At 35.8% G+C, this 57,671-nt stretch carries 46 protein-coding genes, 5 tRNA genes and 4 pseudogenes (1 of these 55 running past the window's edge); 15 read left to right on the forward strand and 40 right to left on the reverse strand.

Features of this window, described 5'->3' with window-relative positions; translation table 11 throughout:
• The coding region (locus tag A9G41_RS14195; protein WP_065652808.1) for a hypothetical protein at positions 1 to 248 on the forward strand (248 nt) is incomplete at its 5' end.
• A gap of 189 nt (positions 249 to 437) precedes the next feature.
• On the forward strand, positions 438 to 1,067 hold the full coding sequence (locus A9G41_RS03550; protein WP_176700447.1) for a hypothetical protein: 630 nt from the start codon (positions 438 to 440) through the stop codon (positions 1,065 to 1,067).
• A gap of 1,330 nt (positions 1,068 to 2,397) precedes the next feature.
• Here A9G41_RS03550 and A9G41_RS03560 read toward each other — a convergent pair.
• The 13 genes from A9G41_RS03560 to A9G41_RS03620 all read right to left on the reverse strand — a co-directional run bounded on the left by A9G41_RS03560 (position 2,398) and on the right by A9G41_RS03620 (position 19,026).
• Positions 2,398 to 2,940 carry a DUF4225 domain-containing protein gene (locus A9G41_RS03560; protein WP_255307298.1) on the reverse strand — a complete coding sequence of 181 codons (543 nt, stop codon included), beginning with the start codon at positions 2,938 to 2,940 and terminating at the stop codon, positions 2,398 to 2,400.
• Between the two features lie 15 nt (positions 2,941 to 2,955).
• The gene (locus A9G41_RS03565; RefSeq protein ID WP_065582471.1) at positions 2,956 to 3,711 is read right to left on the reverse strand and encodes a PAAR domain-containing protein; all 756 of its coding nucleotides are present in this window, start codon (positions 3,709 to 3,711) and stop codon (positions 2,956 to 2,958) included.
• A gap of 189 nt (positions 3,712 to 3,900) precedes the next feature.
• Positions 3,901 to 5,199 carry a phosphoribosylamine--glycine ligase gene (gene purD, locus A9G41_RS03570; RefSeq protein WP_065582470.1) on the reverse strand — a complete coding sequence of 433 codons (1,299 nt, stop codon included), beginning with the start codon at positions 5,197 to 5,199 and terminating at the stop codon, positions 3,901 to 3,903.
• Positions 5,200 to 5,314: 115 nt separating this feature from the next.
• Entirely contained in the window at positions 5,315 to 6,907 is a 1,593-nt protein-coding gene (purH, locus tag A9G41_RS03575) for a bifunctional phosphoribosylaminoimidazolecarboxamide formyltransferase/IMP cyclohydrolase (protein WP_065582469.1), read from the reverse strand.
• Positions 6,908 to 7,424: 517 nt separating this feature from the next.
• Positions 7,425 to 9,014, reverse strand: coding sequence for a hypothetical protein (locus A9G41_RS03580; RefSeq protein WP_179854673.1), 1,590 nt, complete (start codon positions 9,012 to 9,014; stop codon positions 7,425 to 7,427).
• A 557-nt stretch (positions 9,015 to 9,571) separates the two neighbouring features.
• Complete coding sequence (gene era / locus A9G41_RS03585) at positions 9,572 to 10,477, reverse strand: GTPase Era (protein ID WP_065582467.1); 906 nt, start codon at positions 10,475 to 10,477, stop codon at positions 9,572 to 9,574.
• A complete protein-coding gene (gene rnc, locus A9G41_RS03590) occupies positions 10,474 to 11,151 on the reverse strand; it encodes a ribonuclease III (RefSeq protein WP_442902718.1) in 678 nt (225 codons plus the stop codon). The genes era and rnc overlap by 4 nt, the downstream gene beginning before the upstream one ends.
• A 2-nt stretch (positions 11,152 to 11,153) precedes the next feature.
• Entirely contained in the window at positions 11,154 to 12,155 is a 1,002-nt protein-coding gene (gene lepB / locus A9G41_RS03595; protein ID WP_065582465.1) for a signal peptidase I, read from the reverse strand.
• Positions 12,156 to 12,203: 48 nt separating this feature from the next.
• Positions 12,204 to 14,000 carry a translation elongation factor 4 gene (lepA, locus tag A9G41_RS03600; RefSeq protein ID WP_065566485.1) on the reverse strand — a complete coding sequence of 599 codons (1,797 nt, stop codon included), beginning with the start codon at positions 13,998 to 14,000 and terminating at the stop codon, positions 12,204 to 12,206.
• A 149-nt stretch (positions 14,001 to 14,149) separates the two neighbouring features.
• Entirely contained in the window at positions 14,150 to 14,998 is an 849-nt protein-coding gene (locus tag A9G41_RS03605; protein ID WP_065582464.1) for a MucB/RseB C-terminal domain-containing protein, read from the reverse strand.
• Between the two features lie 141 nt (positions 14,999 to 15,139).
• Positions 15,140 to 15,700 (reverse strand): RseA family anti-sigma factor, encoded by a 561-nt coding sequence (locus tag A9G41_RS03610; RefSeq protein WP_065582463.1) that lies wholly within the window; start codon positions 15,698 to 15,700, stop codon positions 15,140 to 15,142.
• Between the two features lie 50 nt (positions 15,701 to 15,750).
• On the reverse strand, positions 15,751 to 16,323 hold the full coding sequence (rpoE, locus tag A9G41_RS03615; protein WP_065566482.1) for an RNA polymerase sigma factor RpoE: 573 nt from the start codon (positions 16,321 to 16,323) through the stop codon (positions 15,751 to 15,753).
• Between the two features lie 219 nt (positions 16,324 to 16,542).
• Positions 16,543 to 19,026 carry a class I adenylate cyclase gene (locus A9G41_RS03620; protein WP_065582462.1) on the reverse strand — a complete coding sequence of 828 codons (2,484 nt, stop codon included), beginning with the start codon at positions 19,024 to 19,026 and terminating at the stop codon, positions 16,543 to 16,545.
• 113 nt (positions 19,027 to 19,139) lie between these two features.
• On the opposite strand from A9G41_RS03620, the gene A9G41_RS03625 reads away from it, so the two are divergent.
• Positions 19,140 to 19,748 carry an NUDIX hydrolase gene (locus A9G41_RS03625; protein ID WP_081302180.1) on the forward strand — a complete coding sequence of 203 codons (609 nt, stop codon included), beginning with the start codon at positions 19,140 to 19,142 and terminating at the stop codon, positions 19,746 to 19,748.
• Between the two features lie 363 nt (positions 19,749 to 20,111).
• Positions 20,112 to 20,912, forward strand: coding sequence for a YdgH/BhsA/McbA-like domain containing protein (locus A9G41_RS03630; RefSeq protein WP_065582461.1), 801 nt, complete (start codon positions 20,112 to 20,114; stop codon positions 20,910 to 20,912).
• Between the two features lie 260 nt (positions 20,913 to 21,172).
• Here A9G41_RS03630 and A9G41_RS03635 read toward each other — a convergent pair.
• The 23 genes from A9G41_RS03635 to A9G41_RS03740 form a co-directional block, all read right to left on the reverse strand.
• Positions 21,173 to 21,247, reverse strand: a tRNA-Gln gene (locus tag A9G41_RS03635).
• A gap of 159 nt (positions 21,248 to 21,406) precedes the next feature.
• Positions 21,407 to 21,481 (reverse strand) — tRNA-Gln (locus tag A9G41_RS03640).
• Positions 21,482 to 21,507: 26 nt separating this feature from the next.
• A tRNA-Leu gene (locus A9G41_RS03645) sits at positions 21,508 to 21,592 on the reverse strand.
• A 37-nt stretch (positions 21,593 to 21,629) separates the two neighbouring features.
• Positions 21,630 to 21,706 (reverse strand) — tRNA-Met (locus A9G41_RS03650).
• A 116-nt stretch (positions 21,707 to 21,822) separates the two neighbouring features.
• Positions 21,823 to 22,920, reverse strand: coding sequence for a CCA tRNA nucleotidyltransferase (locus A9G41_RS03655; protein WP_065582460.1), 1,098 nt, complete (start codon positions 22,918 to 22,920; stop codon positions 21,823 to 21,825).
• The gene (locus A9G41_RS03660; protein WP_065582459.1) at positions 22,921 to 23,538 is read right to left on the reverse strand and encodes a TIGR04211 family SH3 domain-containing protein; all 618 of its coding nucleotides are present in this window, start codon (positions 23,536 to 23,538) and stop codon (positions 22,921 to 22,923) included.
• A 928-nt stretch (positions 23,539 to 24,466) separates the two neighbouring features.
• Positions 24,467 to 26,182 (reverse strand): carbohydrate porin, encoded by a 1,716-nt coding sequence (locus tag A9G41_RS03665; RefSeq protein ID WP_081302179.1) that lies wholly within the window; start codon positions 26,180 to 26,182, stop codon positions 24,467 to 24,469.
• A gap of 608 nt (positions 26,183 to 26,790) precedes the next feature.
• Entirely contained in the window at positions 26,791 to 30,261 is a 3,471-nt protein-coding gene (gene recB / locus A9G41_RS03670; protein ID WP_075539339.1) for an exodeoxyribonuclease V subunit beta, read from the reverse strand.
• Positions 30,240 to 30,683, reverse strand: a complete 444-nt coding sequence (sixA, locus tag A9G41_RS03675) for a phosphohistidine phosphatase SixA (protein ID WP_218057729.1) — start codon at positions 30,681 to 30,683, stop codon at positions 30,240 to 30,242. Before sixA ends, recB begins: the two co-directional genes overlap by 22 nt.
• Before the next feature lie 42 nt (positions 30,684 to 30,725).
• Positions 30,726 to 31,022 carry a YfcZ/YiiS family protein gene (locus A9G41_RS03680; protein WP_065582456.1) on the reverse strand — a complete coding sequence of 99 codons (297 nt, stop codon included), beginning with the start codon at positions 31,020 to 31,022 and terminating at the stop codon, positions 30,726 to 30,728.
• Positions 31,023 to 31,351: 329 nt separating this feature from the next.
• Positions 31,352 to 33,118, reverse strand: coding sequence for a DEAD/DEAH family ATP-dependent RNA helicase (locus tag A9G41_RS03685; protein WP_081297840.1), 1,767 nt, complete (start codon positions 33,116 to 33,118; stop codon positions 31,352 to 31,354).
• A gap of 370 nt (positions 33,119 to 33,488) precedes the next feature.
• Positions 33,489 to 34,343 carry a lipoprotein NlpI gene (nlpI, locus tag A9G41_RS03690; RefSeq protein WP_065567221.1) on the reverse strand — a complete coding sequence of 285 codons (855 nt, stop codon included), beginning with the start codon at positions 34,341 to 34,343 and terminating at the stop codon, positions 33,489 to 33,491.
• A 26-nt stretch (positions 34,344 to 34,369) separates the two neighbouring features.
• The gene (pnp, locus tag A9G41_RS03695) at positions 34,370 to 36,484 is read right to left on the reverse strand and encodes a polyribonucleotide nucleotidyltransferase (RefSeq protein WP_075539340.1); all 2,115 of its coding nucleotides are present in this window, start codon (positions 36,482 to 36,484) and stop codon (positions 34,370 to 34,372) included.
• A 313-nt stretch (positions 36,485 to 36,797) separates the two neighbouring features.
• The gene (gene rpsO, locus A9G41_RS03700) at positions 36,798 to 37,067 is read right to left on the reverse strand and encodes a 30S ribosomal protein S15 (RefSeq protein ID WP_065567223.1); all 270 of its coding nucleotides are present in this window, start codon (positions 37,065 to 37,067) and stop codon (positions 36,798 to 36,800) included.
• A 162-nt stretch (positions 37,068 to 37,229) separates the two neighbouring features.
• A complete protein-coding gene (locus A9G41_RS03705) occupies positions 37,230 to 38,153 on the reverse strand; it encodes a LysR family transcriptional regulator (protein WP_065567224.1) in 924 nt (307 codons plus the stop codon).
• 196 nt (positions 38,154 to 38,349) lie between these two features.
• The gene (locus A9G41_RS03710) at positions 38,350 to 39,102 is read right to left on the reverse strand and encodes a TSUP family transporter (protein WP_065582454.1); all 753 of its coding nucleotides are present in this window, start codon (positions 39,100 to 39,102) and stop codon (positions 38,350 to 38,352) included.
• Entirely contained in the window at positions 39,099 to 40,172 is a 1,074-nt protein-coding gene (gene aroC, locus A9G41_RS03715) for a chorismate synthase (RefSeq protein ID WP_065582453.1), read from the reverse strand. Before aroC ends, A9G41_RS03710 begins: the two co-directional genes overlap by 4 nt.
• 30 nt (positions 40,173 to 40,202) lie before the next feature.
• Entirely contained in the window at positions 40,203 to 41,096 is an 894-nt protein-coding gene (gene prmB / locus A9G41_RS03720; protein ID WP_065582452.1) for a 50S ribosomal protein L3 N(5)-glutamine methyltransferase, read from the reverse strand.
• Between the two features lie 147 nt (positions 41,097 to 41,243).
• A tRNA-Ser gene (locus A9G41_RS03725) sits at positions 41,244 to 41,331 on the reverse strand.
• A 75-nt stretch (positions 41,332 to 41,406) separates the two neighbouring features.
• Positions 41,407 to 41,496: a cytochrome bd-I oxidase subunit CydH gene (cydH, locus tag A9G41_RS14945; RefSeq protein ID WP_141672040.1), complete on the reverse strand. Its 90-nt coding sequence runs from the start codon at positions 41,494 to 41,496 to the stop codon at positions 41,407 to 41,409.
• Between the two features lie 25 nt (positions 41,497 to 41,521).
• The gene (gene prc / locus A9G41_RS03730) at positions 41,522 to 43,606 is read right to left on the reverse strand and encodes a carboxy terminal-processing peptidase (RefSeq protein ID WP_065582451.1); all 2,085 of its coding nucleotides are present in this window, start codon (positions 43,604 to 43,606) and stop codon (positions 41,522 to 41,524) included.
• Between the two features lie 9 nt (positions 43,607 to 43,615).
• On the reverse strand, positions 43,616 to 44,164 hold the full coding sequence (gene proQ / locus A9G41_RS03735; RefSeq protein WP_065582450.1) for an RNA chaperone ProQ: 549 nt from the start codon (positions 44,162 to 44,164) through the stop codon (positions 43,616 to 43,618).
• 69 nt (positions 44,165 to 44,233) lie between these two features.
• Entirely contained in the window at positions 44,234 to 44,590 is a 357-nt protein-coding gene (locus A9G41_RS03740) for a DNA-binding protein (RefSeq protein ID WP_065567230.1), read from the reverse strand.
• A gap of 177 nt (positions 44,591 to 44,767) precedes the next feature.
• Between A9G41_RS03740 and A9G41_RS03745 the strand changes: the two genes are divergently transcribed.
• The 6 genes and pseudogenes from A9G41_RS03745 to A9G41_RS03765 form a co-directional block, all read left to right on the forward strand.
• Positions 44,768 to 45,031 carry a helix-turn-helix domain-containing protein gene (locus A9G41_RS03745; RefSeq protein ID WP_065567231.1) on the forward strand — a complete coding sequence of 88 codons (264 nt, stop codon included), beginning with the start codon at positions 44,768 to 44,770 and terminating at the stop codon, positions 45,029 to 45,031.
• A 224-nt stretch (positions 45,032 to 45,255) separates the two neighbouring features.
• Positions 45,256 to 45,618 (forward strand): outer membrane protein assembly factor BamE domain-containing protein, encoded by a 363-nt coding sequence (bamE, locus tag A9G41_RS03750; protein WP_065582449.1) that lies wholly within the window; start codon positions 45,256 to 45,258, stop codon positions 45,616 to 45,618.
• An 84-nt stretch (positions 45,619 to 45,702) separates the two neighbouring features.
• Positions 45,703 to 45,843: pseudogene (locus A9G41_RS14650) on the forward strand (IS256 family transposase); the annotation flags it as partial.
• A gap of 709 nt (positions 45,844 to 46,552) precedes the next feature.
• Positions 46,553 to 47,492: pseudogene (locus A9G41_RS03755) on the forward strand (ABC transporter permease).
• A gap of 9 nt (positions 47,493 to 47,501) precedes the next feature.
• Positions 47,502 to 48,377 (forward strand): annotated as a pseudogene (locus A9G41_RS14655) (iron chelate uptake ABC transporter family permease subunit); the annotation flags it as partial.
• A pseudogene (locus A9G41_RS03765) lies at positions 48,374 to 48,901 on the forward strand (ATP-binding cassette domain-containing protein); the annotation flags it as partial. The pseudogenes A9G41_RS14655 and A9G41_RS03765, both read left to right, overlap by 4 nt.
• A gap of 326 nt (positions 48,902 to 49,227) precedes the next feature.
• On the opposite strand, the gene A9G41_RS03770 reads toward A9G41_RS03765, so the two are convergent.
• Complete coding sequence (locus A9G41_RS03770) at positions 49,228 to 49,530, reverse strand: MerR family transcriptional regulator (RefSeq protein ID WP_065586914.1); 303 nt, start codon at positions 49,528 to 49,530, stop codon at positions 49,228 to 49,230.
• Positions 49,531 to 49,677: 147 nt separating this feature from the next.
• On the opposite strand from A9G41_RS03770, the gene A9G41_RS03775 reads away from it, so the two are divergent.
• A complete protein-coding gene (locus tag A9G41_RS03775) occupies positions 49,678 to 50,835 on the forward strand; it encodes an MFS transporter (protein ID WP_075539341.1) in 1,158 nt (385 codons plus the stop codon).
• A 103-nt stretch (positions 50,836 to 50,938) separates the two neighbouring features.
• Positions 50,939 to 51,514 carry a hypothetical protein gene (locus A9G41_RS03780; protein WP_065580444.1) on the forward strand — a complete coding sequence of 192 codons (576 nt, stop codon included), beginning with the start codon at positions 50,939 to 50,941 and terminating at the stop codon, positions 51,512 to 51,514.
• A gap of 140 nt (positions 51,515 to 51,654) precedes the next feature.
• Here A9G41_RS03780 and metG read toward each other — a convergent pair whose 3' ends face one another.
• A complete protein-coding gene (gene metG, locus A9G41_RS03785; protein WP_075539342.1) occupies positions 51,655 to 53,682 on the reverse strand; it encodes a methionine--tRNA ligase in 2,028 nt (675 codons plus the stop codon).
• Positions 53,683 to 53,909: 227 nt separating this feature from the next.
• Between metG and apbC the strand changes: the two genes are divergently transcribed.
• Entirely contained in the window at positions 53,910 to 55,010 is a 1,101-nt protein-coding gene (gene apbC, locus A9G41_RS03790; RefSeq protein WP_065582441.1) for an iron-sulfur cluster carrier protein ApbC, read from the forward strand.
• 108 nt (positions 55,011 to 55,118) lie between these two features.
• Here the strand turns inward: apbC and A9G41_RS03795 are convergent, their stop codons facing one another.
• Both A9G41_RS03795 and A9G41_RS03800 read right to left on the reverse strand, forming a co-directional pair.
• Entirely contained in the window at positions 55,119 to 55,859 is a 741-nt protein-coding gene (locus A9G41_RS03795) for an acid phosphatase (RefSeq protein ID WP_065582440.1), read from the reverse strand.
• Positions 55,860 to 56,140: 281 nt separating this feature from the next.
• Entirely contained in the window at positions 56,141 to 56,494 is a 354-nt protein-coding gene (locus tag A9G41_RS03800) for a DMT family protein (protein WP_065582439.1), read from the reverse strand.
• A 287-nt stretch (positions 56,495 to 56,781) separates the two neighbouring features.
• Here A9G41_RS03800 and tpx point away from each other — a divergent pair, with 287 nt between their 5' ends.
• Both tpx and A9G41_RS03810 read left to right on the forward strand, forming a co-directional pair.
• Entirely contained in the window at positions 56,782 to 57,294 is a 513-nt protein-coding gene (gene tpx / locus A9G41_RS03805) for a thiol peroxidase (protein ID WP_065582438.1), read from the forward strand.
• Between the two features lie 141 nt (positions 57,295 to 57,435).
• Positions 57,436 to 57,671: the 5' end (the start) of a sugar transporter gene (locus tag A9G41_RS03810; protein WP_065582437.1), read on the forward strand. The gene runs 946 nt beyond the window's last position; the window shows 236 of its 1,182 coding nt (coding positions 1-236); the start codon lies at positions 57,436 to 57,438; the stop codon falls past the right edge of the window.

Consider the following 57,671-nt stretch of genomic DNA (forward strand, 5'->3'; position numbering starts at 1 on the left):
ATGATCCTTATGCAAGAGCAAGAAGTATTATCGCAAAGCTATCAGATAAAGACCAAGAAAAGATTTTTAATTTTCTGCGTATAGTAATGATAGATACAATGTCAACAATTTTTGGCACCATAGATGGTTCATGTTTTCCTCCTAATATTAGTGGTGATTTCATTCTTGAGTATGATGGAGATGAAATACAAGGTTCATTGCAAGATGAGTTAATTGCCAAAGCGGAAGAGATTGGTGTCTACAATTAATGAATTAATCATTTTCCCCCGATCTGCTAGTAGGCGAAAAACACAACAAACAGGGATAGACCGACTACTGTTATGATTGCACCAACAGAATTGAAGCGATTGCCATCAAAGATACTGGGAAATTCTGCTATACGATGATACCCCAACCTATTAGCGGGATCGAAAGCGTGTTCCTAAAAAAAGAGGTCGATGCTAATTATGGCTAAACGTGTTGTTTGGAAGAAAAATGATCTAGTCAATATCCAATTACGTGATAATTTATACACAATTGGACAGATGCTAACCAGCCCTGAAATGCGCTTTTATGATATTTTCAATTCAGATGGTGCATGGCAGAATTTAGATTTAAATAAAATAGAACCCTTGTTCAGCGTTTTTGTTGGGAATGTGATTAATAAGTCGTTAATTCAAGGGAAAATAAAATCCACTACAGTAATACCCAGTTCAAAGCCTAGCGAAAGATATTGGATTGATGCCTATACTATTTTGGATGGAGATCATTACAAAGGTGACAAATTTAATTTTCATTTTTTAGGAGGAAAATTAATAGATCTTGTTCCTGATGCTAATGGCATTTTAAGTACAACTAGAGCACCAATTATCAAAGAAGATTTAACGCTTCCACAGGATCGTAAGCTTATTGAACAATATGAACTGACTAATATGTGGGGTGATGTGGATTTACGAGACCGCCTCTGTCGCTATTTTGATACAGGTATTAACCGTGATGATCTGAAGTTTGAAGTATTTCCTGGTTTATGGGATGACAGAGAAAAATTGCGTCCCCTGACACGCCACCTACCAGGGCCGCTTCGTTAAACAGATAATCAAAAGAAAACGAAATTTGATCCTCACCAAAATCTTAGACAATACTCGCCTCTATAGAGGCGTTATTAAAGTAATACGGCTTTTTATACTGCTCAGGCGATATCCAACCATGAGCTGACTGTCGGCGAACTTGTGTGAAGTAGATCTCAATATATTCAAATAGCGCTTTATTGGTTTACCCCGTATTTTGTCATCCACATCATGAATCATGTTATTTTTTAAACGTATGGAAAAAACTTTCAGTAACAGCATTATTCCAACAATTGCCAGCTCAGCTCATACTTTATCTCAACCTATGTTGTAACACTAACCATTTAAAATTCATACTGCAACATTGGCTTTATCAAGCACTAGGTAGTAATATCCCTTTAAGAAATTGACGACAGAATAAGACATTTTAAGTGTGTTACAAACTAAATGCCTATCAATATGCGAACTTGTTTGCTGTCCAATTACTTTTCGAGCAAATTAATCATTATCTAAAGGTATAACCAACGATTTAATGCATTGGACAACAATCATGAAATAGGCTTGTAACAAAAGGAGTAATGTTATTATTTTTCATCATTTTATAAAATAAAAACTTCAATAAAATCAATGGTTTTTCTGACTGATTTTTATCATGCCCAGCTAACCTTTCTCTCTGATATATCATAGCCGTTGACTCTGATATCATGTACTAAGCTTGTTGCACCTAAACGGGCTTTATGCTGCCAATAAAGCGCTTTGATATTATCAAACAACTTCCATTAATTTAAGCTCGCATTTTAGCCAAGCATAATAATCTGATACCCTCACGTTCAACTGACGACTAACTGGCAGTACCAGATACGATAACAACATTAATTAGTTTTCTTACATTTATTTTGCTTATTCTGTTTATTCAAATCAAACAATGTAGTTTTTATTATTTTCCATCATGTTTTGACGTGTCATTAATATGATAAATGCTAATTATGAATGGAAATAAACAATAAACTAATATAACCATAATTTTGTTATTTCCATTTTTTCCTTTTTATGTATCTACGTGGTGTTTCAAGAAAGCTAATAAAAAATACATACAATATAAAAATAAAAACAGCCAACCAGAAAAAAATAATATTTGAAAAAAAGCCTTCTCCAGGCTGACTCATCATTAATAAGCTATATAAAAAAATAAAATAAAAATAAAAAATAGCCCAACGTCGTTTACGATTTAACGTTTTATCATTAGCATAGTCCGTTGCAATATATCCCGAAAAATAGTACCGAATAAAGAATCCAACGATAGATAAAAAATAATAACTTATACAGACTAAAATACTCATGCACATCGACCTTATTTTATAATATTACCATCTCTATCTTTTCGATATGTTGAACCATCACTGCTTTCACAGCTATAATAATCGGGTGCATCGTCATTACCTATTGTGATTATCAATGAACAGTTCTCAACAATTTGTCTAACATTAATAATTGTTTCAGGCTCTTTAACAACCATACTTACTTGTTTGGTATCTTTATTAAGTATAAAAGCGTTTATTAATTTTTTAGATAAATCATATAAAGCCTTTACATCAATCATTGCTTCCAGAGCTAATAATTTTTTACTCATTTGTTTATAAGCACTTTCTAAATCACTGCGGCCATATCTAAAGAGTTTAAATGTCGGATCACCCAATTTATTAAATTTTTTCGGCACTAATTTAAAGAGATTTCCTACTGACATCGTTAAATCTAAACTATCATAAGCTATATCGCCAATTGAAGAATCGAAACCTAAAGCCTCGGCTGCATATTTATATCCACTTCTTAAAGGTCCATCAACTTCCATACTTCTGTTGCCACCTTCAATTTCGTTAATAGCACCATTAACAATTCCAGCGGTTCCTTCCTATATTCCATTTACTCCATGCGCTATCATGGGGGCTCCAATAAAACATGTCCAACCCACGGAACAAAGTGCAAACCCACCTGTACTCATTCCCGCACTACCGAAAATAAACAAACCGTTTTTCACCCATACAAGACTTTGTTCCCATAAATTATTTTCTTCAGTCTTTATTTTCTTTGCGCCTTCCTCATAACTCATTTCACCACTTTCAACTTTATTGAAAATATTCATGGCATATGTATCAACATCATCAATAAAAGCTTGTTTTATTTCGTTATAATAAAGGTGTTTTTCACATACTTCGTGGGCGCAGTCCATTAAGCGTTTGGCGTCCAATCGAATTTTTGAGGTGTCATCACTCATTTCAAGTGATGAGTCACTTTGCGTATACATTAGGTTTTGAAAGATAGGTAATAACGTTTCTGAAGGGCTAGGTATTTTAAAACTTGCGCTCTTTGCTGATGAAGAGCTTACAACATTCACATAAGCAAAGCTTTTAGTTGTGATAATTCGATTATTTCCTATTGGGCATCCGCAAGCCACAATGCAACCATCATAGGCAGCCGGTTTACCATCTACAATACAATCATATGTTCCTTCAATAATGGAACCATATCCTTTTGTACATTTAGGACAACTTGCGTAATCGCCTAAGCATGCGATACCTTGACCTTGAGAAAAACCACTATTTGATGCAGAAATTACTTTACCACCCGTTGTCGTATCATCGCCCAACATGGCTAATAATTTATTCATCCCTTTTTCTACTAAACAAATTTAATCGTTAAAATATTATCAATATAATCTATATAAAATTAAGCTTACTATTAGATATCGTTTTCTAATTTAAAAAAATTGAATAAAAAACTGATTGCTGTTGTGATAATTTTTCGTTCATACCTATTACAACGTCATTAAAAGCTACAATGGCGTAACTTTAAAAAATTATGGTTTATGACTGCGTTGTTCTCGCTCAATCGCACGATAACCAATGTCTTTACGATAAAAACAGCCATGCCAGTAAATATCTTTTATTTGCTCATACGCTCGTTGCTGCGCTTCAAGTACGGTATTGCCCAAGGCAGTAACACACAGTACTCGCCCACCATTGGTATATACTCGACCTTTTTCTAAACTGGTTCCCGCATGGAAAATTTTGCAATTATCGGTTGCCTCTGTGGGGAGTCCAAGAATCACATCTTGCGTATTATATTCGCCTGGATAACCGCCTGCAGCTAGCACTACACCTAAGGCTGATCTTGAATCCCATTTGGATTTGACGGTATCAAGCTTACCATCAATGGCCGCTACACAAAGTTTCACTAGATCTGACTGCAATCGCATCATAATGGGTTGTGTTTCAGGATCGCCTAATCGGCAATTAAACTCAATAACTTTTGGGTTGCCTTCTTTATCAATCATTAAACCAGCATATAAAAAGCCAACATAGACATTCCCTTCTTGTGCCATGCCATTAACGGTTGGGTAAATAATTTCATCCATAATTCGTTGAAAAACGGCATCAGTAACCACTGGCGCTGGGGAATAAGCGCCCATACCACCAGTATTTAAGCCCGTATCGCCATCGCCAACACGTTTATGATCTTGGCTTGTTGCCATTGGCTCAACATTTTTGCCATCAACCATGACAATAAAGCTCGCCTCTTCGCCCTCTAGAAACTCTTCAATAACCACTCGATGACCAGCATCCCCAAAGGCATTACCCGCTAACATATCGCACACGGCATCTTCGGCCTCTTTGAGTGTCATTGCTACAATAACACCTTTACCCGCAGCAAGCCCATCGGCTTTAATCACAATTGGAGCGCCTTTCTGACGTATATAAGCAATAGCGGTGTCAATTTCTGTAAAGTTTTGATATTCGGCTGTTGGAATATTATGTCGAGCTAAAAAATCTTTAGTGAATGCTTTAGATCCTTCTAATTGCGCGGCGGATTTTGATGGACCAAATATTTTTAATCCTGCTTTTTGAAAACTATCAACAACACCAATAACGAGTGGCGCTTCAGGACCAACAATTGTTAAATCTATTTGTTCTTGTTGCGCAAAATTGAGCAAACCGCCAACATCAGTTGCTTTAATATTAATATTTTCTAAACTAGGTTCAAGTGCAGTACCTGCATTGCCAGGAGCGACAAAGACTTTTGATACTAATGGTGATTGTGCGACTTTCCAAGCAAGTGCGTGTTCACGCCCACCATTACCTATGACTAAAACTTTCATAAAAGATCCTTTGAATACTAAAATCTGAAAAAAGGATTGTAAATTTTTATGTTTTACAAAACCCAGTGTAGTAATTTATTTTGAGTGAGTTAATGCCCACTCATTTTACTAACAATTAATGTCTAAAATGGCGCATATGAGTAAACATCATCGCAATATTGTGTTCATCTGCCGCTTGTATGACTTCGTCATCACGAATAGAGCCGCCTGGTTGAATCACACAAGTTACACCTGCGGCAGCCGCAGCGTCGACTCCATCCCTAAATGGGAAAAAGGCATCCGAAGCCACAACACAACCAGCAACATTTAGATTCTCATCTTGCGCTTTAATTCCAGCAATTTTGGCTGAATAAACGCGGCTCATTTGACCTGCGCCAATACCTATTGTCATTTTATCTTTTGCATAAACAATGGCATTGGATTTAACAAATTTAGCCACTTTCCAGCAAAATAGTGCATCTGAAAGCTCTTTTTTTGTTGGTTTACGCTTAGTGACAACCGTTAATTGATATTCGTCTATTGTGCCTAAATCACGTTCTTGAACTAGAAGCCCACCATTAACACGTTTAAAATCTAAACTAGCAGGCGATGATGTTGTCCACTCACCACATTCAAGTACGCGTACATTTTTTTTAGCTTGGATAATTGCAAGTGCTTCTTGAGTAACGGATGGTGCAATAATGACTTCTACAAATTGTTTATCGGCAATGGCTTTTGCAGTATCAGCGTCGAGTTGACGATTAAAAGCAATAATGCCACCAAAAGCCGATGTTGGATCGGTTTTAAAAGCGTTTTCATAAGCGTGCAAAATATTATCACTGACTGCTACACCACAAGGATTGGCATGTTTTACAATCACACAAGCAGGTTCATCAAACGACTTCACACATTCAAGCGCAGCATCGGTATCAGCAATATTATTATAAGAAAGTGCTTTCCCTTGCAGTTGTTTTGCAGTTGCAATTGATGCTTCTTTAACATTTTCTTCAACATAAAAAGCCGCTTGCTGGTGGGCGTTTTCGCCGTACCGCATATTTTGTTTTTTAATGAATTGCAAATTTAACGTTCTAGGAAACTCGCCCGCTGGCTCATTTGTCTGCCCCATATAAGGCGGCACTAATTTCCCAAAATAGTTGGCAATCATACCATCATATTTTGCTGTATGCTCAAAAGCTTTAATAGCAAGATTAAAACGATATTCAAAAGAAAGGGAATTGTGATTCTCATCCATCATATTGATAATATTGGTATAATCGCAACTATCAACTACAATGGCGACATCTTTATGATTTTTTGCGGCAGATCGAACCATTGTCGGTCCACCAATATCAATATTTTCAACAGCATCATCCAATGTGCAATGTGGATTAGCAACAGTTTGTGCAAATGGGTAAAGATTAACAACCACCATATCGATAGGTTCGATCTGGTGTTGCTGCATAACTTTATCATCAATACCTCTACGTCCTAAAATTGCTCCATGTATTTTGGGATGTAGCGTTTTAACTCGTCCATCCATCATTTCTGGAAATTTTGTATAGTCAGAAACTTCGGTTACTGGTATTTGGTTTTTGATTAATAATTTTGCTGTTCCCCCAGTTGAAAGCAGTTCCACATTTCGTTCTGATAAAGCTTTAGCAAACGCTAAAATACCCGTTTTGTCGGACACACTAAGTAAAGCACGGCGAATAGGACGAAACTGCTGCATAAGAGGCTCCGAAATTGATATCTAAATCCAAGTTATTGAATTGATATTATATATAAATTATACCTAGATGTTTAGCCCAAACTGATTAAAAAGCTCAAAACCATTGAATAATAAATTTGGATTTTGATAGCAAAACTTGCTGGCAGGTTCGTATTTAGTATAAAAATGAGTTTTTTAGCTGACCGTCATTTTAGGCATGTTAAGTTTTAGCAATAAAATAACTATTGATGATAACGTTCAGAACTACAATATTTCTTAAAATAAACCCATTTTATCCTATAAAAATAGCCTAGGAAAACTTTTAATTTTATAGAATTTTTTATTCTCAAAAATATCCCCTAATTAAAATATCGTTATCAACCTTTCCATAAAAAAAGCGCCTTTACTTGTTCATTGTAAAAACGCTTAACTCTAGTCCCCTTTGCAGGTCTCGCCTTGTCCTAAGCCTTGTTCTTTAACCACTTTACCTTAGTTAGCTCCATCATCCCTATACACAATAAGAATGAAGAACTAAAAGTTAATAGGTACAAACGGCATAACGGGGGTTATAAACAGAGCCCTGGATTATAGTGCCGCCAGATGGGCCGACAGAAAACTGAGTAGCTCCAACTGCATCACTAGTCCAGTAGCTAACCCTACTGATAAAACCTGCTCCAGAATAATCGTTCATCTTGCCCCACTCCGTAAATAAGCCGGCACCTATATTGCGGGCATAATTGTTTTTTAATGATATTGGTGAAGCACCTTTTATGCATGGGGAACTGCTTCCACAATTCGCATTGGTCAGCTCTTCTACTCTTGGCATACGATATCCTATCGCACTACACCATGCTAAGAGGTTAGAATATTCATCAATTACATCACCACTATTGACAAACCATTTTTTCAACACAAAACCGTATTTAATTACCTTAGCACCATTTCTATCATAACCCACTATCTCAAAGGTCTGGGGCAATGCAGGTTTAGCAAGTTGGCTTAAATTGCGGCTACCATTTGCCGATGGCCCTATTAGTGTAACTTTTAATCCATCAGCTTCAAAAAAACCACTACCTAATAATGGCCGACGACGTGGCTCTATTGTCATGCTGACCTCTATACCATCACCCGTTACCGTTGGCCAAGTTAATTCACGAGGGTCAATTCCGCCTATTTCTAAATAAAAATACATTTTATCAGCGCCCGTTGTCGGAAAATTCTTCCCATACGTTGATTGAACTAAAAATCCTTTATCTTTATTCCATATGTGTGATGGACCTGCATAGTCGTCATTACCCCATTGAAGATTTGGCCTTGCGAAACAAACAACAGGTGATGCTTTAGGATTGATATAATATGTTACCTTACTACTACCAAATGGACTATTATTTGGAATACCATACTCTGTACTTAAAACGCCATTTGTGCTACTTAATACAACTTTATAGGGGGCATTACATGGTAATAATTTTTCATTGCGATTCACGGGATTGTCATCTTTATCCGTAATATTGACTGATAAAATGCCCGTAGCTCTAATCCCATTAGCCCCCTGCCCATCACCATCATCATCGCGCCAATAATTATTAGGACCGATTAATGAATTTATGTCTATTGAATTCACATTCGGTGGAACAAACATACTAATATCTGTAAAACGTTCCTCCTCTTGCGGCAAAACAATTGGGTTTGTTTTCCTTGAATAATTAGTTTGTGGAGTAATAACCGAATCATCCGATAACTTAATGCTTAATAACCCCTCTGCCGTTGAGCTTCTCGTTCCCACATTATCAAAGGTTAAATACGGTGCACTACCTTGAATAACCTCCGAGGTCTGCGCCGATAATGCCTGCGAACCAAACGAACAAAGCAACAGTGGCAATAATATCAATCTTGTTTTTGATGAGGATGATTTTAATATCAACGGTGATTTAAACGGCGGTGATAATTTAACATTAAGTATTGTGGGGCTTTTGGCTCCATTTGAAGTTTCTTCGTGCATTACTTTGAAGAAACAAGTCGCAAATCGGCTAAATGTAAAATTATTCTTACGGAATATGTGATGTGATAACTTGAATGATTTAAGAGATAGACCGGCTAATGCCAGACAAATAGAATGGTACTGCATTACGTTCTCCCGTCAAGTAACTTTTGTTTTATTTCGCTTTTCTATGTTTTTTGATTATTAATTGATCTTAAAAAATTGACGAAAGTATAACCACTTAAAAAAAGTTTAGCCAGTCTTTTGGATGTTTTTTTGTAAAGAAATGTAAAGAAAGAATGATAGTTTACTTTTTCAGGCAGGCTTTATTTCAAGTATTTAAAGTATTTAAAGTTTTAGTGATAAAAATAATTATAAATGATAACGCCAGAAATGACATAAAATTCAAATAACCCCATTCAACCTTAAAAATCATTCAGCAAGATCATTGATTTTATTTTTATTTATCTTTTTAAGTTAAATCCAATAATTTTTGTAAAATGAATAGCGTTTCAGTATAAAATTAAATTTTGTTTTTGCTGGTATACTCTGTCATTGAATAAGACAAAACAACCTGTTTCAACTATAAACAATGAACGTATTTTTCTATAAAAACCACCTAGTAAAACTTTAATTTTATTAGGCGGTTAAAGAAAGTTAGGTATCTTTATACCTAATTTGTTACAAAAAATCGCTTAAAATTTTTAATCATCACTATAGCCTAAGCTTCGTAAAGCTCGCTCATCATCAGCCCATCCCGCTTTAACTTTTACCCAAAGTTCTAAATGGACTTTGTTGTCAAAAAAGGATTGCATATCTTTGCGGGCTTCGATGCCTATTTTTTTGATTTTTTCGCCTTTATTGCCGATGACCATTTTCTTTTGCCCATCGCGTTCAACTAAAATCAATCCGTTAATTCGGTACATTCCGTTGCGTTCATCCACTTTGAATTGTTCAATCTCAACCGTTACCGAATAAGGTAATTCATCACCTAAAAAGCGCATGAGCTTTTCACGGATGATTTCTGATGCCATAAAGCGTTGCGAGCGGTCGGTTATGTAATCTTCAGGAAAATGGTGTTCACCTTCTGGTAAATGTTTTTTGACGATATCTTTTATAATATCAATACATTCGCCTTTTTCAGCGCTAATTGGTACAACATCAATGAAATTTGCTTTTTGGCTGATCGTTTGTATATGTGGTAATAATTGTGTTTTGTCACTAACGTTGTCAATTTTATTAATCACTAGCAATATAGGGCTTTTGCAGTCTTTTAACTTGTTAGCGACCATTTCATCATCATCATTCCAATGTGTCCCTTCAACCACAAAAATAACAAGCTCAACATCACCAATTGAGCTACTTGCCGCTCGGTTCATTAAGCGGTTAATCGCCCTTTTTTCTTCAATATGAAGTCCTGGTGTATCAATATAGATAATTTGATCGTTATTTTGTGTGTCGATACCGATAATGCGGTGGCGGGTCGTTTGCGCTTTACGTGATGTAATCGAAACTTTTTGTCCAAGCAACTGGTTTAATAGCGTTGATTTACCTACATTTGGTCGCCCGACAATGGCGACAAACCCGCAATGTTGTGTTGTTTCTATCATTTTATACCTAATTGGTTGAGAGCTTCTTGTGCGGCAGCTTGTTCTGCTTTTCGGCGACTTAAGCCCCGCCCCAAATACTCGTGGCTATCGTCGTCAATTTTACATTGAATTAAGAACTCTTGTTCATGATTATCACCTGTGACTTCAAGAATTAAATAACACGGACGAGGGCGATGAGTTCCTTGTAAATATTCTTGTAATCTTGTTTTGGCATCTTTTTGTTTAATGCCAGGTTGGATTTGGCTTAATCGCGTTTGATACCATGATAAGATTAACAGGCGTATTGTTTCGATGTCGCTATCTAAGTAAATGGCTCCAATAATAGCTTCGACAGCGTCAGAAATAATGGATTCGCGACGAAACCCTCCACTTTTTAATTCACCTTGCCCCAAAATAAGGTGATCGCCCAACTTGAAATCTTTTCCAATTTCGGCAAGTGTTTGCCCACAAACCAAGGTTGCTCGCATTTGGCTTAGATCACCTTCATCTTGTTTGACAAAGCGATGATAGAGTTCATCAGCAATGACGAAACTTAAAATAGAATCGCCTAAAAACTCTAAACGTTCGTTATGCAGTTTATTAGCACTTCGGTGAGTAAGTGCTAATTCAAGTAAAGAGAGATCCTGAAACTGATAGCCGATAGATTGTTGAATTTCAGTAAATGTTTTCATAATGATTAATGTATGCCACCAATACGATTAAAGCGGATACCCGTAGGCCATTCGTTTGGTTGTTTTTCAAAGCTGATCCAAATTGCTGTTGCTTTACCAACAAAGTTAGCTTCAGGCACAAAACCGAAATATCGACTGTCGCCGCTGTTATCACGATTGTCGCCCATCATAAAATAATGACCTGGTGGTACGATCCAAGTAGCATCAGGTTGACCATCTTGGTGATAATAATATCTTGGGTTTTCTTGTGAACCTTGTGTGATTAAGATTTCGTGTGCTCTGTCGCCTAAGGTCTCTTGTTGAATTTTCATATTCAATGTCACAATAGATTCAGAGTCGACAATACCTTTATCAGCATATTGTTCTTCAGTATAAAAACTAGGGTTTGGTTTCAACTGTTCGTGAACTTCTTTCCAATTGCTTAGCTTAGGTTCGCTGTAATGCAAATCAAGTGGTTGCAATTGTTGGCCTTGGCAATTTATATCGGTTGGTTGGCAGGCCGGGTAGATTAGAACTTGCTTTTCTTTAACCTGATACACGATTTTATCGCCAGGCATACCAACAACCCGTTTAATCAGATCCATGCTTGGAATATCAGGGTGCTTAAATACAGCCACATCACCACGTTTAGGTTTTCCTGTAGGGATGATAACAGTATTGGTAATAGGATCACGCATGCCGTATGCATATTTTTCAACAGCAATAAAATCGCCAATTAATAACGTTTGCATCATTGAGCCAGATGGAATTTGAAACGGCTCATATATAAATGAGCGAATAACAAACACCACAAACAAAACTGGGAAAAATGATGATAAGTTTTCAACCCAGCCTTTAGGCTTGCCAACTTGAGCAAGGACTTTTCCATCGACTTCACCATCGCTTTGTGTGCGGATTTCTTCAACTTTGCGTTGTCTTGCTGGTTTCCATTTGAATTTTTCTAAAAACCAAAAAATACCTGTAATAAGTGTCGCTAATGTTAATATGATGGCAAATGTTCCAGCCATTTTTTTCCCTCTTTAAATAAATCTTTTTATCGATTTGTCTTTAATTGGTTAATCTTTCCCTACATGCAAAATCGCTAAAAATGCTTCTTGCGGTAATTCCACATTACCTACTTGTTTCATTCGCTTTTTACCTTCTTTTTGCTTCTGTAGAAGTTTCTTTTTACGGCTTACGTCGCCACCGTAACATTTGGCTAATACGTTTTTACGTAATTGTTTTACGGTTGATCGTGCTATAACATGATTACCAATAGCTGCTTGAATGGCGATATCAAATAGTTGACGGGGAATAAGATCTTTCATTTTTTCAACTAATTCTCGCCCTCGATATGGTGCATTATCTTTATGGGTGATTAAGGCTAATGCATCAACGCGTTCACCGTTAATTAATACATCCAATCTTACCATGTCGGCAGCTTGGAATCGTTTAAAACTGTAATCTAATGAGGCATACCCGCGCGATGTCGATTTTAACTTATCAAAAAAGTCTAATACAACTTCAGTCATTGGGATTTCATACGTTAAAGCAACCTGATTGCCATGATAAACCATGTTGGTTTGTACGCCGCGCTTTTCAACACATAATGTAATTACGTTTCCTAAATAAGTTTGTGGTACTAATATGTTACATTCAGCAATCGGTTCGCGTAATTCTTGGATGTTATTTACTGCCGGTAATTTAGCTGGGCTATCAACATAAATTGTTTCGTTCGATGTGGTTAGCACTTCATAAACAACCGTTGGCGCGGTAGTGATAAGATCGAGGTTGTATTCACGCTCTAAACGCTCTTGAATGATTTCCATATGTAGTAAGCCAAGAAAACCACAACGGAATCCAAATCCTAAAGCGCCTGAATTTTCTGGCTCATAAAATAGTGAAGCATCGTTTAGGCTCAATTTTCCAAGCGCATCACGGAAAGCTTCGTAATCGTCAGAACTGGTTGGAAATAACCCTGCGTAAACTTGTGGTTTGACCTTTTTAAAACCTGGTAATGGGGTTTGTGCAGGTGCTTTTGCCAAAGTCAGAGTATCACCCACTGGAGCGCCTAATATATCTTTGATAGCACAAACAACCCAACCTACTTCACCACAATTGAGGCGCTGTGTATCTACTTGTTTTGGAGTAAAAATACCTAGCCTGTCCACGTTATAAGTCATGCCAGTACTCATTACTTTGATCTTATCGCCTTTGTTTAACTCACCATTTTTAATGCGAATTAGTGATACTACACCTAAGTAGTTATCAAACCACGAATCGATAATAAGTGCTTGTAATGGTGCATTAGAGTCGCCTTCTGGTGGGGGGATATCACTAACTAATTGCTCAAGTACATCAATAACACCAACACCTGTTTTAGCCGAACAGCGAACCGCATTACTTGCATCAATGCCAACAATATCTTCGATTTCAGCCGCAACACGTTCTGGTTCGGCTGCGGGTAAATCTATTTTATTAAGAACGGGTACAACTTCAAGATCCATATCTAACGCGGTATAGCAGTTTGCTAGTGTTTGTGCTTCTACGCCTTGCCCAGCATCCACAACTAATAATGCCCCTTCACAAGCAGCAAGCGAGCGAGAGACTTCGTACGAAAAGTCAACATGGCCTGGCGTGTCAATAAAATTGAGCTGATAGGTTTCGCCATTTTTAGCATGATAATCAAGCGTTACGCTTTGTGCTTTAATGGTGATCCCTCGCTCACGCTCAAGATCCATAGAATCGAGCACTTGGGCTTCCATTTCGCGATCTGACAGCCCACCACAAATTTGAATGATGCGGTCTGAAAGCGTTGATTTACCATGGTCAATATGAGCAATGATTGAAAAATTGCGGATATTTTTATTCATATTAATAAATTAGTATCTTGGTTATTAACGGTTAACTATCTAAAGTGCCTTTTGGTTATTACCAGCATTGCTAATAATTACATAGACAGAAAGAGGAACATTTTACACATTTATCACTACTAAGCATAGCGTTATCGAGAAGTTTGTCTTTATTTCTGGATAATATTTTGTGCAATACGCTCAACAGTAGTTTGTGGCAAATTACCAATGATGATAATATTTTTGTGCCCAAAGTTCGTTGAATAAATAGTCCGCCCACCCTGTTGGATGATTTGATTTGATTGTTTAGCTTGCTCAGAAGATACATTAACCGTAAACGAAAATACACCATCTGAGTACAATTTAGTGGCAATATCAGAGCTATAAAAATTCAAATTATAGGCGGCTATTTCTTTAAACCCTTTAGGCAACCAAGCTAATCGCCATTGGCCAAGCACATCTTTTTGCTTTTCAATCGATAATAAAATCGGATAAGTTCGGCTATTGATGTAGTTTGCCAGTTCATTCTTATCAAAATCTTTCTCAAGTTGAACCACTTTTAGTTGGCTGATGACATCATTATTTTGATCTAATAAATCAATTCTCATCGGTAAATCGGTTTCATCATCAATCCAAATCACATAGCTATAACGGTCGTTATCTTTAGCGACAACTTTTACCAATTGTACGCTTCGGTTAGCAGTTCTAGTTTGACCTAATTCAATAAAATCATAAATGTCTTTAAGCGCATCGAAATTGTTATAGATCACATCAGGAAAAGCTTCCAAAATACGTGAGCTTGTAATAGAAAATGATGGGCTATCAGGCTGAAAATAACTGGTGACGCCTTTATGTAAAATGATCTCTTTATCAGGACCTTCAAGATAACGCAAACACGCATTAATATCTTCTTTTTTAGTAGCGCCCAAATGGCTATATTCAAATGTGCTTACATATTGGTTTTTATCTTGAGATAAAAAGTAAATTCGGTAATCTTGCGTTTTTACAGCATGATTCATTCTATTTAAGCGTATTAGGGCATCGTCGGTATCCTGAGCAAAAATAGACGCTGAAAAAAACACAAAAAACAGAGCAAATATAATATTTCTGCTCTGTTTTAGAGAATATATAACAAAATAATGTAATGATTTCATTTCGAATTAACGAGCATTTAATCTTTTTTGTAATTCATAATCTTGTACAAGCAATCTAATTTTGTCATATTGGCGTTTTTCAAGTAATTGCTGATCGTTTTGTTGGTGAGTTCCCCCCACTGGTGCAAGGTTTATCCCTACTGGTACTGTATTTAATATAGGGCTTGCGTTAACACTATCTGCTTGTCCTTGATGATATTGCACACCAACAATAATGCCAAGGGTTACACACGCTGCAAGCCCAACTTGGCTAGCTTTAGCAAAAAAGTCTTTAACGTGAATCCACATGAGATTTTCAGATTTTGGTGGCGCAGTGGCTTCAACATTAGGTTGATTTGTCGGTTGGTTATATAAATCTTCAGCCATAATTACATTAGCTACTTGCTTAGAAACATCTAGCGTTAATAAGCTACTATGCAACTCGCCACGCATTGTATTTCTTACAAGGTGGTAGCGCTGCCAGCATGATTGCAAACTTTCGTCATATGATACTGCATCAACAATATGATCATTGTCAAACTCACCGTCCATAAGTAGTGAAAGTTGCTCTTTCTGTTCTATTTGCATAGTAAATACCTTAAATTTATGACTACTGCTTATTAATTTGTTTGTAACCGTTAACTAAGTAATGGTTTAATTTTTTCATCAATTGCATCGCGTGCTCTAAAAATACGTGACCGCACTGTCCCTACAGGGGTATCCATAATTTTAGCGATTTCTTCATAGCTTAAACCGTCAATTTCGCGCAACATGATTGCCGTTTTTAAATCGTCGGGTAATGCCTCTATGGCAGCAAATACTGTTTTTTTCACTTCGTCTGAAAGCGCTAAATTTTCAGGATTATCGAGATCTCTCAATGAATCTGCACCTTCGTAACTTTCAGCCTCGTTAGCATCAATATCTGATGCTGGAGGACGCCTTCCTTGAGACGCTAAGTAATTTTTTGCCGTATTAACCGCAATTCGATACAACCATGTGTAAAAAACACTTTCACCTTTAAAAAGGCTTAATGAACGGTATGCCTTTATAAAAGTATCTTGCACAACATCAGGAACTTCAGACGCTAATACATAACGAGAAACCAAATAAGCCAATTTGTTTTGATAACGAACAACAAGTAAATTAAAAGCGTTTTTGTCTCCCTTAAGAACGCGATCAACTAGTACTTGGTCTGTTACTTGCTCCCCCATTAAAGGCCATTCCTTATTGTGTTAATAACTGTCGTTCGGCCCAAATTTGCGCATACAAACAGTTAGATTCTTAAATTGAAAAAAAGTTCCCACTATTTTAATAGAAATTTAATTATTTTACTCATTAATTGTAAATATTTAATCTTTATATACTCAAAAATAAATTTTTCTGAAGTTTTTTGACAACGATTATTGCAAATAAGATCGGGTTTCGATTTTTTAATTAAGCGGAACGATCTCTCGCTCACCACGTTCATTATAAGTGATTTGATAAAATTGAGGTAGATTAAAATTAACCGAGCTACTGGTGGTAAACGTAAAACGATCGTCAGATAAAACATAAAATTCGTTGATATCTTTCACCATATTGTCTCTTGAACCGTTGCAGTTACGATAAATTTCAACTTGATTATGTTCATTTAAAATGAAAAGATCAAAGCCCGAATCGGTATTTTCAAAGAAGAATTGAATAATCCCTGCATAAGCAACACTATCAATTTCTTTCGGTAGTTCGTTAGTTTCGTCTAAAATATTCAGTGGCCTACCTTGTATTTTATTATTTGATACCGCGCCATAAAAATCAATTGCATTGTCAAATTGATGACTTGATACGCCTAGTCGTTCAAAAAACAGATACCAAGAAGCTCCTCCAACCCTTAATGGTTTAACTTGTGTTGAGTTGTTTTCAGTCGTGGTTAAACGTAAATCAATACATTCATCCATTAGCTTTTTCATGTCCTGTTTGATTTCATTGCTTAGGTACTCACTATAACAAAAAATTTCGATTGAACTGGGCAAGTCAGCGTCTTTGTGCATACGATTTAACAAAGCCTTAATCGCTTCAAGCACCGATAGTGTGCCACTAAAATGAAGTACACGAATTTCATTCCATGAATTACGATAAAGAAGATCTATCGATCCCACCAAGCTCAGCTCATGCTGACCATAATTAAGCACGCTATTAGTTACTTGGTCGTCTAATTCAATATTCACTGTTGGATCGTCTTCTAAATTTAAAATAATAGCTAAATGACGAATTTCACATGGTCCATATAACTGATCTTCAGTTGCTGTAGGCACATCAATAGGAAAATATTTTTTTAGATCCTCAATCAACTTATTAATTTTTGTGTTGTTTCGATTTTCTCCATCGCGATAATAAAAAGAGGTAGAATCAGCTATTAAGCCGTTAAAGTAACACCATCCTACTAATTTCACTAAATATTTGCTGTATTCTAGATATTGATGACCAACAATTGATTTCAACATAGGTTTTTGATTATAAACATACCATCCAGCTCGATTAATACGATCTTTGGCGACATGAATAAATGTTAATACCTCTTCTTGTAGATTATCAGATATATTAAGCTTTAAAGTGGTAATCTTTCCCGGTAGTACTTCAAAAGCAGCATAGAGCTTTCGTGTTAATATCGCCAAATCTTTAGGGCTAATCTGTGAGTCTAAATTATTACGCCGACCAAAATTAAGCAAATTTCGATAGCCCGCCATCATGGTGTGTAACAAAATTTCATGCATTTCTCGAACTTGCCCTATTTTCCATTTTTGGCAAGCATCTAATTTTGCAATTTGTTGTTTATTCCATCCCCAGCTTTTAACTAAGTTACTAAGTATAGCACGGCGCCAAGAAAGTGATTTCATTGGAATAGAGAGCTTTTCATTTATTTTTAAATAAAAACAGTTGCGAATTAACTCAAGTCGTTGCCAATCATTAATTTCAATGAGATAGTTACTAATTCTGTCTAATAGCATGTAATACGAATCTAGATACATTCCTTTATGTATTTCGCCGTTTTGAATGAGTTCTCTCATTTGATAAGCAATTGGTTTATTTTGTGGGTAAATCCATGAATACGCTTCTAATAACATAGTTTTAAGCACAGCTTTAAAAGGTGAATCAATGCTTTTATAAAGTTGCCACAAACTTGCACCAAAATACTCTTCAGCTGATAGATTTGTTAACGGTCCAAAATCAATCCACTGATCTCGTTCAATTAAATTAAGATCAACCATGGCGTTAACACATTCTTCATAAGTGGAGTAAATGACGTTATTCACAGTAAAGTTATGGGGCACCACAAACCACAACAAAAATTTGCCAGCTAATAAATTTGCGGAGCGATAAAACTCTTCAAGCAACAAAATGTGCTGTGCAGAACCACAATTCTCACCCATTAAGCATTCATGATGTTTATTAATAAACCGATCGGCATCAACAACAAATAACGTTAATTTAACCTGCAACGTTGCGGCCCAATCTTCAATTAGGCGACATTTTAACTGTAAGAATTCTTTTTGTTGGTCAGTTAAACTATTTTCAATGCATATCCAAATATCAAGATCCGATTGAACCGACTGCCCCATAGAACAGGTGCTGCCCATTGAATATAAAGCTGATATTGCAGGAACACGAGTCACTTTAGTTTTATTTTTGGTGGGAGCAAAATTAAATTTATGTTTAAGTAGTTTTTTTGTATCAGTAGATAATTGATAACAAGCAATCCCTGAAGGTATATTACCTTCCATATATCCGGGTAATTCAGGAGTATGATAGTGAAAAAGAGCAGGAAGCAACAAAAATACTTGTTGAAATTCATCAGGCATGCCAATAAGAGCCCGTTCACGCTTTAGATTGGCAAGCTCTTCAAGTTCTTTTTTTATGTTATTGATATAATATTGCATAGCTTCAATTAGGTAAAACACGCGTATTAAACTAACGCATTTGGTAAATCTAGCATGTTATTAGTGCAAGGTAAATAGGGCTAAAATTTAATCTTAGAGTAAAACACATTAATATGATCACAATTGAAAATATAACTAAGCAAATCCAAAAAAAGCAGGCAACCAAATTTGTCGATAATAAAGCTGCGGTATTGTTACCAATCGTCGAGGTTAATCACCAATTGCATCTGTTATTTCAGGTCAGATCAGAAAAACTAAAATGGCAACCTGGCGATATCTGTTTTCCTGGTGGTCGGGTTGAATTGACTGACCCCAATCCCGAATACACCGCCAAGCGTGAGACTGTTGAAGAATTAGGTATAGCCTACAATCAAATAACGATTTTAGGGCAATTACCTAAATTTATTGCAACATTAGGTATGATTATTTACCCATTTGTAGGCACAATAAACTCGCTAAATGATTTGCAACTAAACCATGACGAAGTAGAACAAATCTTTACCGTTCCGGTTGAGTGGTTTATTCATAACCGCCCAATGAGTGCAACAATGTTTGTAGGGCATAAACCTGCCGATGATTTCCCTTTTAATATCATTACTAACCGTTCACAAAGCTGGCAAAAACGCGAGCATCCCGTCTATTTTTATCAGTATCGTAATAGGGTTATTTGGGGGTTAACCGCTCAAATTCTTATGCGTTTCATCGAAACAATTCGTGAATAATCTATAGGGTAAATACAATTTTACAAAAGTAATCACAAGTTTAATCAGCAAAAAGTTAACACTTTTTTTAACAAATTATTTCATTTTAAGCAATTTGTGCTAGGCTCTATTCTATTTAATGAAAAGAGCTTGAGGATTATCACTGAACATCTTATAACTATAGATAGTTGTTTTACAATTCATTCAAACCAAAACAACTATTATATGTCTTAACACTTTTTACAAGTAGACAAGGACAAAACATTCTGGAGCTCCACAAGTTAGAACATTCTCAAAGCAACACTATATTAATATATCTGTAAATTAAATAAGCGTTAACAAAGTGATTTTCTATTTTAATAATTCAAAACGAAGGATTCAATCATGAAACGTTTTACCAAAACTTCTATTGCTTTAGCCGTACTATTATCTTTACCCGTTGCGAATCTTTACGCTGCTGAACCTTTAACAGCCAAAGAAAGTAGCCATTTAGTGCCATTAAAAGAAATTTCAGTGACTGGAAGTTACTTACAAGCCGATAACGCAGCTAAGGATATTTCACGTGCGGCCGACGAAGCGGGAGCTAAATATTACCACATTACTGCCATCGAAAGCCCAGCTAATGGCACTTCATCAGATCGCGCTATTGTTTATGCAAATATTTATCAATCTAATGCACCTATTGCCGTGCAGAAAGATGAAACCACCTATAATGGTGTAGTTTCTTATAATCGTTCAAAGGCGCTTTACTATTTACCATTTGAAATTGTTAAATTTAAAGGTAATTACAATAACACATCCGAAATCACTCAAGCAGCAAGTAAATTAGCCGCTGAGAAAAATGCTTATGCGTTTTATATCGATTCAATTTCGTCGGCTAATGCCAGCAGTCAAGCTGAAGATATCGAAGTTGCCTTATACAAACAAGATGCGCCAATCAGAGATTATATCGCTACAAATGCGATACAAGGTCAAGATGCTTACGAAATCAGTAGTGAAGCGTTTAAACATATGACCCCATTTAATACAATTAGCTTCCATGGTGTATTTAACAATACTGCAGAAATTAGTTCGGCTGCACAAAAACATGCTATCGCTAATGGCGCCCATTTTTATTACGTAAAAGAAGTATCTGCCAACCCTGCAAACACAGCGCAAACGGTGTTTGTAAGCCTATATAAATAAAGTCACAGTTTTCTAAAATAAGTTCTACATGAGCAATGTTTTTTGCTCATGTGGGCTTCACATCAAAAACGTTAATCTAAAACATTAACTTTCATGGTAATTGCTTAATTATTAATATCAATTTTTAACTAAAATCGGTCAGATATCCCAAATTAAGCATACAGATAAAATTCTGCCAACCTCATTTGGCAAAGACAAATAGATAGCAATTAGGAATTTTAATCGAAGGATACACTTTAGCAATCAAAATGATCAAAGTATGGCTGGGGTACCAGGATTCGAACCTGGGCGTGGCGGGATCAAAACCCGCTGCCTTACCGCTTGGCTATACCCCACTATAGAAAACAAATATCGTACACAATATACGTTAGTGAGAACTAGAATAAATCTAGCACATCTACCAGTTCCATCTATATGCAATAGCATTAATGGAATCAGCATGCTGGATATAAAACAGATTATAGAGTAAGATATCTTAAATATGCATACTGGAATGGCTGGGGTACCAGGATTCGAACCTGGGCGTGGCGGGATCAAAACCCGCTGCCTTACCGCTTGGCTATACCCCAATTAAAGGATAAACATTAAGATTAAATGGTGCGGGTGGAGAGACTTGAACTCACACACCTTGCGGCGCCAGAACCTAAATCTGGTGCGTCTACCAATTTCGCCACACCCGCACTGAATACTTCCGGTAAAAGTATTACCCAATCTTAATGGTGGCTACGACGGGATTCGAACCTGTGACCCCATCATTATGAGTGATGTGCTCTAACCAGCTGAGCTACGTAGCCATTCATTCGCAACGTCGTAACCAACATTGCGAGGCGCATTATGCTTGTGTTACGACAAATCGTCAACCCTTTTTTTAAGATATTTTGAAAAAAAGTTGCGATTGATTAAGATGCAATCAAATCCAGTTTATTAACGCTTCAATTCGCCTTTTTTGTAACTCGCAATGAATTTGTTTTCCAGTATAACCATCAGCAATAATGTGTTGCACGTTAACACCATTGGCGATGCTATAAGCTTCTTTTAAATAATTTGCTTGTGTAAACGATGTTGTTTTAGCGAAAGCTTGGCTTGCGATGATTAATTGATTTAGGTGCAAAGGGTTGCGCCATACATCAATGTTATTTAACAACGAAACAATTTGCTCAGCAGTGAGTGTCTGCGCTCTTTCAACATCGCCACGATATTGGCGAGTCATAATCGCAATTTTAGTATAGTTGTTGGGGGCTTTGATTTTTGCGCACAATGATTCGACCACAGACTTACTAGGCAACAGCCCACACAATACAGCAAAACGTATAGTTAAATCGTCAGTTAGTAGGGTTGATTTTTTTAGCGCATCAAGAATATCAGCTGATAGGCATAATAATGGAAACAACAACGTAAGCGCCCCACATTGCTCAAGTACTTGAAAATAGATTTGAGGATTTGAAGTTGACAATGCTTTTTCTGTTTCCTTCCATACGCGTTCTGGCGTTAAACAACTCACCTCACCAGCTGATACCATTTGTTTCATTAAGTCTAAGGTTTGTGGCGCTACAGTAAAGCCTAATTGATGAAAACGCGCTGCAAAACGTGCAACTCGTAATATACGTAGCGGATCTTCTCGAAAAGCTGGTGAGACATGGCGTAAGATTTTATGTTTGATATCATCAACACCATGATAAGGATCGATAATATTGCCATTTTCATCCATGGCAATGGCGTTAATGGTTAAATCTCGGCGAATCAGATCTTGTTCTAATGTAATTTCTTTACTAAAATCACAAATAAATCCAGTATAACCTTTACCGGATTTTCGCTCAGTCCGAGCCAATGCGTATTCTTCTTTTGTTTTGGGGTGCAAAAATACAGGGAAATCTTTACCGACTTGTTGATATCCTAATGCCAAAAGCTCCTCTGGCGTAGCACCAACAACAACCCAGTCATGATCAATAACAGGCAGATGCAACAAACTATCGCGCACACTACCTCCAACAAGATAGGTTGCACTCATCTATCGCATCCAACGATCTTTTTTACGTCGACTAGGTATAATCCTTGGTAATATAAGCCCTAAAATAAGGCCACCACCAGCTACAAGACCACCATAGGTGAACCAAGTTACAATAAGATCAAGGCGTTTATCATCCACTTGATTCAGCATTGATTCAATTCGCGTCCCCTGCTCTTTGAGCTGTTGTTCTAAAACTTCATTTTTACTTTGAAGTGTTTCAATTGTTTTTTCCGCTGATTGCAACTTTTGGATGTATTCATTGACCAATTTCTGTTGGTTCGCATCGGCGTTATCGGCTTTATCTTTATATTCTGCAAATTTTGCTTCTAACTCAGGAAAGCGTTCTTTATAGCTAGCTTGTTCGTTCAGTTTAGCCGTTTCTATCCAAGCAACACTACCATTATTAAGTTGAATACGACTGTATTTACCATCTGCACTTTTTTCTAGCTCAATGACCTTTTCTCCAGCTTTAACTACATTAGAAAACGCATACTGCGAACCAGGGCCTCGCCGCAAATAAATATCAACATCATCTGTCACATATTTGTCTATAGCGTAACTATTAAAAGCAATCGCAAAAAGCGGAAGCATTGTAATAACATTATGTTTTTTCATCATATTTACAACAATAACCTATAAATATTTACATAATAACATAAATAAATGGTAATTCGCATAATCATTTTATTTGTAAGTGGTTATCAATCTTAAAATAAAGTTAATATCCCCAGAAATGGAATTGGTTATATTTTGTGCTTTGCTAACCACCAAATAAGGAATTAAAGATACCCTTTAAGACACATAGCCATATGAATCACCACCTCAACAATCGCAATATAGATGTCTATTTTCGTACTGCACCTTAGCAGAGCTATATTATTTTGGTAAACGATTACAAAACTCACAACCACAAACAATTGACAAGTTGAGCCCAACTGAACCTAATTGTTGTATAAACGCCAATATGCCATCTACTCTGTGCCCAGAAGAAAGTTTAGGTAATTTTATGCACGTCAGGGCTTGAAAGTTACCAAAATAGTAAAGGCTGACTACCAATCTTTGCAATAAAAAAACTTTTTAAAACCGATAATGGCATACTATTATTAGCAAAGATTGTATTGCTAAACTGCATTAAACCAGTCACTTTATTTTAGGTAAAAGAGGCATATTGTATATGCCAAAATACTTTAATCAATTTAGGTGAAAAACCATATTAAGTTAATCGATTTTCAGTGATATTGCTTATTTTTGAGCGAACACAAAAGCTCATGACGTTTAGTGACTACTGGATTAAAGAATTCTTACCTCACAAAACCCCAATAACCCATTATGGTTCTTCATAAAAAAATCGCCACGCGCGAACATCACTTGCAAAAGTTGATTCACGTTTATATACCAGCTTTAGCTAAAAATAACGTAGGTCTACAGTAGGTCTACACCAGTAAACCGTTAACTTTTCATCTGAACTATATAAATAAGCGGTATTGAGCTAAACCTATAATAAAGTTCAGATGATAAGTTTTATATCATATCTATAAAATTACAATTAAAACCAGACTTCGGTTTGTACACCAAAACTAATTTGATGATCTTTACCATTAAAATCAAATTTACTGATATCATTTTGTAATGCCTCTATATAAGAAACATAAAAACGGATATCGGGTCGTGAAGATAAAATACTTTTTCCAACTTTGAACGAATGATAAAGCGTGGTTTTGTATCCTTCTTCAACATAAGTTTTATTTTTGACTTTGTTCTTTTGTCGAAAATAACCAAGCTCAACACCACTTTGATTATAAGTATCCCAGATATAAGCTGGTCTTATAGCTGATTTAAAGCTTGTAAAATCGGTATGTGGGCGGTTAAGATCGTAAGAGTAAACATCATTACCTGAAGTTAACGCCAAAGCATGAGCCACAATAATATCATTACTTAGATAAGCTTCCCCCTCTGATACAAAGCGATAAGCTTTACCTCCTGTATGCGTACCAATATAGTCATTATCTGAATTACTGGCAAATTCTGGATTATTCGTATTAATATTTGCTAACTGTGAAGCAACAGAATTGGTTGCTGTCTGCAATGTAAACTGATTAAATCCACCAAAAAATTTATTTTGACGCAAAACAAAACTACCAAGCCAAGCATTTTTTACAGATACATTATCTTGGATTTTAGATTTATTTGGAGCTGAATAACGAGCATTCACCCCAAGCGTTGCATCTTTCCATAATGGAATATCACGATAGCGGATTTCTAGTTCGTTTAAATCAACTTCTTCTTTTTTATGTTGAATAATTTCATTGCCATTGCTATCTATTTTAGCTACTCCTTTTTTGCTCTTTACATTTACATCTGCTCTTACTAAAGCGACATCAAAAGCGCCGATACCGACTTTAAGATTTTCAACACCAATCCCCCCACCAGCGGGTGTTTTTTGGGTTTTCCAATCAAGCATTTGAATTTCATTATAAGGTAATGAGTGCTTACCAACCCATAATTTTGCATCAGGAAAACTTGGTACAAATCCTTTTGTTTCTAAATAAATATCTGAAAATTGCATAAGATTGTCATCTTGAGTATTAAATAACCCCGCAGCTTTATTTGTCGCTACATTTCCATCAATCATAACAATTGTATCAACACGTCTTCCATCTTGATCATAGATTTTTTGCTTAAAGACAAGATCATACCAACCGCCATATTCATTACCAAATCGACCTAATGCTCCTTCAGCATAATTCTTAGGTTTACCATTACTTGAAGTTGACCAGCCACCACGAAAATAACCATTATAAGAAAAACCGATTTCATCTTTAATATAGTCTTTAAATTCAGCTAAAGTAAATGATCTCTTTTCTGGTGGATTTTCACCTAGTACGGTGTCTGCTTTTGGTGTATTAACTAGCACAATTTGATTATTACTTATTTGTGCAGGATTACTAGGTGGCTGTTGCTTTGTAAGTACTGTTTTTTGGCTATTTTTAAGTGCTTTTTTCTGATTATTTATAACAATTTGTTGTTTTTGAAGATGATTATTTAACTGAGCGAGCTGTTTATTCGACTCAATCACTTGCTTTTTCAAATCATTAGACTCTTGACTAAGTGCTAATAATTTTTGTTCTAATAATGCAATTCTTGCTTCTAATTCATCTTGAGTAGCAGCAATAGCATTTGGTAAATAACATAAACAAAGCATCGTCATTAAAACAATTCGTTTTGGTTTTACTTTACATATTTTTTTTATTGAATATTTCATTTTTCTCTACTCATTATTTTAAAGAATAAATAAAATCTTTTAGATTTAAAACAAAAAAAAACCTAAAGGGTAGCCATTACTGCCCTTTAGGTTTTGCCCGCTATAGATCGGTAACAATCCAATACTTTTTAATAAGCAATTTTAATATAGCGAATAAAAACGATTGTTCAAAAACTAAATACTAATAGTGTGATTGATATCACATTAAAAATTATCATTTTATATACATATCGTGCAAAATACAGCCAGCAGCCTTTAAAAAATAGGAAGTGACAAAAACATTTAATAATATATAGATACCATTCTATACAGGCTAATTAGATCGTTGTTTTTCATCAGATGTAATGGATAAAAATTGTTGGAGGGTGTGAGCATAACTATGATTAAAAATTATTATAAACAAGCCCTGCAAGTAGAGAATGTATAAATTTCCTTTTCATTAAAAATGATAATTAATTATCCAGAAAGTATATGGTAAAAAGTATCTTTGATTTTCTACTTTAATAATAAATATACCTATTGATTTAATAATAAATATACCTATTGAAAATTTTTATAAGTTGCAACTCCTTGAAGGTACAGCACTAAAAATTGATGATGCAAATAAATTAAACAATGTTTTCTCCATCAAATAACTTATCAAGCTCTTCAATAAAGGCTTGTTCAGGTCGATGGTAAAAGACGCCATGTTCAGGCATGCCACGCAAAAACAGGTAATAAACACCGCCAAAATGCGTTTGGTATTGGTAATTTGTTAAGCGATTTTTTAAAAAACGATGCAATGCTAAACAATAAAGTTGATATTGCAAATCATAGCGATGCTCACACATCACTTTTTCTAAAGCGGCCTGATGATAAGACTCAACGCACTTACCTAGCCAATTTGATTTGTAATCAACCACATAATATTTTCCTTCAAATTTAAAGACTAAATCAATAAATCCTTTTAACATGCCTTGTACAGCGTCAAAATCTAACTTTGGGCATAATCTTGACAAATTATCATATCGTTTGCATAAGCTATCTAATTGCTGGCTAGTTACCGTTTTGCGTATAGGGAGATAAAATTGCAATTCATTAATATGTTGATCCAATAATACTTTTGATAAGATTAAATTTGGCTTATGCAGTTGTGTACCCAATACTTGCTGCATCCATTTAGTTATTACACTATGCCATGCTGGTTCTAAATTTAGCTTTGTCAACATGTTATGGCATAATACATCAAGGTTATCTGGCGTGACCTCTTCCATAATGCTATGCATTAATGTACCGACATATGCCCCTTTAGGAAAATGATGAATATCATATTGAAAATCGGCTGGCAGGGAACTGTTTGTGTCAAGTTGTGGTTCGTCCCAGTCATTAATAATATCAGGATGGTAAGCCAATATTTGATCATTATGTTTTTGTAATTCCGTGTAACTTGTGACCCGCCAATCACTTGAGATATTGCGCGAAAATACGTTAGCTGACAAAACTGGGTTTGGCAAAATTTGAGGAATATACTGCTTACACTCTACGGGTAATTGTACATCGACTAAATTAGCCATACGTTCAATTGATCTTAATTCACTATTTAATAAATAATTAATAGCAGATTGATTGGCCTTCAATGAGGCAAGACCAATGTAACAATGGTAAACAGAGCGCGTCATTGCAACATATAATAATCGTAAATCTTCGGCAAGTCGTTCGTTTTCTATTTGTTGTTTAATCTCGTCAGTTAACCGCCATACATAATTTAGCTGATAATCATCATTTTTATCATGATAAAATTGGCTATCTGATATTCGACACAATGAAATAAATGGTAACCAAACAATCGGGAACTCCAATCCCTTTGATTTATGAATAGTAATAATCTTAACGAGATTTTCATCACTTTCGAGGCGTTGCTGATGATTTTCTAAGTTAAGATCTGGGCTAACTATTTGCTTTGTAAACCAACGAATTAACGCATGTGGGCTATCTAATTCATGTGATGCATCTTGTAGTAATTCCCCCAAATGCATTAAGTTGGTTAATGTTCGCTCGCCATCTTTGTGAGCTAATATGTTTTCAGCTAAATGACGTTTTTTCATCATTCGGCGTAACATAACTAACACACCATAATATTGCCAAATTGCTTGGTATTGTTTGAACTCTTCAACTAAACTTTCCCATTTGTCTTGATTGTCAGTGATTTGCTCTAGCTCGGTCATGGTTTGCCCTAGCAATGACGTCATCAACGCTAACCTTAGTGTTGCTTCGTTTTCAGGCATTAAAACAGCCTGTAGTAGATTCAATACATCTTTTGCCTCATTTGACGAAAAAACACTACTATGGTTTGATAGGTAAACACTTTTAACACCACAATTAGCCAATTTTTGTTGAATAATTTCTGCTTCACGTCCAGTGCGTACTAAGATGGCAATATCAGCCGTTGTTACGGGGCGCTGTTGTTTTTCATTATCAATTAATATTGATGAGTTAGATAACAAAGTCACAATTTGATCAGCACAACAATTTGCCATGTGATTTTGATAATCTGTTTTGGTTGTAATTTCGTCAGGCAATAAATATGCCGTTAAGGCACCTATTTCTTGGTTATTAATTTGCAAAGACTTTTGTTGATTCTGCTTTGCTACATCCATAGGTAAAAAAGGAATATCTTCAAATATGAATGGATTATCGCAATTAGCAAACAATTGGTTAACAGCGTTAACCATTGCTGCCGACGAACGATGGTTTACATCCATGGTAAAATAATTTTCTCCTGCCGATTGTTTAGCTTTTAAATAAGTGAATATATCAGCGCCCCGAAAACTGTAAATTGCTTGCTTAGGATCGCCAATAAACAGTAAGCCTCGATCGGTCTGTTTGTTACCATAGATATGGTTAAAAATTTGATATTGCGCAGGATCGGTATCTTGGAATTCATCAATCAAGGCAACACAGTATTTTGAAGCTATACTTTTCGCTAATCGTGCACCTGTTTTTGCATGTAATGCGCGATTAAGTTGCCCAATAAGATCATCAAAGCTCATTTCGCCATTTTTAAGTTTCTCGTTGTAAAGATCTTTTTGAATCACACTGACGATATCTATTAAAATTTGGCTACGTAAATCAAACGATTGTTTGAATAAGCCGTCAATCTGATCAAAAACAAAATGGTATGGCGCATTCTTTCCTTCTTTCGTTTTTTCAATTAAAATCGATTGCTTAAACTTTTCGAGCTCATTAGGTAATTGGAAAGATTGAGTTACATTATTTGCCCATGCTGAGACTTTAGTCACCCAATTAGGTAAATTTCGACGGCTATATGATTGTTTGCTGACACCTGATTGAGAAATGATATCGACTAACTCATCAACCGACGCTAGCCAAGACTGCTTAACATTTTCAATTTTCTCATAATTTATTTGATGAAATGCTTTAATTTTAGCTGTGATATCTGGATTTATCGGTTTATTGTCGTTTAGATCTAAGCCTAAATATGGGGTAATATCTTTCAATAATTCCGTTGGATCTTGCCATGTTGCAAGGACTAAATAGGCAAGCGATTTATCCAGTGGCGTAAAGTAGTGGCGCCAAAAGTCTTGTGTTACTCGCAATTTTAGTTGTGATTCATCTGAAACTAACTTTTGCTCAAATAACACGCCAGATTCAAACGCATGACTGGTGAGTATACGCTGGCAAAAACTATGGATAGTATAAATTGCCGCATCATCCATTGATTGTTGAGCAACGGTAAGTCGTTGCACCGCTAATTTTCGATCGTCGACTAATTCAATGAGTTGTTGATAAATAGGATCTTGATGTTGTCCTTCCAATAATCCAATTCGTAGTTCTTGTATATTTTTCCTTATTCGAGAACGTAGTTCTTGGGTCGCCGCTTTGGTAAAAGTAACCACCAGAATTTCGTTAACCTCTAAAGGTCTTGGGTAGCTATTTTGGCCAATGCCAAGTAATAACCTTAAGTAAATGAAGGTGAGTGAATAAGTTTTGCCTGTTCCAGCCGATGCTTCAATTAAAGCTCGACCAGTTAACGGCAAATCAAAAAGATTAAGTTTTTTTACTCCGCTTGATAAAACCATTCAAGTTTTCCTGCAGAGTCTAACGACAAATTAATACAAGCAATTGCCGCTGTAGGAAACATAGGAGGATTGATTTGCGGGCACAATTCATTAACTAAATATCCCACTAGCGGTAGATGTGATACCACTATTACATTTTCAGTTCCTTCAGCTAGCAACATCGTTAATATGCCAGCGACATGTGATGAGTTACCACCGGGCACTAAAAACTGATCAGTTTCAATCTTTGCAACATTAACATGTGATGATAATGCAGTAAATGTCTGTTGAGCACGTAAATAAGGGCTGACTAAACCAAGCTCAAATTGATAACCTTGCTCTTTAAGCCACATTCCAGCTTGATTCGACTGTTTTATGCCATAATTGGTTAAGGCTCTGCTAAAATCCGATGAAGCAGAAAACCCTGCTTCACCGTGTCTCATAATGCAAACTTTCATTTATAGTTAATTTTCATCTATAGTTAATTAACGTAATTTTAATTGAAAAATCATAGATTCTGCACCACAGCAAAAGGTAAATTTTACTGATAATTTAAATCCATCGTTAACTTTTTCAATATTGCTATCAATTTTGCATGGTTCTGTTTCAACATTTTTTGCAGCTTGTGTTAATGAAGCCAATTTAGCTTGAACTTCTGATTCTGTTGCAAAAACGTGCTCATACCCAGCAGTACAATCTTCGTTGTCAATTATTGTACCAACATCCACACAACAACATGCTGCTGTTTCATTAGCTTTACATTTATTTAAGGAATTTGCCATGCTATACCTCTGTTTACCGTTTAATATTAGCAACAGTATACTCTCAATCCTAACTTAGGGCAAAACACTAACATTGTTTTATTTTAGTTTCTTTCTCAGAAAAAATTTATGACTAATTCATTATGTCTATATTACTTATTTGCAATAACTAGACCGCTAACCATACTTACCTCGTATTGATTAACTTTTGAAGTTATATCATTAATTTTCTAACTCAATCTTGCATGGCCTCAATATTGCATGGCATATAGGGCGAACGACTTTGCTAGTAGTTGTTCAAAATGAGAGGAGATAAATTTACCTCTGCCAGATGGCAGAGGTTAACATCATTAAAATTTAGGTGCTGAAGGGCGACCACGTTTTTTTGCAAATCCTTTATCAGATATATCAGATTTGCCACTTTTACGGCCTCGCTTTGCTTCAGCCGTTGTGCCAGTACATAGACTCATTTTCATTGGTTGATTAAGAACTCTTACTTTTTCAAAATGTTTCAACATGTCTTTCGGCATGCCTTTTGGTAATTCAACAGTTGAATAAGTATCATAAAGTTTAATATTACCAATGTACCGACTACTAATATCACCCTCATTGGCAATTGCTCCAACAATATGACGAACTTCAATACCGTTTTCTTTACCCACTTCAATGCGGTACATATCCATATCGCCAACATCTCGGCGCTCTCGACGTTTGGGTGATTCACGGTTATCACCACGCAACCGACGCTCGCCTCCTCGGCTATCACGATCTCGCATTTCTCGCGCAGGTTTAAATACTGGATCTGGTGGTAAAATTAGTGGGCGTTCACCTTGCGCTAATTTTAATAAAGCAGTTGCAATTGTTTCTAAATCAGCTCCGCTATCAGATTGTATTTGTGCTAATAGATTTTGGTATTGGTCTAAATCGCTACTTTCAAGTTGTTTTCGGACTTGTTCAGTAAATTTAACTAAACGACGTTTTTCGAGTAGCTCTTTAGATGGTAATCCAACTTCTGGAATCGGTTTTTTAATAGTTTGTTCGATATTCTTAAGTAAACGACGTTCACGGCTATCAACAAATAAAATAGCTCGACCTGCTCGACCTGCTCGACCTGTTCGTCCAATACGGTGAACATAAGATTCAGAATCTAATGTGATATCATAATTGATAACTAAACTAATACGCTCAACATCTAGCCCACGAGCAGCAACATCAGTTGCAATTAAAATATCAAGCCGACCGTTACGTAAGCGATCTAAGGTCTGTTCTCGTAATTGTTGTGTCATATCGCCATTTAAAGCAGCGCAACTATAACCATTTTTTTCAAGTACATCAGCTACATCTAAAGTGGCTGATTTTGTTCGAACAAATATGATAGCGGCATCAAAATCTTCTGCTTCTAAGAAGCGAACAATCGCTTCGTTTTTACGCATACCACGAACAAGCCAATAACTTTGATCAATATCAGGTGCTGTTTGATTAGTCCCTTTAATTTGAACTTCCTTTGGATTATGCATAAATCGTTTAGTAATACGACGAATTGGTGCTGGCATTGTTGCCGAAAATAATGCTGTTTGATGATCTTCTGGGATCGTTGCCATGATGCTTTCTACATCATCAATAAATCCCATTCTTAGCATTTCATCTGCTTCATCAAGTACTAAACCTTTTAGATTGGAAAGATCCAATGTTTTGCGATTTAAATGATCAAGTAAACGTCCTGGTGTGCCAACCACAATTTGTGGACCTTGTTTTAAGGCACGTAACTGGACGTCGTAGCGTTGCCCACCATATAAAGCAAGAACTTTTACTCCTTTCATATATTTTGAATATTCAGAGCAAGCATCAGCAACTTGTATCGCTAATTCTCGTGTTGGTGCTAAAACTAAAAGTTGTGGTGCTTTTAAATTTGCATCAATATTCATTAAAAAAGGAATTGAAAACGCAGCTGTTTTACCGCTACCTGTTTGTGCCATACCCAATACATCATTACCATCTAATAATAGAGGAATACACTCAGATTGGATAGGTGATGGTTTGCTAAAACCAAGATCATTTAAGGCGTTAAGGATATCCTCGGATAAACCAAGGTCAATAAAAGAAACTTCTTTTGTCATGTAAACTCGCTTATAAATTTTGAATATATAAACTTGTTTATTTCGTTGGCAAAGATATTAATATTTATGAATAAACATCAATAGTTAACTATCTTATTTTGCCAAGCAAATAAACAAAGCAAATATAAATTTATGCCAGCTCACTAAATTGAAAATTTACAACTAACCCCAATAACTAACTGCCGATATTGACTTAACAACGATTCGATATAAAACAAAATAGATTTAAAACAAAATAGATTTAAAACTAATTAACGTTTATATAATCGAAAATAAAGCTAACAGCATTATTCAATGTTAAGAATATATTACTGGCAAATCAGAATACGCTATAACGACATTTTCACTTTTAAAACTGGCATGACCCTTGTTACTTTTCTTCAAGTAACTTCATTTCATAGAGTGCCTGTTGATGTTCAACATAATTATAAATATTATTTGCTAAAGCATATTTAAATAACATTTTGGCACGCTCGTCGTCACCTTTACTTTGGTAATACTTACCTAAGTAAAAGTAGGCTTCACAAAGGCGTTCGGCTAACTGCCGATTACTCTCAACGCCTTCTTGAAGGTTTTGCATTAATTTAGGCTCACTTATTTTTCCTAAATAAAATGCAATAATACTACCACTGTAACTCGTTTTATCATTAATCAGCTCATAACGTTTTTGTAGCTCATTTTGCGCAGACTTATTGTCTGTTTCTTTTTCGATCAAATAAAGCCATAAAATCCTGATAGGTTCATTCACATCATATTGATAAAACTGCAATGCATCACGTTCTGCTGCTTGGTAATGCCCAGTGCGATACAAGGTAATTGCCCGATTTAAATAGGCATAAGCATAAGTAGGATCAAGCTCTAATGTAGTATTAAAGGACGTTAAAGCCTCATCAAAATTACCTTCTCGCAGAGCATAAGTTCCCAAAAAATTATAAACATCAGGAATTCCAGGGTTAAAATTTAACAAATAAGAAAAATCACTTTGTGCAAAAGCTTTAAACCCTAATGAATCGTAAACAATTCCACGCTGAAAAATGAGCTGCATACGCGTTGCAGTGTCAATATTTTTTTGAGATAGCTGTTGGCTGATCTGAGCAATTTTTAACTCATCATCATAAGAAACTTGCTCAGGAACAGCCAGCAGGAGCTGAGAGTTAGTACAACCCGATAAAAGAATAACAGCCAGTAAAAAGCAGTATACAGTCCTCAGGTTGAATAATCTCACTTTTATCCCCCTAGTGAATAATATGTTTATTCTGCAGTCGGAGCTACGTCTACCGCTGGCTCAACAGCATCTTTCATACTGAGACGGATTCTACCTTGGCGATCAATTTCAAGCACTTTGACATTGACTTCTTGGCCTACTTTTAGATAATCAGCCACTTTTTCGACTCGATGATCAGCTATTTGGGAAACGTGGACTAGCCCTTCCTTTCCACCGATAACAGATACAAAAGCACCAAAGTCAACAATTCTAGTTACTTTTCCTGTATAAATTTTACCTATTTCAACATCAGCAACCAAGTTAGTAATGCGAGCCATAGCATCTTTAGCTTTATTTCCATCAGAGGCTGCAATCTTAACGGTACCATCATCTGCAATTTCAATGGTTGTACCTGTCTCTTCGGTTAAGGCACGAATTGTTGCACCACCTTTACCAATAATATCGCGGATCTTATCTGGATTAACATTCATCGTATAAATACGAGGAGCAAATTCAGAAATCTCTTGACGAGGTTGATTAATTGCTTGCTCCATCACACCTAAAATATGCAAACGAGCACCTTTAGCTTGATTTAATGCAACTTGCATAATTTCTTTAGTGATACCTTCAATCTTGATATCCATTTGAAGCGCACTTACACCGTCACGGGTACCGGCTACTTTAAAATCCATATCACCAAGATGATCTTCATCACCTAAAATATCAGATAACACAACAAACTGATCGCCTTCTTTCACTAGCCCCATTGCAATACCAGCAACAGAAGACTTAATTGGTACACCGGCATCCATAAGCGCAAGCGAAGCGCCACAAACCGAAGCCATTGAAGACGAACCATTTGACTCAGTGATTTCAGAAACCACACGCACAGTGTATGGGAATTCTTCCTTACTTGGCATTACCGCAGCAACACCACGTTTAGCTAAACGACCATGACCGATTTCTCGACGTTTTGGAGAGCCGACCATACCTGTTTCACCAACAGAATATGGAGGAAAGTTATAATGAAGTAAGAAGCGCTCAGTATATTCGCCTGTTAACTCATCTATGATTTGTGCATCGCGTTCAGTTCCTAAAGTCGCCGTAACTAATGCTTGCGTTTCGCCACGCGTAAACAATGCACTACCATGTGTTCTTGGTAAAACATTAGTACGAATATCAAGTGCACGAATCATATCTTTTTCACGACCATCAATACGTGGCTCACCGGCAATAACACGTTGGCGAACAATTTGGCTTTCTAAATCGACAATAATATTAATCGCTTCGTTTTCATCAAGCTCTTCATTTTGTTCTTTTAACGTAGCTAATACTTCTTCTTTGATTAAATCAATTTGTGCATAACGCGCTTGTTTTTCGGTAATACGATAAGCTTCACCTAAACGCTCTTTAGCTAGCTCAACAATCGCATTATATAATGCTTCGTTTTTATCTGGAGCTACCCAATCCCATTTTTCACAATTGGCTTTTTCTACAAATTCATTGATATTATCGATAACAATTTGTTGTTGTTCATGACCAAATACCACTGCGGCTAACATTTGATCTTCAGTTAGTAGATCTGCTTCAGATTCAACCATCAATACTGCACTTTTGGTTCCTGCCACAACTAAATCTAAACGACTTGTTGCTAGTTCTTTTACTGATGGATTTAATACAAATTCATCATTAATAAAACCAACACGAGCCGCACCAATAGGACCATGGAATGGTACACCAGACAAACAAAGTGCGGCAGAAGCACCAATCATAGCAACTAAGTCAGGGCTTACATCAGGATTGACTGACACAACTGTTGCAATAATTTGGATTTCATTAACAAATCCTTCAGGAAATAATGGACGAAGTGGACGGTCGATTAAACGTGCAATTAAAGTCTCGCCTTCACTTGGTCGGCCTTCACGTTTGAAAAATCCACCTGGAATGCGTCCCGCTGCATAAGTACGTTCTTGATAATTAACCGTCAACGGAAAAAAGTCTTGACCATCTTTTACTTTTTTATTGGCAACAACGGTAACAAACACAGCTGTATCATCCATATTGACCATAACAGCTGCCGTTGCTTGACGAGCCATAATACCAGTTTCTAAAGTTACTGTATGACGGCCATATTGAAATTTTTGAGATGTCGGGTTAAACAAAATAATGTCCTCTTGTTCTTTATTATGTTGAAGTTGGATATTTCGACTGGGAGTAACCTTACATTACTCTTATTGATATTCTCTTCAACAATGTGGGGGATATTTTCAACAAAAAGATTATTTCACTATCACGACTAATGACAAATCTATAAGTTATAGAGCTCTCATTAGTCGCGCGAAACATGAGATACAATCTTCACTTTGTTGAATTACATAAAATGTTAATTTTTATTTTCGTGCTCTACATTATATCAGAACGCTGTTTTTTCACAACGAAAAAGAGGCCTAAGCCTCTTTTCAAGTAGATTATAAATTAGCGACGTAAACCTAGTTTCTTAATCAATTGACTATAACGTTCAATATCTTTACGACGTAAATAATCTAATAATTTACGACGACTAGACACCATACGTAATAAACCACGACGACTATGATGATCTTTCTTGTGCTCAGAAAAATGACCTTGTAAATCATTGATACGCGCAGTCAAAAGAGCAACTTGAACTTCAGTTGAACCAGTGTCGTTAGTTCCTCGCCCATATTCGGCAACGATTTTCGCTTTAGCTTCTACAGTTAGAGACATAACAAACCTCTTAAAATCAAAATAAAATACGGAATGACCGATCTCTAATTCAGACATTCCTCGATATTCATATAGTAGCTATATTAGCAGCTATATGAATTACGCGCAATTATACTAGAATTTATTAAAATAGCAATTCGATTTATTCTTAATTTAACAACCTTATTTCAACTTAAAACCATATTCTTCTTGAATGAGTTTTTTAAGCGCTTCAATATAATTTTGCGCTGATATACTTAATTGCGCTTTTTGTGAGGTGATCCAGCCAATTAGGATTTTTTCTTCTACATCTAACGGTATTGATAAAATATCAGATCCATTTAAATCCGTACTTAACACCCCAGTGCTAATAGTATAACCATTAAGACCATGCAATAGATTAAACAACGTGGCTCTATCACTTACATGAATACTTTTTTTATGATAAACCGTACTTAAAATCTCTTCAGAAAAATAAAATGAGTTATACTCACCTTGCTCAAAAGAGAGGTAAGGGTAATCTTCTAAATCATCTAACGTTAATGATTTCATTTCAGCTAATGGATGGTGAGTACTGATAAATACATGAGGATGCGCTTCGAAAAGTGGATAAAATGTTAATCGATGCTCTTTTAGTAAACGTAAAATGACCTTTTGATTGAAATCCGTTAGGTATAAAATGCCAACTTCACTGCGCAAATTGGCAACATCGGTGATAATATCATGGGTTTTTGTTTCTCTTAAAGTAAACTCGTACTCATCAGTATGGTTTTTTTTAATTAAATTAACAAAAGCATTCACCGCAAACGCATAATGCTGAGTAGATATGCTACATAATTGCTTAGAAGGCTCTTTTTTGGAATAGTGTTGTTCTAATAACTCGGCTTGATCTAATACTTGCTTAGCATATCCTAAAAACTCAACGCCATCTGGCGACAAAGAAACACCTTTAGAGCTACGCACAAAAATTTCAATGCCAAATTCAGTTTCTAAATCTTTCACTGCCGTTGATAAACTCGGTTGTGTAATGTACAAATTTTTAGCAGCCTCATTAATTGAGCCGGAACGTGCAATTTCTAAAATATAACGTAGTTGTTGAAGTTTCATAATATCAGTTAATGCCTTAACACAAACTATCTTGCTTAACACAAATATATACTAAATCATATTTAAGTGAAGTAAATAATTGTTAACGTTTTTATACTCAAACACATACTTTCCTGAAAGTTTTTAACAACGATTTTGTTGTGCTATTGTAAAATAGTGATGAAAAATAAATAGTAATGATTAAAATGGTGAGCAATTAAAAGAAGTTTTCGTAAATTAATTTTATACTCATAAGCGTTGAAACAGTAATTAGCATAGGTCTGATTAATTTGCGACCTTTAGCAATGACCATCTTAGCACCAAGTCTTGCACCTATAAATTGACCAACTAACATGATAAGTCCAATTGACCATATCACTTCACCACCAACAATAAAAAACAGTAAACCAGCTAAATTTGAAGTGAAGTTTAACACTTTGGTATGTGCTGTCGCTTTAGTTAAATTAAAGCCTGCCAATGTAATATAGGCTAAAGCATAAAACGAACCAGCACCAGGTCCAAAAAAACCATCATAAAACCCAATACCCAAAGCAGGAACAAAAGCAAATTGGATAAGTGTAAGTTGGCTTTTTCGATCGTTTTCACCAATGGTTGGAGATAGTAAAAAATAAAGCCCAACTCCGATGGTTAAAATAGGCAATAATAGTTTCAAAAAGTCAACTTGGACATGCATCACTGATAATGAACCCATTGCAGAGCCAATAAAAGCAAAAGCAATTGCCCATTTTTGTTGTGTTAGATCCACCATGCGCTGACGAATAAAATATAAGCTAGCCGAAAATGATCCGCCACAACTTTGTAATTTATTTGTAGCCAATGCACTTGCAGGCGGTAAGCCAACTGCTAGTAAAGCTGGCACAGTTAATAAACCACCACCACCCGCAATTGAATCAATAAATCCCGCTAAAGTAGCAATGACAAACAGTAAGATAAGTAATTCATAGCTCATAGCTGATTTACATCGCTACATTGAGCTCGGTAACGTAAATAATGATCCATTAGCACAATAGCAACCATTGCTTCAGCTATGGGTACTGCACGTATTCCCACACAAGGATCATGTCGTCCATGGGTTGAAACTTCAACTTGTTCACCATAAATATTGATTGATTGACCAGCAATTTCAATACTTGGCGTCGGCTTTAAGGCTATACTTGCTAATATCGTTTGCCCTGAACTAATCCCCCCTAAAATACCGCCAGCATGGTTAGATAAAAAACCTTGCTTGGTTATTTCATCTCGATTTTCACTGCCTCGTTTATTAACAACTGCATAACCATCACCAATTTCAACGCCCTTCACTGCATTAATACTCATTAACGCATGTGCAAGTTCAGCATCTAATTTGTCAAATACGGGTTCACCAAGTCCTACTGGAACATTTTCGGCAACAATACAAACTTTAGCGCCAATTGAGTCGCCTTCTTTTTTTAGCGCTCTAAGTAACTGATCAAGTTCTTTTAATTTACTTTCATCAGCGCAAAAAAATGGATTTTGTTCAACTTGTTGCCAATCTTTTAATTCGCATTTTACATCGCCCATTTGAGCTAAATAACCACGAATAGTTACGCCAAGCTTTTCTTGTAGATACTTTTTAGCAATAGCGCCTGCAGCAACCCGCATGGCTGTTTCACGGGCAGAAGAGCGACCTCCACCACGATAATCGCGTATACCATATTTATTTTGATAGGTATAGTCAGCATGACTTGGTCTAAATACATCTTTTATTTTGCTATAATCTTGGGAGCGTTGATCAGTATTTTCAATAAGCAAACCAATACTTGTGCCTGTTGTAACACCCTCAAACACGCCTGATAAAATCTTGACTTGATCTGCTTCACGGCGTTGAGTGGTATAACGAGATGAGCCAGGTCGACGACGGTCAAGATCATATTGCATATCCGATTCAGTTAAAGCAAGTCCAGGAGGAACACCGTCAACAACGCATCCTAATGCGATGCCATGCGATTCTCCAAATGTGGTCACTTTAAATAATTTTCCAATTGAGTTTCCTGCCATAATAAATTTATTCCAATTATTAAAAACAGCTTATTTAAAACAGTAATGGTATTGAACCAGCGCTTCACGTGTGATTGAAAATACTCCCAGCCCACCATGCTTAGTTTCAATCCAATTAAAAGGTACATTGGGGTATTGTTGCTGTAGGCTAACCCAACTATTACCAACTTCACAGACTAATACACCCTCAGGTGTTAAATAATCTATCGCATCTCGTAAAATTCTTTTTACAAGATCTAAGCCATAAACGCCTGCCTCTAATGCTAATTTAGGTTCATATAAAAATTCGTCAGGCAAATCACTCATATCTTCACTATCAACGTAAGGTGGATTTGTGACAATGAGGTCATATTGTTTTACAGGCACATCATTAAATAGATCTGACAAAATAGGCGTAACTCGAAAATCCATTTCGTGCATTTCAATATTTGTTTGTGCAATATCTAATGCTTCTAATGAAATATCGGTGATATCAACTTGAGCATCGGTAAACTCATAAGCACAAGCAATGCCAATACAACCACTGCCCGAGCATAAATCTAAGATATTTTTAGGTTCAGCGGATATTATCTGTTTAAAATGGTTATCAATTAATTCACCAATAGGAGAACGAGGAATTAATACCCGTTCATCAACATAAAAAGCGTGCCCACAAAACCAAGCTTGATTAGTTAAATAAGGCGTTGGCACACGATCTTTAATGCGTTTATGAATAATCTCCAACAGTTGATTTTTTTCTTCATCGGTCAGATTTGCGGAATAAAATTCTGCAGGGACAAATAACGATAATCCTAATGTTGCCAAAATTAATTGTTTAGACTCATCAATAGGATTATCCGTACCGTGCCCTAAAAAGACATCTGATAGGCTAAGTTGTGATGCCGTCCAGCGTATAAAATCCTGAACAGTGCGTAAATTTTCCATAGTAGCTCCAAATAATCTAGGAGAGGAAGGTATTATTTGTTATTGTAGCTAGCGACCCTCAATAAAGAGAATTTGTTAAAGCAAACTTAACGATTACTTCTAACAATAATGTTGAACTAAGGTGTTCTATTCTTCAATAACAAAATATGGCGGTGAGGAAGGGATTCGAACCCTTGATACGTTGCCGTATACACACTTTCCAGGCGTGCTCCTTCAACCACTCGGACACCTCACCTAACTGTTAGAGCCAGCTTTTTTTTTAAAGCAGGCTGCATACTATAATAATCACAAGATAATTAATCAAGCTTTTTTAATTCATACAAACAATAATACCAAATGTCGCTAGTACAGCTAGTATGCCAACTGTTGTGATCAATGCATATTTTAAATTTAAGCACATTATTATTACCTCCACTTATTTATTATTAGTTAGCCTTTTCGATCGGTGAATCAAACGAAATAATTTCGTTAATAGATTTATTGCTTTCAATTTTCGGATATTTAGGCACAAAATCAAGCAGTATCTCGATAGATTCATCTAAGTAAGCATCAGGTTGTTTATAATCTTTGGGTAAATCGTCTAATTTATTAATTGATGGTAAACCAGCCTTCTTTAAACGCTCATTCATTCTTTTCAAATCGCGTTCATCATTTGTTTTTTGTTCTGCTTCTCGTTTATTTTTATTAAGCGAAACAATATATTGGCGATCTTTTTGATCATTGAACCTTTTAATATCTTCATCAATATAAATAAATTCAGGATTTTTTGAAATTCTAGCCAAGTGCAATGATTCAAGCTCAGGTAACAGTAACTTGATATTGGCAAGAGTCAAATAATTAGCTGACGGTATTTTATCCCAAGGTAACGCATTATCTAAGAATCGTTCACCTGTCTTATCAGCATACTTCATTTTATTCATTTCAATATCTGGTTTAACACCTTTTAATTGAGTGCTTCCACCATTAATACGATAAAACTTCTGAATAGTGTATTGAGCTCCTCCCAATTCAGGCCAATTCGGGTGTAATCTCGCATCAACTGGATAAGAAATGTTACGAGATGTTTGTACAGTTCCTTTCCCATAAGTTGTTTCGCCAACAATTAATGCGCGCCCATAATCTTGCATAGCAGCAGAAAATATTTCTGATGCTGATGCACTATAGCGATTAACCATTACAACAAGCGGTCCGGTATATTCGATACCTTTATTTTTATCATCATAAGTAATGACTTTTTGCAAATTGTCTCGAACTTGAACAACAGGCCCACTATCAATAAACAAACCAGTTAAAGTGATAACTTCCGCTAATGAACCACCACCATTATCACGTAAATCAATAACCAGACCTTGCAAATTTTCTTTATTTGCTTTCGATAAAAGAGATTCCACTTTTTCGGTTAATCCCATGTAGAAACTCGGTATTTCAATAACACCTACTTTACCTCGTTCATTATTAATGATCTTTAATTTAGCTTCACGATCTTCAAAATGAATTTTATCACGAGTAAGCTCAATGATTTTTGCCTTACTATTATTACCAGCAGGTAAAATTTCTAATTTGACTAAAGTGCCTTTTGGACCACGAATTTTATCGACAATATCATCTAAACGCCAACCAATAACATCTTCTATTGCAGAACGGCTTTGACCTACACCAATAATTTTATCGCCTACAGAAAGTAGCTTACTTTTTTCTGCAGGTCCACCTGTTACAAAAGACATAATTACTGTATAGTCATCTTGCTGGCTTAACGTTGCGCCAATACCTTCAAATGATAAACTCATTTCAGAGTCAAAATCTCGTTTTTTACGCGGTGCCAAGTAGCTAGTATGGGGATCGATTTCTCTTGCAAATGCATTCATAAAAATCTGAAAAGCATCTTCATTATTTGATTGAACTATCGTCTTTAAAACACGATTATAACGTTTAGTCAAAACTTCGCGGATCTCTTTCTCATTTTTTCCTGATAAGGATAAACTTAATTCGTCATATTTAACACGCTTATTCCAATAAGTATTAAGTTCAGCTTCAGAAGTTGGCCAAGCAATGTCTTCACGATTAAAATCAACTTCATCATTGGTAGAAAAATCCATTGGGCGTTGTAAAACTTCAAGTGCATATTGATAACGGCTATAACGTTTTTGTAAAAAAAGATTATAAATGTCATAAGCTGTTTTTAAATTGCCATCAATTAATTCTTGCCCTAAAGACTCTTGCCTATTTCGAAAACTATCAACATCGCTTTGTATAAATATAAACTTATTGCCATCTAATAATTTAAAATAGCGGTCAAAAATCTGAGCAGAAAAAGCACCATCTAAAGCAAAATTACGATAATGTGATTGAGTAAAAAAATTAGTTACACGTTTAGCAACAACTTGGTGGATTTCATCTTGCTTCAAAACTGGGATTTGCTCTTTATTATTTTGTGGTTTTGCCTGAACATTTTGACCAGCAACACTCAAAATAAGGCCAAGAGCAATGATACCTTTCAGTAATTTATTCATTCAAATTCTCTACTTATTGATAATATGTTCAGGTTTAACCGTTAATTCCATACCTGCCCCAATCTTTACTTTAATCTGCTCTTTTTCAATATTAATTATTTGCGCTTTTATAGGTTTTTTACCTATTAAAACTCTAATAAAATCACCATTTTTTAGAATTTTAGTTTTTTTAGAGGGAGCACGAGTAGTTTTACGTTTTTCTTTTGCTTGTTCTTTAAAACGCTCTTTAGCCTTTTCCTTACTCTCTTTCAACTGTTGTTGAGCATGTTCCATCTGTTCTTGGCTAATCGCCTCACTTGGGTTTCCATCTAAATCAACGCGATTAACCCCTTCTTTTATACTGTATAAGTAACGCCAACTCATTGTGTATGCTCTCAGTGCAGCACGTAACTTAGTTTTACTTAGCGCTCCATTCTCGTTTAAGCGAGAAAGTATATCTTGAAAAATTCCAATCTTTAATGGTTTTGCTTCACCTTCAAGGGTAAAACAATTAGGAAATTGTTGAGATAAATAAACAATAATTTCTTTACTATTTGTTAATTGAAACTGACTTTCCATTGGTTATTCCATAGCAATTAAATTGAACTCTACATAGAGTTAAAGTATATCGCAGCTTACACAATAACACTAATTATCTTTTTTCTGTTTGTTAATAAAAGTAATAAATTCTTTAATACCATTTCGCATCAACCATGAAGCAACAATAGATTGCTCATCAACGGATAACTGTTCAAACGCAGTCATCCATAGTTGTAAAGGCTCGATCGGCGAAACGACATAACTAGCACTTTCTTCTTCAATATATAACGCTTTTTTAACATTAAGCGGTAAACTACCTATATGATATTCTACAGCCTTACCGCGAACACCAACTCTTTTTCGGGCTGTCCAATTTTCAGCTCTCGCTTTTCGATTAACCCCTTGTATCGTTGATGGCATCCCTGCAATATTTGATAGCTCTTTTGATGAGAACCACTCTTTCATTTTTACTATCCCATTTTAACAAAATAAGAAAAAGTTATAGAAATTAAAGAAACTTTGATACAATAAATAAGAAATAAAAATTATTATTAGCTAAAGTCCAATTATAAACTTACACGTTTTAGTAACATAAGAGCATAACATAGATATACAAGGTTATAAACTAAGAGGAAATAAAAAATGAAAATAAAGTCTAATGATTGGCATCCTGCAGACATTATTGCCGCCCTAAAAAAGAAAGGTACAACACTTGCAAATCTATCACGCCAATCCGGTTTAAGCTCATCAACGCTTAGCAATGCGTTAGTTCGCCCATGGACAAAAGGGGAGGTTATTATTGCTAAAGAATTAAATTTAGAACCTCACCAAATTTGGCCTAGCCGTTATATCGATCGAAAAACTAAGCAGCCAATAAAGCGAGTGTTGCGACAGAGTAAGGAATAAACTTTCAACTAAACCATAATAAAAAATGAACATAAAAACACTATTAAGAAAAAATATGGAAACATAAAGAAACAAAAATAACTGTTTCCATATTTTTATTATTAACAGCCTATTCTAATTTAAATATTATTTGTCAATAATAAAAAATACAAGCTCACCTTGAACGTTGCCCAACATGTGCTATTATTGGCAAACATCAAGGTATTAACATTAAACAACGATACATGAAAAATTTAAAAAAGCTTCTTATTGCATTCCTATCGATCATAATTTTATCAAGTTGCTCAAAAAAGAATTTTTTAGAACAAGGAACCACATTAAATAAAGAAAAAGTGAGTAAAATAGTCGAAGGATCAACAACTGAATCACAAATGATTAAACTATTTGGTGAGCCAACAATTCGAAAAGAGATTAATTCAAATGAGATACAATGGACATATCAATATGTCAAAAAAAGTTCAACCAGTCATATGTTTATCGGTGAAACCCAATACGATATTGTTGAAGGAACTCTTGATGTTATCGTGTCAAAAGGCTTAGTCATTTGGTTTAATTATAATGAAAAACACAAACAGAAAAAATGGTAATTAAAAGACAATCCAGTCCTAGATTTAGCCCTATAAATAATTTTGTGTATTTGCTTACTTTTAATACCTTGTAATATAAAATAAAATGGGAATTATCACAACAAGGCTGTTTATACCCTACTCGCCCTGAATTTAGCAGCGAAAAAGAAAGCATTAGGTTTATATTTATCTGAAAACGAAAGGGTGCATTTTTGGTTATCTATTTTGACCGATTTGCAAAACAAATGAAAATAGCTTGCTCAAGCTGTGGTATTTGAGGTGGCAAAATGCAAGAAAATACGGGCAATACTAACCCTAAATTTGAATTTAGCATTGTCACAGTTGATGTTATTTTTCTCTAATCGTCTTGATAAGGTGCTCACTTTGTGAATAAAACTGACACAGAATTATGAACAATCTCCACTCGTTCTATTGATTGCCAATGCAAAAACATCATATTGATTTAATCATTTTCAGCGTAAATCTCTATAATCAACTGTTATTTAACTTAGTCTTACTGTCGCATGATCCTCGCCAAAACTTGAGATAGACTTTTAATCAAAGAATTAATATCATTACCCACTATCATAAAAAACTAAAATAAAATCAATTGTTTTTCTGACTGATTTTTATCATGCCGATTTATCTTTCTTACTGTCTCATCACAGCCTTAGTCCCTGATATCATGAACTAAGCTTGGCGCGCTTAAACATGCATTAAATAAAGCATAATCCACAGCCTATTGTTTGAATGCTATATTAAATTTTTACTTATATTGATTTAACATAGATATTGAGCAGATAATATACAGTGTATAACCATGAGGATAAGTAATGCAGAGTATTTATCGGCAAATTCGGAGGTATAAATCATATTGTATGCTTATTCGTTTTCTTGCTGAAAATTCAATATTGTTAGGTTTAAGCGGTGATGCCAGTATTGAGGTTTATTGCTGATGTACCGCTATATGATAGGTGCATTTGTTGTTTTATGCATACTCTCTTTGCTGATAGGTTCAGATCCGATTTCATGGACAGGTTTACTGGCCGGTTCAGATGCTGATTGGTTAACTTTAAAAGCCAGTCGTTCCCCGCGTCTGTTGGCGATTATTCTTACTGGTATGGGGCTTTCTATTAGTGGGGTAATTCTACAACATATTGTCCGCAATAAGTTTGTTGAGCCAGAAACGGCCAGCGGGCTAGATGCAGCTAAGCTGGGGATTCTGGTGTCACTGGTACTGCTGCCTTCGGTTGGGGTATTAAGTAAGATGCTGGTGGCTCTGGTGTTCTGTTTTGTGGCTGGGTTGATTTATATCCTGATTATTGCCAGAATCCGCAATCAGCAAATTGTGCTGATTCCGGTAATTGGTTTGATGTATGGCTGTGTGTTAAGTGCCGGCGCTGAATGTTATGCTTATAAAAATAATCTTTTGCAAAATGTTCAGGGCTGGCTGCTGGGTGATTTTTCACGTGTGGTACAGGGGTATTATGAGTTGCTGTATGTTCTGATACCGGTGATTGTGCTGAGTTATGTGTTTGCACAGCGGTTTACTGTGGCAGGTATGGGGCAGGAATTGGCTACCAGTCTGGGTGTGGGCTATAAAAGCACGGTGGTGCTGGGGCTAATGCTTGTGTCTGTTACTGTTGCGGCAACGGTGATTACGGTGGGCTCCATTCCTTTTATCGGGCTGGTGATTCCGAATCTGGTGGCACTTAAGTATGGTGAACATTTAGCCAAAACTTTACCGATGGTGGCTCTGGGCGGCGCATGTCTGCTGCTAGTATGTGATATTAGCGGCCGTTTGATAATTTATCCTTTTGAAGTCCCTATTGTCTTACTGCCGGTCTGTTGGCGGTATTGTCTTTCTGCTGCTGATTTTGCGGGGGCTTCGCTAATGAATCGCAGATTCTGGCTTTGATGTTGATTATGTGCTGCCTAAACATCTGTTACGGCTGGCTACTATTTTGCTGGCCGGTATCTGTATTGCGGTGTCGTCGGTGGTGTTTCAAACGCTAGTCACTAACCGGATTTTAACGCCGGCAATTATGGGCTACGAGGCGGTTTATCTGTTCTGGCAGGTACTGCTGTTGTTCTTTCTGGGGCAAAGTGTTCTGGGATTACTGGGGCTTAATGGCAATTTCTTTGCCTCGGTAGGCTTAATGCTGCTGTATTCGTGGATGATTCATCATTTTTTACTGCCGCGTGCACACCATAATCTGTGGTTGTTGTTATTTGTTCTGGTACTAACCATGGTAATCACGACTTTAACCCAGTTTACCCAGCTAAAAATTAGTCTGGGGGAGTTTTTGGTATTTCAAGGCATTAATTATGCTTCTTTCAATCATTCAGAAAAGCTGACGCTGGTATATGCTGCTATCGCGATGCTGGTGGTGGGCTGAGTGGCTTACCCGTATCTGCCTATACTTGATGTGATGGCTTTAGGCAAAGAACAGGCCATTTCACTGGGCGCGGATTATGCTCGTTATGTGCGCTGGGGGTTTGGTCTAATTGCAGTGCTGGTGGCAGTATCCACCAGTCTGGTTGGGCCAACGGCATTTATGGGGGTATTTATTGCCAATATGGCTTACGTCTTTGCCGGCCACTTTCAACATAAACGCATTCTGTTATTTGCCAGTGCTGTGGCTGTTGCGGTGTTTCTGGTGGCGCAGATTTTGGTGGAACATGTGTTTAATTACCGGACTACGGTAAGTATTTTAATCAATCTGATTTGTGGGATGTATTTTTTATTGCTTATTGTTTATCGTCGAGGAATGACATGATTCATATTCAAAATATTGGCAAGATTTATGGCAATAAGCCGGTACTGAATAATATTAATCTGGCGCTACCGCTGCATCAGGTGACGGCGCTGATTGGACCCAATGGCGCGGGTAAATCTACTTTGCTGATGATACTGGCACGGTTATTGGCACCTACTACAGGCAGTATTCTGTTTGAGCAACGGGATATTGCCAGTATCCGCATTGCTGATTATGCCCGCTTGGTGGCCACACTGCGACAATCGCCCAATTGTGACCTGCGTCTGACTGTAAAGGAGCTGGTGTCTTTCGGCCGTTTTCCATATGGACATGGATCGTTGTCGGCTAAAGATCATCAGCTAATAGATAAAGCAATAGATTTTTTAGATTTAAGTTCACTGCGTGATACATATATTGATGAATTAAGTGGTGGGCTGAGGCAAATGGCTTTTTTGGCTACGACTATCGCTCAGGAAAAGCAGATTCTTCTGCTGGACGAACCTTTAAACAATTTGGATATGAATCATGCGGTACAAAAATTAAAACGTAACAGTCATCATAGCTAAAAGCCATTTCTAAATAGCGACCTTCTAGTTTTTCATCATAGCAAACACCATCAACTTCAACAAGCGAGCTAATTTTACCTCTTTTGCTTTTAGGTAGCGGTTTTAATGTAATATTAGATATCGGTTTTATCATGTTTATCCCAAAAAATGCTTATTAATAAAAACCTATCAATAAGAAACTTAATAAAGTCAACAATTAATAAGCAAAATAATAAAATACCCATATTGAAAATAAATTATAAAACTAATTAATGAATAGAACTTGAATTAATATTATTACAATATAAAAACCAATATACACACAATTACATTTGAATTAGATTCATTAACGATTCTATTTTTGCAATTCTATCTTCAACTTTTTTGGCTGCACCATCCAATGAATATCCATCTTCCATCAATTCTTGAATTAAAACAATTTTTTTTATATTCGCTAAATCAAATTGACGAGACTTAGATTGTGGATCAACCGTTTTAATGATGCCTTTTTCTTCCCAATATCGTAATTTTCTAACTGGAATTTTTGTCATCTCAGAAACCTCTCCAATACCAACAATCACGGTTGATAAAAAGTCATCATATGAATTTTTAGCAGAGATATCTTCCATAATAAAACCTTTTTCATCGTTTATTTTTTTATATTTTATCGATTAAATTATATTGTACAACAAATTATGTTGATTTAAAAACCATAATGGATATATACTCCAATTGTTGTAGTTTAAATACAACAATAAAACTTAAAGGACTCATCAATGAAATATAAGTTAATCGTAGGAACAACATTAATTCCTTTTATAGCACTTGCTGTTGTTACCCTTCTATACATTTTTTTACCCATTCCAGAAAATTTACTAATTTTTATCAAAGGTAGCACACCAAGTAATGTCAGCTTATTGACAAGTGTGTTTGGTATTTTTTACGCGATTGGACTAATTATTTGGGGAATTTTATCGGATAAAATAGGCAAAGATTTTACTTTAGCAATAGGCTTACTACTTTTAGCATTAATCACTTTTATTATTCCATTGATAAGTGGTTATTATTTATTATTGCTAGCACGTTCCATCCAAGGCTTTTGTGCAGCCTCATTTCCACCTGTTGCATTAGCGTGGATTTCAGTCAACCTTGCTGATGCAACAAAATCTAAAGCAATCTCAATTATTAGTTGTGCGTTTCTACTCGCAACAACCATTGGGCAATGGTTTGGTTCAATAATGATTGTTGATTCACTGCATAAGTCTATGTGGTTTTTAGGTATTATTTACGCATTAGGCGCTGTATGCTTTTATTTCAACAGTTCAAAAAGCAATAGAAAAAAACCAACACCCCAAAAAACAACAATAACTTCAATTTTTAGTAAACTTCCCAATATTTTGTTTAATAAAAAATTATTTCCTATCTATTGTTGTTCGCTCTTTGTTTTACTTAGTTTCGTTAGTCTTTATTCAATATTACACCATAGCTCATTAATCATTTATGTACCAACACTACGTAATATAAGCATTATTGCTATATTATTTAGTCTAACAGCTGGTTATATATTTAAGCTAATCAAACCATTATACGTATTATTCATGGCATTATGCCTAATGAGCATTTCGTTATTAATGCACTGTTTTTATATTAATGACCAATTAAATTTTGTTAGTTTTTTATTTATTATCCATTTTATATTTATTTTTGGACTAGCCTATGCCATTCCATCAATGATTACATGTATTACAATCGAATCTGAAGCTGAAAGTCGTGGCATTGCCATATCGCTATACACCTGTGTTTTATTTATTGGTGCGAGTGTAGGCGCCTTTTTACCAACCATTTTTGAAACAAATACTTTAATTTTACTCGTCACCCTTTTCCTATTTATTTGTGCATTGCAACTAATGTTAAATAAAAGAAATTACCATTAAGGTTTTTATAATGAAAAAAATATTTATTAGCTTAATAATTATAACAAGTTTTTTAAATTCAACTTGTTACGCCGAAGAAATGAGTACAATAAAGGAACCCACTATGAACTCAACGCAAATACAACAAGCAAAAAACATACTTGAACCAAATTTTCAAAAGTTATTACAAAATGCAGAACGCGATTTTAATTTTGTATTAACTAAACAAGGACTCCACAATAAACAGCCTGTCACTCTTTATCGTTTTGAACCCAATGAAAGCATACATCTTGAACAACAACATGTTTCATTATTAATAAATGATACTACTAAAAATTTACAAGGATTAGTAAGATTACTACCTAAATATCAGTCTTCTAGCCAACAAGTTTCCAAAGAAATCGCATTACAAATTACTCTAAATTTTCTTAAAGACTATGCACCAGATTTATTAGAAAACTATAATAATAATTGGATCAATACCCATAACGAAACTATTATTGTTGATGGCAAAAAAAACACACTAACTGGAATGAAAGTCAAATGCCGTGATTTAAATACTGGCCTCTATTTTTGGACTATTATAGGACCTGATCAAACAGTAATGGTTTTTGAAAGAGATATTGACTGGGATTTTATTCGAGCAGGAAGGCAAACTCAAAAATGGTTACATGATAGTTGGTTAGCTAAACACTTATAATAGAAAAACAACTCTAAAAAACAAACGCTACAATTATTTATCAAATAAGCAAATTTTATACTGAAACGCATAATTTCCTGAAACATCTTAACAAGTATATTAACTTGTTAAGATGCAGTTATTTATAATAAAGATATCAATTACGAAATTCGCATTCCTGGTTTAGCGCCACTATCTGGTGATAGTAGGTACACACCTTCGCCATCATCTTTACCACTTGCACAAAGCACCATACCTTCTGAAACGCCAAAACGCATTTTGCGAGGTGCTAAGTTTGCAATCATAATAGTTAAACGACCTATCAGTACTTCAGGATCTGGATAGAATTGCTTAATGCCAGAAAACACATTACGCGTTTCATCACCAATATCAAGCGTTAGTTGAAGTAATTTATCTGATCCTTCAACAAAACTGGCGTGTTTAATTAAAGCAACTCGCATGTCGACTTTAGCAAAATCGTCAAAATTAATTGTTTCAGCGATAGGTTCGGCAACTTGGGTTTTAGCTGGTGTTGCTAAGACAGCTTGTTGTTTAGTTTCTTCAATCATGGCTGTGACTTTGTCCATATCAATACGGTTAAATAAAGCTTTAAATTGATTAATCTTGTGGTTTGTTAACGCATCCCCAATGGTATTCCATTCTAATTTACTATTTAAAAATGCCTCAGTTCGTTCAGCTAATGACGGTACAATCGGTTTTAAATAGGTCATTAAAATGCGGAATAAGTGAATCCCCATTGAGCAAATATCTTGCAATGCTTGATCTTGTCCTTCTTGCTTAGCAACAACCCATGGTGCTTTTTCGTCAATATAACGATTCGCTTCATCGGCAAGCGCCATGATCTCACGAATGGCTTTACCTGATTCGCGTTGTTCAAAGAAATCGGCAATCACTTTCGCTTTTTCCACAAATAATCCATAAAGCGCTGGCTCTGCCACTTTATCCGATAATTTGCCCTCAAAACGTTTATAAATAAATCCAGCCGAACGTGAAGCAATGTTGACCACTTTATTAACTAAATCACTATTCACACGTTGCACAAAATCTTCAAGGTTTAAATCAATATCATCAATATGCGGTGATAATTTAGCGGCGTAATAGTAACGTAAACAATCGGGATCTAAATGTTTTAAATAGGTGCTTGCTTGAATAAATGTACCGCGTGATTTAGACATTTTAGCGCCATCAACGGTCACATAGCCATGAACAAAAATATTCGATGGTTTGCGATATTGGCTACCTTCAAGCATTGCAGGCCAAAATAAGCTGTGGAAGTAAACAATATCTTTACCAATAAAATGGTAAAGCTCTGTACTTGAATCTTTATTCCAAAATTCGTCAAAAATGGGTTTATTTTGTTTATTGCAGTAATTTAAAAAAGATCCCATATAACCAATGGGCGCATCTAACCAAACATAAAAATATTTACCTGGCGCATCTGGGATTTCAAAACCAAAATAAGGCGCGTCACGGCTAATATCCCATGGTTGCAAGCCAGCTTCAAACCATTCTTGCATTTTATTAGCGACTTGATCTTGCAACGTCCCAGAACGGATCCACGCTTGCAACATATTTGAGAAAGCAGGCAGATCAAAAAAGAAGTGCTCTGATTCTTTCATAATGGGGGTGGCTCCCGAAACAACAGACTTAGGTTTAATCAAATCAATCGGGTTATAAGTTGCACTACAAATTTCACAGTTATCACCATACTGATCTGGCGCTTTGCAACGTGGGCAAGTGCCTTTTACAAAACGATCGGGCAAAAACATCTGTTTTTCAGGATCGAACAGCTGTGAAATGATTTTAGTTTTAATGTAACCATTAGCCTTTAAACGCTGATAAATCTGCTCTGATATTTCGCGATTTTCAGGACTATGTGTTGAGTGGTAATTATCATAACTAATATGGAACCCAGCAAAATCACGTTGATGTTCAGTTTTTACTTCACTGATCATTTGCTCTGGCGTGATACCTAATTGTTGAGCCTTAAGCATAATTGGCGTACCATGCGCATCATCAGCACAAATAAAATAAATTTCATTATCACGCATGCGTTGATAGCGTACCCACACATCAGCTTGAATATGTTCAAGCATGTGCCCTAAATGAATTGAACCATTGGCATAAGGAAGTGCACAAGTCACCAATATTTTGCGTTGAGTTGTCATATTAATTTATTGTCCCTTTTTATATAATAGCAGAAATAGTACATCAATCGTGGGATTATCGCTAGATTTATGCCATAATTTGATTAAATTTCTATACTCGATTGCGCTTTGTAAGCAAGTAAGCAATGATTCTTTTTGAGGATGAAAATAATGTGCTTGATGGTGTCCCACCATTTACGATGTTTTACCCTCTTAAGGAGAATTGATTGAAAGTGAAATGGGCCTAAATGTCGATACATAAAGAGATAGCCATAATGAACATTGAAGTCAAAAAAATTCTTGAAAATTTTACGCATCCAACTTTACAAAAAAATTTACTTGAACTTAAAGCACTAAAAAAATGTGAAATAGTTAATCATTGTTTATCTATCACTTTAGCTATGCCCTTTGTTTGGCAAACCGCTTTTGAGGAATTGAAAAAAAAATCCACTCCTGAATTACTCAAGCTTAACAACATTAACGAAGTTGACTGGCATATTGAATACCCAATAGCGACATTAAGGCGCGCTAATGACCAACATGCCATTAACAATATAAAAAATATTATCGCCATAAGTTCAGGCAAAGGTGGCGTGGGTAAATCATCAACAGCCGTCAATCTTGCACTAGCTTTACAAAAACAAGGCGCCAAAGTAGGTATTTTAGATGCAGATATTTATGGCCCTTCAATTCCAACCATGTTAGGCACAGAAAAACAGCAACCGTTAACACCTGACAATAAACACATGACCCCAATTATGGCACACGGATTAGCCAGTAACTCTATTGGTTATTTAGTCGATCCAGATAGCGCCATGGTATGGCGTGGACCAATGGCAAGCAAGGCATTACTGCAAATATTACAAGATACATTATGGCCTGAACTTGATTATTTGGTTATTGATATGCCTCCGGGTACTGGGGACATCCAATTAACCCTAGCACAAAGCATTCCAGTAACGGCAGCAATCATTGTCAGTACACCACAAGACATAGCATTAATTGATGCCCAAAAAGGCATGACCATGTTTAATAAAGTCAACATCCCTACACTAGGCATTATTGAAAACATGAGTTACCACATTTGTGAAAATTGTGGTCATCACGAAGCCATTTTTGGCGAAGGTGGAGCACAGCGTTTAGCTGAGCAATATCAAACAAAATTACTCGGGAAAATGCCACTCCATAAAATGTTACGCCAAGATCTCGATACAGGGCAACCTACTGTTATTAGCCATCCTGATAGCGAATTTACCCAGCTTTATTGCCAAATTGCCGGGCGTATTGCCAGTGAGTTATATTGGCAAGGCGAAGCAATTTTACCGGATATTTCCTTTAAGGCGCTATAATAAAGAATAAGCTTGGCTGTCAACAACAGCCAATGCTATTGATATTTTATAATTAATTTGGCATCACATCGCCATGATCAGCTGCGCAATAACTGCCCATTATCACCCTTATTTTAAATGGCGGAACTCGGCTTTTGCCTTCGTTAATTGTTGATTAAAAACGGTATTCGTATGTAATTGAGCAACCACCGCAGCTGCCATCACCTTAGCAGCATCAACATCACTTTGCCAATGATAGCCACAAATAACGCGGCTTTCGCCAATCTCATAACCTCGTTTTAAAATTTCATTTTGACGCGCTGGATTTATCTCTGCTAACACAAGTGAAATAGCAAACCCCATTGTTGTATGACCAGAGGGATAGGATCCATTGGTCGATAGCGCTTTTTCATCATCTGGGCGACAGGTTGGTTCATGGAAAAATGAAAACGGTCGAATACGATTATAATGGTTTTTAGCTGAGCGCGTTGCCAAATCCCCTGCATCTTCTTTCATTGTAGTAACTAATTTGTAAATTTCTGGTGTTTTCTTATCAGAAATTTCAAAACCAAAAGATGGTGAAAATTGCTTAGTGATATTATCTTTACTTGAATCAGCATCTAAATAGGCCTGTTTTCCACGTTCTGTATTACGAACAGACTTACCCCAATCGTACATTGCTTTATCGCGTAAAAAATCAATGCTGTCAAAAGTAGGAGGCGGTGGCAAAAGCAGCAAGCTATTAGGTGCTTGTTCTTCTTTAAGGAAAAAATCATTAGGATCTGTTGTTACATCTTTTCCCCCAGAAGCAAAAACATTTGAACATATTAAAGAAGCAACAAATAACGAACAAAAAATTTTTTTTTGCATATACTTCTCCTTATACAAATAAGGGATAACTATCAAAACATGTTATCGAAACAAAAAACGCTTAAATAACATCCAATTAATGATTTTGTATGAAACAATAACACGGTCAGCAAGATATCAATAGCTGTTCAACAATAAAATACAGCAACATATTAATAAAGATTGAGTATTTTTAATGTGATAGTCATCACAATTATATTTACAGTGGAATATTTGAAAGGCTAATTTAGATCATTACCGTGACAAATATGCTCAATATTTATCACGGTTCTAGAATGAATTTAAGCAAAAATCTTATCGCGGAACATAAAAAATACTGCACCTAAAAGACACAAACCCGCCCAAATATAGTCTGTCTTAAATGGCTCTTTTAAAATATAAATTGAAAAAGGGATAAAAACAGACAAACTAATTACTTCCTGAATAATCTTTAATTGACTTGCGCTGGCAACCTGAAAACCAATGCGATTAGCAGGCACTTGCAATAAATACTCAAATAACGCAATCCCCCAGCTAGCAAACACCGCCACTAGCCAAACTTGGTTATGTAAAAACCGCAAATGCCCATACCACGCAAAAGTCATAAAAACATTACTAAAAGTCAGTAAACAAACAGTAATAAGTAATTGATTCATAGTGTTGATATAAGAGTAAAGAAAGGGACTGGCATTATATACCATTGTCTAATAAACATACAAAATAGAAATAATTTAATTACATTAAAAAAACAACATTATTAACAATAGTTGAAATTGGCTAATTCATCACTAAAAACATGATAGCGCTATTGCTCAGTAGTCTGTTTAGGTCTATATTGAATCAACGCCAATAGGTGCAAAATCTTTAATGCATTGAACGTCGTTATCCTATCAACACTGAAATTTATTACAACACAATTATTATCCCCCCAAAGGAAACAGTTATGCAAAAAAGAGTCAATGAAGTTACTATGCGTGGAGCCCCCATTACTTTGTTAGGTCCCAAAATCAACGTTGGTGACATAGCACCTGATTTTATTGTGCAAGATTTAGTAATGAAACCCATTAAATTATCCGATTTTAAAGGTAAAATCAGAATTATTAATTCGGTACCATCCATTGATACTTCGGTATGTAGTGCCCAAGTTCACCGTTTTAATGTCGAAGCGGCAAAATTAACCGATACTATAATATTTTCAATTAGCCTTGATTTACCTTTTGCATTAAATCGCTATTGTGCTGCTGAAGGCATTAATGCCGTTAAAGTGACGTCAGATCATAAAGACCTTGATTTTGGCCTAAAATATGGCACTGTTATTGAAGAACTACGTTTACTTTCCCGAGCCGTATTTGTTATTGATAAAAATGACAAAATTGCTTATGTTGAATATGTTAAAGAAACATCTTCAGAACCTAATTATGACAAAGCCCTAGCGGCGGTTAAAGCATTAGCATAAATCAAAGCAATAATACATCGCCATCCTCTACAAATAGTGGTGGCGATGATTTACTTTAAGATTTATTTAGAGTAGCTATTTAATAGACAAAATTATTCAGTTATAATCCAATAAAAACATACCTCTTCCATAATCTTAATCATGAATAATAGTATTCCCCGATCTCGCATTTGGTCATCAATTCTTTGCCTTGCATTTGCGGCATTTATTTTTAATACAACGGAATTTGTGCCCGTTGGGCTATTACCTAATATTGCTGAAAGCTTTTCAATGGATGTCGCTCATGCTGGATTATTACTCACCATTTATGCGTGGGCTGTCTCGTTATTATCATTGCCACTCACAGTATTAACGTCAAAAATGGAACGAAGAAAGCT

Source organism: Gilliamella sp. Nev5-1, from assembly GCF_001690895.1.
Classification (GTDB): domain Bacteria; phylum Pseudomonadota; class Gammaproteobacteria; order Enterobacterales; family Orbaceae; genus Gilliamella; species Gilliamella apicola_C.

What these genes read in the sequence shown, in the direction of transcription:
- A9G41_RS03550 (WP_176700447.1), top strand. Translation starts at nt 438, where the DNA reads ATGCTAATTATGGCTAAACGTGTTGTTTGGAAGAAAAATGATCTAGTC.
- A9G41_RS03565 (WP_065582471.1), bottom strand. Translation starts at nt 3,711, where the DNA reads ATGAATAAATTATTAGCCATGTTGGGCGATGATACGACAACGGGTGGT.
- purD (WP_065582470.1), bottom strand. Translation starts at nt 5,199, where the DNA reads ATGAAAGTTTTAGTCATAGGTAATGGTGGGCGTGAACACGCACTTGCT.
- purH (WP_065582469.1), bottom strand. Translation starts at nt 6,907, where the DNA reads ATGCAGCAGTTTCGTCCTATTCGCCGTGCTTTACTTAGTGTGTCCGAC.
- A9G41_RS03580 (WP_179854673.1), bottom strand. Translation starts at nt 9,014, where the DNA reads ATGCAGTACCATTCTATTTGTCTGGCATTAGCCGGTCTATCTCTTAAA.
- era (WP_065582467.1), bottom strand. Translation starts at nt 10,477, where the DNA reads ATGATAGAAACAACACAACATTGCGGGTTTGTCGCCATTGTCGGGCGA.
- lepB (WP_065582465.1), bottom strand. Translation starts at nt 12,155, where the DNA reads ATGGCTGGAACATTTGCCATCATATTAACATTAGCGACACTTATTACA.
- lepA (WP_065566485.1), bottom strand. Translation starts at nt 14,000, where the DNA reads ATGAATAAAAATATCCGCAATTTTTCAATCATTGCTCATATTGACCAT.
- A9G41_RS03605 (WP_065582464.1), bottom strand. Translation starts at nt 14,998, where the DNA reads ATGAATCATGCTGTAAAAACGCAAGATTACCGAATTTACTTTTTATCT.
- A9G41_RS03610 (WP_065582463.1), bottom strand. Translation starts at nt 15,700, where the DNA reads ATGCAAATAGAACAGAAAGAGCAACTTTCACTACTTATGGACGGTGAG.
- rpoE (WP_065566482.1), bottom strand. Translation starts at nt 16,323, where the DNA reads ATGGGGGAGCAAGTAACAGACCAAGTACTAGTTGATCGCGTTCTTAAG.
- A9G41_RS03620 (WP_065582462.1), bottom strand. Translation starts at nt 19,026, where the DNA reads ATGCAATATTATATCAATAACATAAAAAAAGAACTTGAAGAGCTTGCC.
- A9G41_RS03625 (WP_081302180.1), top strand. Translation starts at nt 19,140, where the DNA reads ATGATCACAATTGAAAATATAACTAAGCAAATCCAAAAAAAGCAGGCA.
- A9G41_RS03630 (WP_065582461.1), top strand. Translation starts at nt 20,112, where the DNA reads ATGAAACGTTTTACCAAAACTTCTATTGCTTTAGCCGTACTATTATCT.
- A9G41_RS03655 (WP_065582460.1), bottom strand. Translation starts at nt 22,920, where the DNA reads ATGAGTGCAACCTATCTTGTTGGAGGTAGTGTGCGCGATAGTTTGTTG.
- A9G41_RS03660 (WP_065582459.1), bottom strand. Translation starts at nt 23,538, where the DNA reads ATGATGAAAAAACATAATGTTATTACAATGCTTCCGCTTTTTGCGATT.
- A9G41_RS03665 (WP_081302179.1), bottom strand. Translation starts at nt 26,182, where the DNA reads ATGAAATATTCAATAAAAAAAATATGTAAAGTAAAACCAAAACGAATT.
- recB (WP_075539339.1), bottom strand. Translation starts at nt 30,261, where the DNA reads ATGGTTTTATCAAGCGGAGTAAAAAAACTTAATCTTTTTGATTTGCCG.
- sixA (WP_218057729.1), bottom strand. Translation starts at nt 30,683, where the DNA reads ATGAGACACGGTGAAGCAGGGTTTTCTGCTTCATCGGATTTTAGCAGA.
- A9G41_RS03680 (WP_065582456.1), bottom strand. Translation starts at nt 31,022, where the DNA reads ATGGCAAATTCCTTAAATAAATGTAAAGCTAATGAAACAGCAGCATGT.
- A9G41_RS03685 (WP_081297840.1), bottom strand. Translation starts at nt 33,118, where the DNA reads ATGACAAAAGAAGTTTCTTTTATTGACCTTGGTTTATCCGAGGATATC.
- rpsO (WP_065567223.1), bottom strand. Translation starts at nt 37,067, where the DNA reads ATGTCTCTAACTGTAGAAGCTAAAGCGAAAATCGTTGCCGAATATGGG.
- A9G41_RS03705 (WP_065567224.1), bottom strand. Translation starts at nt 38,153, where the DNA reads ATGAAACTTCAACAACTACGTTATATTTTAGAAATTGCACGTTCCGGC.
- A9G41_RS03710 (WP_065582454.1), bottom strand. Translation starts at nt 39,102, where the DNA reads ATGAGCTATGAATTACTTATCTTACTGTTTGTCATTGCTACTTTAGCG.
- aroC (WP_065582453.1), bottom strand. Translation starts at nt 40,172, where the DNA reads ATGGCAGGAAACTCAATTGGAAAATTATTTAAAGTGACCACATTTGGA.
- prmB (WP_065582452.1), bottom strand. Translation starts at nt 41,096, where the DNA reads ATGGAAAATTTACGCACTGTTCAGGATTTTATACGCTGGACGGCATCA.
- cydH (WP_141672040.1), bottom strand. Translation starts at nt 41,496, where the DNA reads ATGTGCTTAAATTTAAAATATGCATTGATCACAACAGTTGGCATACTA.
- prc (WP_065582451.1), bottom strand. Translation starts at nt 43,606, where the DNA reads ATGAATAAATTACTGAAAGGTATCATTGCTCTTGGCCTTATTTTGAGT.
- proQ (WP_065582450.1), bottom strand. Translation starts at nt 44,164, where the DNA reads ATGGAAAGTCAGTTTCAATTAACAAATAGTAAAGAAATTATTGTTTAT.
- A9G41_RS03740 (WP_065567230.1), bottom strand. Translation starts at nt 44,590, where the DNA reads ATGAAAGAGTGGTTCTCATCAAAAGAGCTATCAAATATTGCAGGGATG.
- A9G41_RS03745 (WP_065567231.1), top strand. Translation starts at nt 44,768, where the DNA reads ATGAAAATAAAGTCTAATGATTGGCATCCTGCAGACATTATTGCCGCC.
- bamE (WP_065582449.1), top strand. Translation starts at nt 45,256, where the DNA reads ATGAAAAATTTAAAAAAGCTTCTTATTGCATTCCTATCGATCATAATT.
- A9G41_RS03770 (WP_065586914.1), bottom strand. Translation starts at nt 49,530, where the DNA reads ATGGAAGATATCTCTGCTAAAAATTCATATGATGACTTTTTATCAACC.
- A9G41_RS03775 (WP_075539341.1), top strand. Translation starts at nt 49,678, where the DNA reads ATGAAATATAAGTTAATCGTAGGAACAACATTAATTCCTTTTATAGCA.
- A9G41_RS03780 (WP_065580444.1), top strand. Translation starts at nt 50,939, where the DNA reads ATGAACTCAACGCAAATACAACAAGCAAAAAACATACTTGAACCAAAT.
- metG (WP_075539342.1), bottom strand. Translation starts at nt 53,682, where the DNA reads ATGACAACTCAACGCAAAATATTGGTGACTTGTGCACTTCCTTATGCC.
- apbC (WP_065582441.1), top strand. Translation starts at nt 53,910, where the DNA reads ATGTCGATACATAAAGAGATAGCCATAATGAACATTGAAGTCAAAAAA.
- A9G41_RS03795 (WP_065582440.1), bottom strand. Translation starts at nt 55,859, where the DNA reads ATGCAAAAAAAAATTTTTTGTTCGTTATTTGTTGCTTCTTTAATATGT.
- A9G41_RS03800 (WP_065582439.1), bottom strand. Translation starts at nt 56,494, where the DNA reads ATGAATCAATTACTTATTACTGTTTGTTTACTGACTTTTAGTAATGTT.
- tpx (WP_065582438.1), top strand. Translation starts at nt 56,782, where the DNA reads ATGCAAAAAAGAGTCAATGAAGTTACTATGCGTGGAGCCCCCATTACT.